Consider the following 56,504-nt stretch of genomic DNA (forward strand, 5'->3'; position numbering starts at 1 on the left):
GGGCGGGAGCACGCACCGGCTCCGCCCCGGCCCGCCACTACCCCAGGACGACTGATGAAGCGGTTCACATCAGCAAGACCCCTGCTCGGTAAGGTGCTTGCCCTGAGAGCACTGACAGCCCTGACGGCCCTTGCCGCACTGCTCGCACCGGCGGCCCCCGCCGCCGCCTCGCCCGGCAGCCCACCCCGCCCCCAGGTCACCCTCACCCAGGGCACGCTCCGCGGCCAAATGCACGACGGGGCAGAGGAGTTCCTGGGCGTCCCGTACGCTGCTCCCCCGGTCGGGGAGTCCCGACTGCGTGCGCCGCGACCGCCGCAGCGGTGGAGCGGGGCGCGCGAGGCGACCCGACAGGCGCCCGCGTGCCTGCAGTTCTCGCCCTTCGGGCTGGGGGATCCGCAGGCCGTCAGCGAGGACTGCCTCTACCTGGACGTGTACCGGCCGCGCACCGCGCACACCGGAGCCCGGCTGCCGGTGATCGTGTGGCTGCACGGCGGCGCGTACAGCCAGGGCACCGGAACGCAGTTCGGCGGCCGCACGATGGCCGATCTCACCGGCAGCGTGGTGGTCAGCATCAACTACCGCCTGGGGCAGCTCGGTTACCTGGGTCTGCCCGAGCTCGCCGGGGAGAACGAGCGGCGCTCCGGCTCCTTCGGGCTGATGGACCAGGTCGCGGCGCTGCGCTGGACCCGGGAGAACATCGGCGCCTTCGGCGGCAACCCCGACAGCGTGACGGTGTCCGGGCAGTCCGCGGGCAGCGGTTCCGTCTGCGCGCTACTGGCCGCCCCGTCGGCCGCGGGCCTGTTCCACCGGGCCGTACTGCAGAGCGGTCCGTGCACGCTGCTGCGTACGCCGGACAGCGCGCGGGCCGCGACCGAGGCGCGGGCCTTCGCCGCCCGGGCGGGGTGCGCCGAGCCGGCCGCGGTGGCGGCCTGTCTGCGTGCCGCGACGGGTCCGGCGCTGGCCGAGGCGGCCCGTACGCTGCCCACCTCGGGTCCGGCGTCGGGCGACGGGCTGCTGCCGCTCGATCCGGCCGCCGCCATCGGGGCCGGGACCTGGAACAAGGTGCCGGTCCTGATCGGGAGCACCCGCTCGGAGGCGCGGATGTTCGTCGCGCTGTCGCAGCCGTACCTCACGGCGGACGAGTACACCGCGCAGGTCCTGGCGGGTTATGGCACTTCGGGGTCGCAGGTGCTGGCCCGCTATCCGCTCTCCGCCTACGGATCGCCGTACCTGGCGATGTCGGCCGTCATGACGGACTCGGCCTTCGCCTGCCACACCGCGTGGACGGCGCAGCTGTTCGCCGCACAAGTACCCACGTTCGCCTACGAGTTCGACGACCCTGACTCGCCGACGCTGGCCGGTGCGCAGGTGCCCGGCCTGGACGAGTCCAACGCGCACAGCGCCGAGCTGGCCTATCTGCACGACTTCACGATGGGCGAGCGCCCGCTGACCGCGGCGCAGAGCGCACTGGGCACCCGGATGAAGCGGTACTGGGGTGCCTTCGCCCGCTTCGGTACGCCGGTGGTGCCGGGGCAGACCCGGTGGCCGGCGACCGGCGTCCTGGGTACGGTCCTCACCCTCAACCCCGGTGCGACGCAGCCGAGTTCGACGTTCGCGGCGGACCACCAGTGCGGCTTCTGGGCGGCTCAGGCCCGGCCCGCCTAGACAGAGGCAGCGGCAGCGGCTCGGTTCCGCCGCCGTGCGCGCAGGCCCACGAACAGCGCCGTCGCGGCCGCCGCGGCGGCGCCGGCCACCGTCAGGAGCCAGACCGGGATGCCGCCCGCGACGGCTCGCAGCTCGTCGTGGTAGATGGCGCGGCGGTACGGGACGTCGGATGCCGCGGCCCGGAGCACGTGGTCGCCGTCGATGCGGCCCGGCTCCGGGAACTCCTGCTCGATGGCGGTGAGATAGGCCGGTTCGCCGCCGGTGAGGCCGGCCAGGGCGCTGTCCTTCGGGGTGACGGTTCCGGCGAAGGTCACCTTCGGGTCGGCGCCGCCGATCGGGGAGGCGGGCTGCATGCGGTGGTCGGCCAGGACGTACAGGCGCAGGGACTGGGGTGTCTTGGCGAGCCGGGACAGCCGCATCGGGTAGACCAGCCGGTCGCTGTCGAAGCGGATCCGCAGCGGGTCGAGGTGGCCCTGGAGCTTCTTGCCCTGCCGGCGCGGGGCGAGGCGGACGGCGACGTACTCCCACTTCTGGTCCACGTAGGGCTTCAGTTCGGTGGCGAGGCCGTCGGGCAGCTTGAAGCCGTTGCTCTCCAGCCAGTTCCGCAGCGCGTCGGGGTCGGTCGCGGTCAGCCGGGCGACGTCGAAGTCGCCGAGCTGCTCGCGGCCGACGACGTCGACCGAGGCCCCCGCGCCGGGCGCCGGGGCCCCGGCCATGTCCCTGGAGTGGGAGGAGAAGGGCCAGTCGTCCTCACGCGGCCAGAAGTAGTGGCGGGCCTTCTCCTCGGGCCGGGTCAGCGAGGCGAGTTCACCGAACATGGCCCCGTCGGCGAGTTCCACGCTCGCCCGCCCGGGGACGGGCATGATCCAGGCCGCCCGGGCCGCGTCCCCCCGGACGGTGAACCTCATCACGATCTGTTCCGCACGGCCGTCCCAGCGCACGACGGATGTCTCCTGCTCGACCCCGATCCGGGAGTGGCCCTCGGGGATCATCGCCCCGCAGCCACAGGCGTACGCCGGGCTGATCAGGGAGCCCAGCTGCGTCGTGAGCAGGGCGAACAGCAGAACCAGAATTCTTCGCTTCATCCACACGGGTGCTCAGACGGAGGCCGGCGCGATCCGGTTCCGGTGCTGAGGCATGCCCGCAGGAGTTCCGGAGTGACCTCCTCCAGGGACTGCGCGAAGGTGCGTACGCGGGTTGCCGGGACGGCCAGGAGCGACGGGACCACCAGCACCCCGCACCCGGCGGCCTCCGCGGAGGCGGCGCCGTCCGGGGAGTCCTCCACCGCCACGCACGCCCGCGGCTCGAGGCCGAGGCGGCCCGCCGCGGAGCGGTAGGGGTCCGGGTGCGGTTTGGTGAGCTCCGTGTCGTCCGCGGACAGGGTGAAGGCGAAGGGGACATGGGCCAGGGAGCCGCCGACCACCGAGTCCACGACCACCCGCGGCGAGGCGCTGACCAGGGCGAAGGGGACGCCCTGCGCGTGGAGGGCGGTCAGCAGCCGGTCGGCGCCGGGCCGCATCGGCGCGCCCGCCTCCACACGGCGGAAGAAGTTTCCGGTCAGCGCCGCCGCCACCTCGTACGGGTCTCCCCCTCCCGAGACCCGGACGAGGTGGGCGGCGGTGTCCTCGACGGCACGGCCGACGACCTCGGGCGCGTCCGCCTCGCCGAGCCGGTGGCCGAGGCTGAGCGCGACCTCGCCGGTGGTGCGCCACCACAGCACCTCGGTGTCGACGAGGGTGCCGTCCATGTCGAACAGGACGGCGCCGAGGCCGTCGGCCGGCCCGGTCACGCGGAGCCGGCCACGACGAGGACGGGGCGTTCGGCGAGGCTCACGGTCGCCCGCGTGCCGGGGGCCAGGTCGTGGGCGTCCCGTGACGGCAGGTCGGCCTTGACCGTCCGGCCGCCGGCCAGGTCCAGGTGGAGCCGGGTCACGGCGCCGAAGAAGGACGCCGAGACGACGGTGGCCGTGCCCGCGGCGTCGGCCGCGACGGTGATGTTCTCGGGGCGGACGAGGACCTCCACGTCGGGGGTGGCCGGCACCGGGCCGTCCACGGGCAGCCGGGTTCCGGCCACCTCCACCAGGCCGGTGTCGGTGAGCCGGCCGGGGAGCCGGTTCATGGTGCCGACGAACTCGGCGACGAACGGTGTCGCGGGCCGCTCGTACAGTTCGGCGGGGGCGGCGCACTGCTCCAGCTTCCCGGCGTTCAGGACCGCGACCCGGTCGGCCATCGACAGGGCCTCCTCCTGGTCGTGCGTGACGAACACGGTGGTGATCCCGAGGGAGAGCTGGAGCCTGCGGATCTCCTCGCGCAGGTTGGCCCGTACCTTGGCGTCGAGCGCCGACAGCGGCTCGTCGAGCAGCAGGACGCGCGGGCGCAGGGCCAGGGCGCGGGCGAGGGCGACGCGCTGCTGCTGGCCGCCGGACATCTGGTGCGGGTAGCGGTCGCCGTGCTCGGGCAAGCCGACCAGGTCGAGCAGTTCGGCGGCCCGCTCACGGCGCTGCGCGGCGGGCACCTTGCGCACGCGCAGGCCGAAGGCGACGTTGTCGCGGGCGCTGAGGTTCGGGAAGAGGCTGTACGACTGGAAGACCATGCCGGCGTCGCGGCGGTTGGCCGGCACGCGGGTGATGTCCTCGCCGTCGACCAGGACTTCGCCGGAGTCGGGCTGTTCGAAGCCGGCGACGACGCGCAGGGCGGTGGTCTTGCCGCAGCCCGACGGCCCGAGCAGGGCGACGAGCTCGCCGGGCTCGATGGCGAGGTCGAGGCCGTCCAGGGCGGTGGTGGAGCCGAACGCCCGTCGCAGGCCGCGGAATTCGACGCGCGCGCCCGCCGGGGCGGCCGTATCCGCCGGCTTCCTCGCCGCGGGAAGGGTGGTGGACATGAGGGTCAGGACTCCTTGCGGGAGGTACGGGAGGTACGGGAGGCTGCGGGGGCTGAGGCGACCGTGGACGGGTTGGTCCCGGCCCGCGAGAGGAGGAGCAGGAGCAGCCAGGTGATGAGGAGGCTGAGGATGGAGACGGCGACCGACATCCGGGCCTGTGCTCCGGAGATCGAGACGATCCACACGGCGAAGGGCTGGAAGCCGAGCAGCGAGGCGATGGTGAACTCGCCGAGGACCAGGGCCAGGGTGAGGAAGGCGGCTGCGGCGAGCGAGGCCCGCAGGTTGGGGATCAGCACGCGCAGGACGACGTACGGCCAGCTCGCGCCACAGCTGCGGGCGGCCTCGACCAGGGTCGGCACGTCGACCGCGCGCAGGCCGGCGTCGAGCGAGCGGTGGACGAAGGGCAGTGCCAGCACGGTGTACGCGAGGACCAGGACGACGGGGAAGTCCTCGTTCTGGACGGCCAGGAAGGTCTGGTAGAGCGGGGTCCGCGAGAGGTGGTCGGGGCCCCAGCGCAACACGGTGGTGATGCCGGTGACCAGGGCGATGGGCGGCACCACCAGCGGCAGCATGCACACCACCTCGACGACGGGGCGCAGCCGGGGCGATCCGATGCGTACGGCGATCAGCGCGGGCACCGCGAGGAGCAGGGAGGCCGCGATGGTCGCGGCGGCCAGGCCGAGCGAGAGCAGCAGGCTCCGGGTGAAGCCGTCGGCGGCGAGGAGCTCGGTGTACGCCTCGAAGGTGGTCCCCCGGCCGGGCACGTGCACGGTGAAGACGAAGGAGGCGGCGAGCGGCAGGAGGAAGTACGTGCCGGCGAGGGCGAGTACGGCTCCGCGCCATACCCGGGGGCGGGGGCGCGGCCGGCGCGCGGTCATCCGTACCGCGGTGGCTTCCTCGGTCGTGTCCACGGTCGGGGTCATCGCAGCCATCGGGCGCTCCGTCGCTGGAGGGGCAGGTAGACCGCCATGACCAGGCCGGCGATCACGATCATGTCGAGGCCGAGGGCGAGCGCCACGTTCTCCTGGCCGGTGAGTACGTTGCCCGACAGCGCGTCCGCGATCTTGAGGGTGACCAGCGGGACCGAGCCGCCGACGAGCGCGGCGGCGGTGGCGTGGGCGGCGAAGGCGGTGCCGAAGAGGAGCACGAACCCGCCGAGGAGGGAGGGCGCGAGCACGGGCAGCCCGACGTGGCGCCAGAACTGCCAGGTGGTGGCCCCGTTGTTCTGGGCGGCTTCGCGCCATTGCGGGCGCAGGCCGTCCAGGGCGGGGACGATGACCAGCACCATCAGCGGGGTCAGGAAGTAGAGGTAGACCACGGCGAGGCCGGTGAAGGAGTAGAGGTTCCAGCCGAGGTCGGTGAGGTCGGCGAGCTGCGTGAGGACTCCGGAGATGCCGGCGGTGGCGATGAACGCGAACGCGAGCGGGACCCCGCCGAAGTTGGCGAGGACGCCCGAGGCGCTCAGCGCCGCTCCGCGCAGGGCCTGGGAGCGGGAGGTGACCACGGCCTGCGCGACGAGTACGCCGAGCACGCCGCCGATCAGGGCGGTGAGGGCGGAGAGCTGGACGCTGCCGATGAGGGAGCCGAGGTAGGGGCCCTGGAGGGAGCGTGCGAGGTGCTCGCCGGTCAGCCGGGTGGCGCCGGTCGAGGTGTCGGTGCGGGTGACCGCGCCGAAGGCGATGGCGCCGAGCGGGATGCCGAAGCAGAGCCCGGTGAAGGTGAGGAGGGGGAGGACGGCGAGCCAGGTGCGCGGGCCGCTCCGCCGGCGGCGGGTGGTTCCGCCGCCGCCGGCGGTCCCCGTCGGGTGGGGGGTGGTGGTGGGGGCAGACATCAGCTGAGGGCCTTGTCCCACTTCTCGGCGAGGGTGGCCTTGGCCTTGTCGAGCTCGGTGGAAGCCGGGAAGGACGGCGTGCCGGTGACCTGCGGGAGCTTGGTGACGGCTGCCTTGTCGACGGTGCCGTCCTGGGTCATGGCGGGGAGCAGGACCGGGCGGGCGTGGCCCGCCAGCCACAGGTTCTGGCCCTCGGCGCTGTAGAGGAATTCCATCCACAGGCGGGCGGCCGCCGGGTTCGGGGCCTCCTTGTTGATCGCCTGGGAGTAGAACTGCGCGTAGACGCCGTCGGTGGGGACGGCCACCTTCCAGTCGACTCCCTTGCCCTTGAACTGCTCGGCGTAGCCGGCGTTCAGGTAGTCCCAGTCGATGGATATGGGCGTCTCGCCCTTCTCGACGGTGGCCGGGGTGGACTCGACGGGGATGAAGTTCCCGCTCTTCTTCAGCTGCCCGAAGAAGTCGATGCCCGGCTGGATGTCGGCGAAGGAGCCCTTGTTGGCGAGGGCGGCAGCGTAGACGCCACCGAAGGCCGAACCCGACTTGGTGGGGTTGCCGTTGAGGGCGACCTTGCCCTTGTACTCGGGCTTCGCCAGGTCGGCGAAGGACGTCGGGCAGTTGGGGATGCGGGCGGCGTCGCAGCCGATGGAGACGTAACCGCCGTAGTCGTTGTACCAGCGGCCGTCCGCGTCCTTCTGGGAGTCCGGGATCTTGTCCCAGGCGGTGACCTTGTACGGGGCGAAGAGGTTCTCGGCGGCGCCGCTGCGGGCGAAGGCGATGCCCAGGTCCAGGACGTCGGGGGCGCGCTTTTGGCCCTTGCGGGACTTGACCGCGGCGATCTCGTCGGAGCTGGAGGCGTCCGGGTTCTCGCTGCTGACCTTGATCTTGGGGTACTTGGCCTGGAAGGCCTTGACGATCGCGCCGTAGTTCGCCCAGTCCGGGGGCAGCGCGATCACGTTGAGGGCGCCCTCCTTCTCGGCGGCGGCGACGAGGCCGGCCGGGCCCGCGAAGTCGGCGACCGAGGCCGCGGCGCCCGGCTGGACCTTGTTCTTGCCGTCGGCGGCGGCCGAGCCGGCGGGCTGGTCGGGTGCGGCGCCGCACGCGCTGAGCGTGGTGAGCACGGCGGCACTGAGCAGGACGGCCGCACCGCGACGGGCGGGGGATCTGAGCACGGTCTCTCCCGGAGACTGGAACAAAGGAGGGGTTCACTTGTCTGAACAAGTTGGCTCCAGTTCGCCCGGGCCCGCTGTACGGACGGTGAACGGCGGCCGTCCGGCGGAGCACGTCTCGACGAAATCGATCGATTGACCGAAAGAGGTCGTGACAACGGGCCCTGAATGATCAAGGTGAGGGGTACGGGCGACCCGCCGGCCGACCCGCTGGCTAAGGTGACCGACAGACGATGATCAAGGGGGCGCACAGGATGGCGACGGTCCGGTACGTGGAGATCGCCGAGGCGCTGCGCACAGCGATCCTGAGCGGCGAGTACCCGGTGGGTGCCCGGCTCCCCTCGGAGAGCGACCTGGCCGCGCGCTGGTCCGCCTCGCGCGGGACCGTCCGTCAGGCGGTGGCGACGCTCGCGGCCGAGGGGCTGATCGGGTCCCGGCAGGGCGCCCGCCGGATCGTGTTGCGCCAGGAGCGGCGGCACAGCTTCGGCGAACTCAACAGCTTCGCCCAGTGGGCCGAGGGGGTCGGGCACGAGGTCCGCAGCACCTTCCTGTCCCGCACCCGCCGCCCCGCCACGGCGGAGGAGGCGCAGCGCCTGGCACTCCCGCCGGGCACGGAAGTCCTCGCCGTGCTGCGGCTGCGGCTGCTCGACGGGGAGCCGACCATGGTGGAGCGGACCGCGTACGCCGACTGGGTCGCGGCGGCGGTCGAGGCGATGCCGGAGGACTGCCGCTCCGTCATGGACGCTCTGGCCGAAAGCTCGGGGATCGTCGCCCATTACGGCGAACACCTCATCGACGCCCTTGCGGCGGGCAGCGAGGACGCCCGGCTGCTGGGGATCCGGCGCGGCAGCCCGCTGCTGCGCCAGCGGCACGTGTCGGCGACGGTTTCGGGCCGGCCGATCGAGTGGTCCGACGACCGCTACCTGGCGGGCAGCGTCACCTTCAGCGTCAGCAACTCGGCGGTGACGACGCCCCTGGAGCGACGCGCGGGCGACCGCTAGGGCTGTGGCCCGGCCGAAGCCCCGTCAGACGCGGCCGCCGTCTCGGCGATGGCCCCGGGGAGCCAGTCCGCGATCCGGCCGAAGTCGAAACCCAGGGCCGCGGCCCGGCCGTTGTCCAGGGCGTAGGCCCGGTCGAAGGAGAACGGCGAGGCCGCGGCGCCCTTTTCGACCACCCGGTACCGCGGCCGCCGGCCGACCCCCGCGCCGACGAGCTCGCACAGCTCCCGTACGTCCGGCGCTCCGTGGGAGGCGGCGTCGACCGCGCCGGTGAAGGTCTGCTCCGCCGCCCAGTGCAGGAAGCGCGCGATCTCCCGGTGGTGGATGAAGGAGGTCGGGTGCGGGGCTTGGTGTACGTCCACCGGCAGTCCGGCCCCGATCCGCTCGACGTAGTGCGCGAGGCGCCCCGTGAACTCCTCCCGGCCGCCGCCCAGGACGTGCGCGGTCCGGACGGTGGCGAACTCGAAGGGCGGGGTCCCGCCGGGGTGCCCGCCCAGGAACACCGCCTCGGCCCGCCGCTTGCCCTCGGCGTAGCGCAGGGCGTCGGGGGTCGGCGGCGCCGGGTCGTACACCTCCATCGTGGAGGTCATCACGTACCTCGGGGTGCGCCCGGCGAAAACGCGGCGGGCGATCTCCGCCTGGCGGGGGGTGTAGCAGACCTGGTCGATGACCACGTCGAAGGTGCGGGCGCCCAGCGCGGTGCGGAGCTGTGCCTCGTCGTCGCGGTCGGCGACGAGGCGGCCGACGCCGCCCGGGGGCGCGGACCGGCCCCGGTTGAGCACGCTCACCTCGTGCCCGGCCTCAGCCAGCCGTCTGACCAGCAGTTTCCCGAAGTACCGGCTGCCGCCGATGACAAGAATTCTCTTCATGGCTCCGACACTGCCGCTGTATCGTCCCCCAGCGGTACTGATCAGATACTGATCCCGTCGTAAGGAAAACTGATGATCGATGTGCAGGGTTTGCGGATCCTGCGGGCGGTGGCGGAGCACGGCAGCTTCAACAAGGCGGCCGGAGCGCTGCTCCTGACCCCCTCGGCCGTCTCCCAGCAGATCGCCTCGCTGGAGCGCAGCCTCGGCCACCCGGTCGCGGTGCGCTCCACGCGCGGGGTCACCCTCACCGAGCCGGGCCTGCTGCTGGTGGAGGCGGCGGAGACGATCTCCGCCGAACTGGACCAGGTCCGCCACGAGATCGACCGGATCACCGCCGGGCGGCCGCGGTTGACGATCGCCACCTTCGTCAGCGGGGGCAGGCACCTGCTGCCGCGGGCGCTGTCCCGGTTCGTGGCCGCGCAGCCGGACGTGGAGCTGACGGTGGTGGAGGCCGAGCCGGAGGCCGCCGTGCCGATGGTGCGCGGCGGCGCGGCCGATCTCGCGCTGACGTACCACTTCGACGGGCCGCTGCCGCTGCGGGCGGGTCTGGACTGGCTGCCGCTGATGGACGATCCGCTGTGGCTGGTGCTGCCGGCCGGACACCGCCTGGCCGGGCGCCCCGCCGTCAGCCTCACCGAACTCGCCGGTGAGCGCTGGGTGCTCGGCTGCCTGAAGACCGAGGCGTACCTGCGCCGGTACGCCTCGCTCGCCGGGTTCGAGCTCCGGGTGGCGGCCTCCACCTCGGACTACTTCTTCGCGCAGAGCCTGGTCGCGGCGGGCGTCGGGGTGGCGCTGATCCCGCAGGTCTCCCTGGAGCCGGCCGGGGCGCTGACCGCCGTACGGGTCGAACCCCCTCGCCCCGCCCGGTACATCGGGTTGCTCTGCCCGCGCCGGCGCCGCCCGCGGCCCTACGCCGAGGCGCTGGCCGAGGCCCTGACCGCGGCGGTGGAGCGGTGAGCCACCTGCTGTGCGGCCTCGCCGCCAACCCCGCCCTGCCGCCCGAGCTCGTCGACCGGCTGGTCGCGCGCGCGGTCTCGGCGACGGCCGCGGACCCCGACGACGATATCGCCGCCGATCTCGCCTACGCGCTCTCGGAGCGCACGGACCTCACCCCTGCCCAGGTCCTCGCGCTGTCCGCACACGACGAGTACGCGGCGCTGCGCCTCGCCCGCGGGGGCCTGCTGACCGCCGCCGACGTGGATCCGGTGGCCCGGCCCCGGCTGGCACTCGTCCTGCTCGACGAGCGTGCGGGGCCTGCGGAATGGGCCCGGCTGCTGGCCGCCCACCCGGACGGGGAAGTCCGGTGGACGCTGGCCTCCGCCCCCGGCCTGCCGCTCGATGTGGCGCAGAGCCTCGCGGCCGACCCGGACATCGATGTGGTCGCCGAGCTGGCGCTGTGGACGGATGCTCCCGAGGTCGCCGCGCGCCTCGCCGTGCACCCGCACGCCGAGGTCCGGAGGAAGGCCGCCTCCAACGAGGCCACGCCGCCTGCCGCCCTGGCGGCGCTGATCACCGGCGAGGGACTCGCTCCGGCCGAGTCGTGCCGTGTCTGCGACCGCGAGGAGGTCCCGTTCACGCACGACCCCCTCTGCACGCTGCCGGACTGGGGACTGTTCGGCGACGAAGCCTGCGCCGGCGGGCACGAGTCCACCGTGCGCGACATGCTGCACACGGCCGCGGAGAACCGGGCCACCCCGCCCGGGGCCGCGGCCCTGCTCGCCGGCCACCCGTCGATGCGGATACGCCGGGCCCTCGCCGAACGGGCCGATCTGCCCGCGTCGTTGTACGCCCGGCTCGCCGAGGACTCCCATCCCGCGGTCCGGCAGGCAGTCGTGGCCAATCCCGCCATCGACGAGCCGCTGATCCGCGCCCTCGCCGCCGCCGACGACGACCGGGACATCGACCGCTCCGCCCTGGCACGGCATCCGCGGGTCCCGCTCGACGTGCTCGCGCACCTGGCCCGCACGGTGCGGATCCGCCCCGAGCCGCTGCCGCGGATCGAAGCCGCCTCCCCCGAGGAACTCGCCGAGCTGGCCGCGTCCCCGCATGCGGCCGTACGGATGCTCGCGGCCCGCCGGCGCGACCTTCCGGCAGAGGTGCGCGACGCCCTGGCCGCCGACCCGGACGCGGCGGTGCTGAAGACCATCGCCCCGCACCCGGGCATCACCGAGGACCGGCTGCGCGCGATGGTCGCGCGGCACGGCGTACGGGTGCTCGTGAAGGTGGCGTCAAATCCGGATGCCTCGGCGGCCCTGCTGGCGGATCTGGCCCGGCACGATCCCCCCGTGCGGCGGGCCTTCCGCGAGATCGCCTCCCATCCGAACGCGACGGTGCAGGCGCTCCTGCCGTGCCTGGCCGTCGAGGAGACCCGGGCGCGGGCCGCCGGCCACCCGGCCCTGCCCCCGTCGGTCCTCGTCGGCCTGCTGACCGGCGAGGACCATGCGGCGGCGGAGGCCGCGGCGGCCAACCCCGCCCTTCCGCGCCCGGTGATGGAGGAGCTGATCGCCCCTAGGGCGTGACCGGCGCCGGGGTGACGTCGGCCTTCCCCACCAGGGCCTGGAGGGGGGCGCCCTCCTTGATGGTCACGGGGATGCCGCCGGTCGCCTTCTCCAACTGCTTCCTGAACTCGCGCGAGGCGACGCCCTCGGCGGAGGAGGTCACCTCCAGTCCCGTGGCGCCCCGGCCCGCGGAGCAGGTGTGGATCGGGAAGGCGGGTTCGAGCGCCATCACCTTTTCCATCGCGGCGCTGAGGGCCCGTCGCGTGTACGGGCTCAGGTACAAGTCGGCCCGGGCGGGGTCGGCTTGCGGATCCGCCTCGTGCGCCGCGGCCACCAGGAGGCGGCCCCGGGCGAGGTCGGTGACGCACACGGCCACCCGGCCGGCGGGGTGGTCGGTGATGTGGGTGGAGTAGACGTCGGCGAAGGCGCCCCGCCCCTGCCCGCCGACGGCTTGAGAAAGCCTGTTTCCCTCCGGGGTGTTGGCCGGGGTGCCGTCGATCAGCGTCGGCGGGGTCTGCGGGGTGCCGGGGTCCGTCACCGGGCACGGTTCGGGCGAGCCCACCCCGGCGGTCCCGACGGTCCCGGTCATCGCGCGCCCGGACGGATCCCCCTTCGTCGCGGTGCCGCAGCCGGTGAGCAGTACGGCGGCGGTCATGGCGGCCATGCACGCGAACTGAGCTGTGGTTCTACGCATATTACGCGTCCCCCCTCGAAATCCGGTGCTGGTGCGGTCGGCACGTGTGGGACGCGCGGGTCCGCCCGCCGGTTCCCTCGGCGCGAGGCACGTGCCGTCCGAAACGGCTCTCTTGCGGAACCGTGCCACCGACTTGTCCAACCGGTTGTACCGGTCACTCACATCCCTTCCCCTACTCGTTCGAATCTGACAGCATCGTCCGCTATCCGGTGCCAGTGGTCCGGACGGGGAGGGAACGGCACATGCTCGGCTTCGTCGTGCGCCGGCTGCGCGGGCGATTGCCGCTCGCCGCCGTCGTACTGCTCACCGTACTGATCACCACCACGGTGCTCACCGCACTGTTCGCTTTCACCCGTGGCGTGGGCGAGGCCGGACTGCGCCAGGCGCTCCAGGACCCGGCGGGCCGGGCGCGCAGCACCGTCATGGTCACCGGCGGGCATCCGGTGGCCGCCCGCGGCAAGGACGACGAGGCCGTACGGGCGCTGGCGCGCGAGCTGTTCGGGCAGCTGCCGGTCGGCGTCGAGAGCGTGGCGCGCAGCCGCTCGTACGGGCTGCCCGGTGCGCGCACTCCCGGCAGGGACGCGGACCTCACCCTGCTGGCCGCCTTCGACCACGAGCGGGTACGCCTCCTCGCGGGCCGGTGGCCGCAGCCCGCCGGCGCCCCCGCCAGCCCGAACGGTTCCGGCGGCCCCGTCCAGGTGGCGGCTCCGAAGACGGCCCTGGCCCGGCTCGGGCTCACCGAGGGGACGCTGCCGGCCGAGGTCCGCCTCGACGACCGTTACGGCGGTGCCCCGTTCACCGTGCAGGTGACCGGGGTCTACCAGTCGGCCGAACCCGACTCCCCGTACTGGCGGCTCGACCCGCTGGGCGGGCGGGAACTCCAGGTCGGCAGCTTCACCACGTACGGGCCGCTGCTCGTGGACGACTCCGCGTTCACGGCCGGCGGGGTGCCGCAGAACGACCGCGCCCTGCTCATCACGCCCGACTTCGCCGCCGTGACCAGCGCGGACGCCGAAGCCGTCCTGGCCCGGGCGCCCGGCACGACCGTACGCTTCCAGCAGACCACCCAACTCCAGGTGCGGAGCGAACTCCCGGCGCTGCTGCGCGAGTTGGAATCGGGGCAGACCGTGGCCCGGTCCACCCTGCTGGTCGGAGCCCTACAACTGGCCGTCCTCGCGTCGGCCGCGCTGCTGCTCGTCGCCCGCCTGCTGACCGACCGCCAGGAGGGCGAGCGCGTACTGCTCACCGCGCGCGGCGCCTCCCGCCGCCGGCTCGGGGCCCTCGCCGCGGCCGAATCGCTGCTGCTCGCGATGCCCGCGGCGGTCCTCGCCCCGCTGCTGACCCCGCCACTGCTGCGCCTGCTCGGCCGGTTCGGCCCGTTGGCCCGGGTGCCGATGGACACGTCGATGACCTGGACCCTCTGGCCGGTGGCGGCCGGCTGCGCCCTCGGGTGCGTCGCGCTGACCACGCTGCCCGCGGTCCCGCTCGGTGCCGCGGGCGCCGCCCTGCGGCGTACCGGCCGCCGCCAGGCCCTCGTCGCGGGAGCCGCCCGCTCCGGCGCCGACCTGGCGCTGGTGGTACTGGCCGTCCTCGCCTACCAGCAGCTCTCCCACTACAGCGGCGGTCCGCTCGGCACCGGCGCGGAACGCGGCGGCCTGTTCGGCGTCGACCCGGTCCTGGTGGCCGCGCCGACCCTGGCCGTCTGCGCGGGCACCCTGCTGGTGCTGCGGATCCTGCCCTTCGCCGCGCGGCTCGGCGGGCGGATCGCCGCCCGGGGCCGCGGTCTCGGCCCGGCGCTCGTCGGCTGGCAGCTCGCCCGCAGGCCGCGACGGGCCACCGGACCCGTGCTGCTGCTGGTGCTGGCCGTCTCCAGCGGGGTCCTCGCCCTAGGCCAGCAGTCCGGCTGGTCGGCGTCCCAGCGCGACCAGGCGGACTTCGCCACCGCCGGCGGCCTGCGGATATCCGGCAGCGAACTGCCCTCGATGGGGCGCGGGGGCCGGTACGGGACGCTGCCCGGCGGCGAGCGGGTGATCCCCGTGATCCGCGCCCAGCAGGAGCTGCCGGGCGGCCGGCCCGGGCAGGTGCTCGCGCTGGACGCCCGCGGCGTCGCCGAACGGGTCCCGCTGCGGGCCGACCTGCGCGACGGCCGTGCGATGCGCGAGCTGTTCGCCCCGCTCGCGCCGGGCGCGTCGAACGGCTCGGACCCGAACGCCACGGACCCGAACGGCATCGTGCTGCCGGGGCGGCCGCAGCGCATCGACCTCGACCTGAACGTACGGCCCACCGGCGCGGGCGGCCGGCCGCGCCTCGGGCTGCTGCTGCGCGACCGGTTCGGCCTGACGTACCGGACTCCGATGCTCCAGCTCCCCGAGAACGGCGACGCCGTCGTCTCCGCGAACGTCGGCGCACTGGTCGGCGCCCCGCTCGGTTCGGCCGCCACCCCGCTGAGCATCGCCGGGCTCGTGTTCACGTACGAGCACGACAGGCTGTATGACGAGGGGCCGGAGCCCGGCACCGGGTCGGAGCCGGGCGGTCCCCCGCCCGTCGACGCGGCCAAGGCCTACGACGAGCTGACGGTACGCCGCATCTCCGTCGCCGAAACGCCCGGGGCCGCGGCCATCCCCGTCCCCTCCCCCGCGCCCGCCTGGCAGCTGAACGCCCCGCCGCTCACCGACGGCACCAAGCCCGCCGAACTGCTCGCACCCCAGGCCGGGGCCGCGGAGTTGCTGCGGCTGCGCTACCGGGACGGCGCCGGCGGCGTCGGCGGCGTACAGCTCGGGCTGACCCCCGGCGGCGCCGTCGCCGCCGAGGTGCCCGGGATCGCGACCCGCGCCTACCTGACCGCCGTCGGCGCGGCCGTGGGCGACGTGGTGCCCGTCCCGCTGGGCGGGGCCTCCGTGCCGGTACGGATCACGGCCGCGGTGGGCTCGCTCCCGGTCGCGGGCGACACCGCACTGGCCGTCGATCTGGCCACCGCCGGGCGGGTGTTGGCGGCCGGGGGCGGGCGGGAGCTGCCCCCCGCCGGCGAATGGTGGCTGCCGGCCGCCTCCGCCGGTGACACCGCCCCGGCACGTGCCGCCGCCGCACTGCGCTCCGCCGGGGGGACCCAGCAGGTGCAACTGCGCGAGGAGGTGGCCGCCGCGCTGCTGGACGATCCGCTCAGCGCCGGACCGCAGAGCGCGCTGGCCGCCCTGGCCGCCGCCTGCGCGGTGCTGGCCGCGATCGGCTTCGCGGCCTCCGCCGCGGCGGCCGGGCGGGAGCGGGCCCGGGAGTTCGCGGTGCTGCTGGTGCTGGGGGCGCCCCGCCGGGGCCTGGCCCGCAGCGCTGCCGTGGAGGGCTGCCTACTGGTGGGTCTGGCCACCACCGTCGGGCTGGGTCTGGGCGCGGCCGTCGTCCACCTGGTGGTCCCGCTGATGGTGCTGACGCCCGCCGCGGGCCGCCCCGTACCCGAGGTGCTGGTGGACCTGCCGGTCGTCGGCACGCTGCTGCTGACGGCGGCCATCGCCACGGCGCCGCTGCTGTCGGCGGTCCTGGGCGGCCGCCGCAACCGGACCGTCCGGAACGCGGCCGCCCGGCTGCGGCACGTGGAGGACATGTGAGCATCCAGAGCCCGACCACGCCGACGCCCTCGGACGGGTCCGGGCCCGGGCCCGGGGAAACGCGGGCCGCCGCCGGCCGCCCGCCCGCGCCGGCCGCGCCCTGGGTGCGGACCCGGCTGCGTGCCACACCGGCGCCCGCCCTGCTCGGCGCGGCCCTGGCCTTCGTCGCCGTGCTGCTGGCCGCCGCCCTGCCGCGCGCCCTGGACCGGGGCAACGACCAGGCCCTGCACGCGTTCCTGCACGCCCGTGGCCCCGGCCCGACCAGCCTGATCGCCACGTCCACGGCCCGGTACGGGGAACAGACCCCGCAGGACCTGGACGCCGTACTGGCCACGCTGCGCTCACGCATCGGCCCCGGCTTCACCCTGGCCGCCAGCGGCCCGGTCCACGGCACCCAGGCGGTCAAGGCGCGCCAGCTCGAGAACCCGGAACTGGCACGCCCCGAGGGCATCCCGCCCCAACTCAGCCTGGTGCACCTGCGCGAGGCCGCCGCCCACACCCGGCTGGTGGCCGGGCAGTGGCCGGGCGCCGGCACACCTGACGGGCCGGTGCCGATCGCGCTGTCCCAGAGCGCGGCGCAGACCCTCGGCGTCCGGGTCGGCACGGTGCTGAACTCCACCCCCACCGCTGCCGGACCGGCCACCGCGGAGGTCGTCGGCCTCTACACCGCCGTCGACGACGACGACGTGTACTGGACCGACCTGCCCTGCCTCACCCACGCCTGCCTGGCCCGCACCGCCACGAAGGTGCCGCAGACGTTCTGGCAGACCGCGGCTCTGGTGGGGACCGAGCGGCTCGACCGGCTCGCACCGTGGGGCGAGGGAGCCACGGACTTCTGGCGGCTGCCGGTGGACATCGACGCGCTGCGCGCCGACCGGCTGCCGGCCACGTCCAAGGAGCTCGCCGCGTACCTCACCGGCCCGACGGCCACGCGGCTGACCCGGGACACCCACCGCCCCGGTCTGCGCATCACCTCGCGCCTGCCGGACCTGTTCACCCAGGCCCGGGCCCGGCAGCAGGCCGCCGCGCCGCTCGCCGCGATCGGCCCGGCCGGGGTCGCCGGCGTGGCCGCCGTGGTGTTCTGCCTGGCCGCCGCGCTCAGCGGGGACCGGCGCGAGGGCGAGCTGCGGCTGCTGCTGGCCCGCGGCGGATCGCGCCGCTCCATCGTGGGACGGCTGCTCGGGGAGGGAGCCGTCACCGTACTGCCGGCCGCCGTGCTCGCGACGGGGCTCGCCGTGGCGCTGCTGGCGACGCCGCGGCTGACCGCCACCCTGCTCGCGGCGAGCGCTGCCACCCTCCTGGCCCTGCTGGCGTTCCCCGTGCGGGCGTTCGTGCTGCTGTCGGCGCCGCGCGGGCCCAGTCCCCGGCGCCGCCTCGTCGGCGAGCTGCTCGTCCTCGCCACGACGGTGGCGGCCGTCCTGGAGGTGCGCGGGCGCGGGGTCGCTCCGGCCGGAGCCGGGATCGATCCGCTGCTGGTCGCCGCCCCGCTGCTGCTCGCGCTGTGCGGCGGCCTGCTCCTGGCCCGGCTCCAGCCCGCCCTGGTGGGAGCCTTGGCCAGAGTCGCGGGGCGCGGCCGGGCGCTGATCGGCTTCCTCGGCCTGGCCCGCGCCGCACGGGGCGCCGGCGGTCGGGTCCGGCCGTCGGTGCTGCCGCTGGTGGCGCTGCTGCTCGCGGTGACCATCGGCGGGTTCGGGTCCACCGTGCTGGCGGGTGTGGACACGGCGCGGCTGGAGGTGGCCCGGCAGGCCGTAGGCGGCGACGCCCAGATCGCCGCGCCGTCCGAGGCCGTGGTCCCGGAAGAACTGGCCGAGGCCGCCGCCGCGCTGCCCGGCGTACGGACGACGTCGAGCGTATGGCTCGACGACGGCGCCTACCTCTTCGACGCCGACCGGGGCTACCTCGATGTCAACGTCGTCGTCGTCGATCCCGCCTCCTACGCGGAGGTGGCCCGGGTGGTGGGGCGCGGCGGGTTCGACCCGGCCGTGCTCGCGGGCGGCCCCGCGGGCGCCCCGGTGCCGGCTCTGTTCAGCCGCGACCTCGCCGGACGCAGACCCTCCGGCACCTACCAGCTGCGGCTGAGCAACGGCGGGGAGCTCCAGGTCACGTCCGCCGGAACGGTCGACGGCACGCCCGCGCTGTCGGGCGGCACCGCCACCCTGGTGCTCCCGGCCGGCCCGGTCACCGCCGCGGTGCCGCAGACCGCGCGGCCCAACCGGTGGTTCGCGCTCGGTGACTTCGACCAGGAGCAGTTGAGCGAGCTGGTCCGGGCGAAGGCCCCGGCCGCGAACGCCTCGCAGTATCTGGTGCGCACGAGCTCGGCCAAGGTCGCCGAACTCGCCGCGGATCCGCTGCAGCGGTCGGCCGGGCGGCTGTTCTGGGCTGCCGTGGCCGGCGTCGCGGGGTTCGCGCTGCTGTCCGTACTGCTCACCCTGCTGCGGGCGGCACCCGAACGGGCCGCGCTGCTGGCCCGGTTGCGCACGATGGGGCTGCGGCCCCGGCAGGGCGTCCTGCTGATCCTGGCCGAGTCGCTGCCGCAGGCGGTGGCCGCCGCGCTCGGCGGCGGTCTCGTCGCGGCGGCCGCGGTCGCCCTGCTGGGTCCGGCGGTGGACCTTTCGACCCTGGTCGGCGCGCCGGTGCCGACCGGTCTGCGGCTCCTCGTGCGGCCCGTGCTGACCCAGGCGCTGGGCCTGGCCGTCCTGGTCGCCGCGGCCGTGCTCGTGGAGGCGGCGATATCCGGCAGGCGACAGATCACCACCGAGTTGAGAGCGGGAGACCAGCGGTGAACAGCGAGCAGCCGACGTACGAGGAGCTGCGGCAGCAGGCGCTGGCCGCCGCCGAACCGCGCAGGCACGGGGCGGACACGGCCATCGCCTGTGACCGCCTCGTACGCATCTTCAGCACGGCGGGGGTGGAGGTCCAGGCCTTGCAGGGTCTGGAACTGACGGTGGCCCAGGGGGACCTGATGGCCCTGGTCGGGGCCTCGGGCAGCGGCAAGTCCACCCTGCTGAACATCCTGGCGGGGCTGGACGTGCCGACGGCCGGCGCGGCGAGCGTCGGCGGCTACGACCTGCTGGAGATGTCCGCGCGGGACCGGCTGCGCTACCGCCGGGAGGCGGTGGGCTTCGTCTGGCAGCAGACGGCGCGCAACCTGATGCCGTTCCTGACGGCGGCGCAGAACATCTCGCTCCCGATGCAGCTGAAGGGCGGCGGGCGCGGCGCGGCCAAGCGGCACGCGGCCCGCACCGGTGAGCTGCTGGAGGCCCTGGAGATCGGGGATCTCGCCGAGCGGCGCCCGGCCGAGCTCTCGGGCGGCCAGCAGCAGCGCGTCGCCATAGCCGTGGCCATGGCGAACGATCCGGCGGTGCTGCTCGCCGACGAGCCCACGGGCGAGCTGGACTCCGAGACCGGGTCGGCGGTCTTCGAGGCCTTCCGGACCGTCAACCGGGAACTGGGCGCGACGGTGGTCATCGTGACCCACGACCCGCTCGTGGCCGGGGAGGTCCGCCGTACGGTGGCGATGCGCGACGGCCGCACGAGCACCGAGGTACTGCGCCGCACGGTCACCGACGAGCACGGCGAGGAGTCGGTGAGCGAACGCGAGTACGTCATGCTGGACCGCACCGGCCGCGTCCAGCTCCCGCAGAAGTTCCTGGAAGCCCTGGGCATGGAACACCGCGTCGCGGTCGACCTCGCCCCGGACCACATCGAGCTGCGCCCGGACGAGCACTAGGAAGTCGGGCATGGCGGTGGCCGGCGGTGGCCGGCGGCAGGGTGATCGAGTCGCGGGGTGCCGGGGCTGGTCAACGGCATCCTGTACAAGGCGATGTACCACAGCAACGGCCTGGAGCCGGTGGACGAGCTGGTCCGCCGGTACGCGCTCGCCCTCGAGGTCGAGCCGATCTCCGACCACCCGATCTCCGACCACCCGATGCCCGGCCAGGTGGCGGCCCTGTGTGCGGCGTCCGTCTGCGGCACCCCCGCTGGCCGCCACGTTCCCCCCGCACCCGGACCAACGGCCCTACGAGGCAGCCGAATTCCGTGCCTTCCTGACCCGTCTGGCCGACGAACTCGCATCCCACCGCCCCTGGCCCCAGGCTCGCCCCCCGCGGGCCGAACCCCGCCGCCCCAGGATCCACCGGCTGCTCGCCCCCTCCTCCCCCGCCGGTGAACCGGCTGGTGGGCGCCGTCACTTCCGTGGGGCGGGTGTCGTTAGGGGCTGGGGGTTGACTCGGGGGGCGAAGGGATGACGGAATGCGGCAGTTTCCTCTGGAGATGCACCACATGGCGCCCGGGCGGGTCGTCGAGTGGCGGTTGCGGTCCACGGCGGCGCAGGCCCCCGGTCCGGACGATGAGCCGGACAGGCGGGCGTCCTTCAACCAGGACAAGCACTTCACCGTCGCCGAGGAGAGCCGCGCGGCCGATGACCCCGTCGCGTCGTGGATCGCGGTCACCTTCGAGGTCTGCGGGGCGCTCGACGAGAACGCCCTGACCCGGTCGCTGCTTGCCTTCGTGCAGCGGCACGAGGTGCTGCGGTGCGAGTTCCGCCGGCTCGCCGGGGAGCTGGCGTGCGCGCCCATCGCCCCCGACGGACTCGCCCTCGACACCGTGCCGGTGGCCGCCTTCGAAACCTCCGAGGCACTGAAGTACTTCCTGATCGAGCGGTTCAAGCGGAGCATCGACACCCTGTCGTGGCCGCTGTTCACGATGGGCGCCGTCCTCCGGGAGGATTCCGCGACCGTGTACCTGGCCTTCGACCACATCGTGTGCGACGGCCTGTCGATGCCGATCGTGGTCCAGGAGGTCCAGAGCGCCTACGAGGCCGTGTGCCGCGGCGAGGAGCCGCTCGCGGAACCCGCGCCGAGCTATCTCGACTTCGCCGAGGAGCAGCGCCGCCGCTACCTGTCCATCGACGCCGGCGACGACCGCCTCGCCTATTGGAAGTCGTTCATCGCGCGCGGCGGCGGCGAGTTCTTCCCGCGCTTCCCGCTCGAACTGGGCGTGGAGCCGGGCCGGATGTACCCGATCGTCAACGAGGCCTCGCCGCTGCTGGACGCCGGCGAGGCCGAGGTGTTCGAGAAGGCCTGCCTGGCGGTCGACGGCAAGGCGTTCATGGGGGTGCTCGCCGCCGTCGCCGTGTGCCTGCGCGAGGCGGGCGGGCCGGGTGTGTACCGCGGCTTCATGCCGGTCAGCGAGCGCGGCCGGGCCTCGTGGACGGGATCGGTCGGCTGGTTCGTCAACACCATGCCCATCGAGTTCGACGCCTCGCCGGGCCGGGACTTCGCCCAGGTCATGGCCGCCGTGCGGGCCGGCTTCGGCGAGATGATCGGCCATATCGACGTACCGTTCGTCCGGGCCTGGGAGCTGCTGGCGCCCGAGGAGTTCGCCGCCCGCTCCTGGCCCTACCCGGTGAACTTCTTCTCGTACATCGACATGCGCAAGTGTCCGGGCGCCGAGCGCCACGAGGACTGGCGGCCCTCCACCCACGTGTGGTCGGCGCGCGCCAACGGTGCCTGCTCCTGGTTCCAGCGGGACGCGGACGGGCTGCACATGAACTCCATCTACGTGGACACCCCCGTCGCCCGCCGCACCATGGACGACTTCCAGGAGGCGCTGCGGCTCACGGTCCGCGAGATCGCCCGCCACGGCTCGCTGCGCCGCCCCATCGCGCTGACCGCGCCGCGCCGGCCCGCGCGCACCCCCCTCGACGTGACGGCGTACGGCCGTCGCACCTGACGGGCCGGCGGCCGGGCGGCCCGGGCGCGTCAGCCGTCGAGGAGGCGGGCGGCGCGCTGCCGCAGCAGGGCCTGCTCGCGCGCGTTGCGCGTGAGGGAGGCGGCCCGTTCGAACTCCGCGCGGGCCTCGGCCCGCCGGCCGAGCCGCTCCAGCAGGTCTCCCCGTACGCTCGGCAGCAAGTGGTAGGCGCGCAGGGCCGGTTCCGCCGCCAGCGCGTCCACCAGCACGAGCGCCGCTCGGGGCCCCTCGGCCATGGAGACGGCGACCGCACGGTTGAGCTCGATCACCGGCGACGGGATCAGCTCGACCAGCCGCGCGTAGAGCGCGGCGATGGTCCGCCAGTCCGTGTCCTCGTAGCGGAGCGCGTCCGCGTGACAGCCGGCGATGGCGGCCTGGAGGGAGTACGGGCCGGTGCCGGCCCGGTGCATGGCCTGGACTCCGCGGCGGATCAGCATGCGGTTCCACTTGGCCCGGTTCTGGTCGGCGAGGAGCACCGGCTCGCCGTCGGGGCCGGTGCGGGTGGCGATCCGGGAGGCCTGGAACTCCAGGAGCGCCACCAGCCCGTGCACCTCGGGTTCCTTGGGCATCAGACCGGCGAGGACGCGGGCCAGCCGCAGCGCGTCCTCGCAGAGGGCGGGGCGGACGAGGTCGGCTCCGGCGGTCGCCGAGTAGCCCTCGTTGAAGACGAGGTAGATGACCTCCAGTACGGAGGCGAGCCGCTCCTCGCGGTCGGCTCCGTACGGGACTTCGAACGGCACCCCGGCCTTGGCGAGCGCCCGCTTCGCCCGGACGATCCGCTGGGCGACGGTCGGCTCGGTGGTGAGGTAGGCGCGGGCGATCTCCTGGGTGGTGAGGCCGCCCATCAGGCGCAGGGTGAGCGCGATGCGGGCTTCGGTGGCGAGCACCGGGTGGCAGGCGGTGAAGATCAGCCGGAGCAGGTCGTCGTCGATGTCCTGCGGGTCGGCCGGCTCGGCGGGCGGCGGTGCGTCCTCCAGGCTCCGGCCGACCTCGGCGAGCTTGCGCGCGTAGGTCTCCTTGCGGCGGACGAGGTCGATCGCGCGGTGTTTGGCGGTGGCCATGAGCCAGGCGCCCGGCCGGTCGGGGACGCCCGTCCGCGGCCACTGTTCCAGGGCGGCGACGAGGGCGTCCTGTGCGAGCTCCTCGGCGATGCCGACGTCGCGCACGATCCGGGCCACGCCGGCGATGATGCGCGCGGACTCGATCCTGAACACCGCTTCGACCGCCTGGGCCGTACTCGCTGCCGTCACGGCCACCCATCAGAGCAGCCGTGACGTGGCAGGGCAAACGCGGGGCAGACGCGGGGCGAGCACAGGGCGAGCGCCGGGGGCACCGGCGCGGCGCCCCGCGGCGGCTCACATCTCTTCGATCTGCCGGACCTCGGCGCCGACGTTCCAGTGCGCCGGGTGGATCTCCAGGAACCGCTTGGTCCATTCGATGGCCTCGGCCTTGTCCTTGCACTGGATGAGGGAGTAGCCGCCGACGACCTCCTTGGTCTCGGTGAAGGGGCCGTCGGTGTAGCTGATCTTCCCGCCGGACCAGCTGAGCCGGGTGCTCTGGGAGGTGGGCAGCAGTCCGGCCGTGTCGAGCATGACCCCGGCCTTGGTGATCTCCTCGAGCAGCGCGCCCATGCGCTTTTCGAAGTCGGCCGGGAAGGCCTCGGTGGGCAGGTTCTGCTCGTCGATGCGGATCAGTGTCAGGAAGCGCGGCATGGTGACTCCTCGGTCGGGGGGCGGGGGCTGTCCCTGCCTCTCACCCCTGCGTCGAACGGGAGGGGTCCGGATCGACAGCTCCCCGGGAAATTCTTCGAGGAATCTTCCGGAGCGGCCACCGGGCGGTTTCCCGGGTCCCAAGGCCCCGCCCGCCGGGCTACCGGCGAGTAGGATCGCCGGGCCCAGTCCCTCGGAGAGGATCCCCCGATGCCGCGCACCCCCTCCTCCCCCGCCCTGCTCGCCGGCCTGCTGGCCGGCGCCGCGGTGGCACACGCGGTCGCGCCGGGGCAGTTCGACGCGACCGTCCCGCGCTCGCTGCCCGGCACCCCGCGGCAGTGGACGTACGCGAGCGGGGTGGCGGAGCTGGTGCTGGCCGCCGGGGTCGCCCACCCGCGTACGCGGCGTGCGGCGGCGCTGGCGACGGCGGCGTTCTTCGTCGGCGTGTTCCCGGCGAACGTCAAGATGGCCGTGGACGCGCGCCACGGCTCCGCGGGCGCGCGGGCGGCGACGATCGCCCGGCTGCCCCTGCAGATCCCGCTCGTCCTGTGGGCCCGCAGCGTGAGCCGCGGCTGAGCCACCGGCCGACACGGGCCGGCTCAGCAGAGCCAGAAGAAGACGGTGTCCTGGGTCCGGCCCGCCTTCTTGGTCGCCTCCCACTCCTCGGCCTCGACCCGCATGGGTTCGAGGAACACCTCGGCGGTCTCCCGGACCTCCTCGTCGAGCCGGTCGAGGACCGCTTCGTACGCCGCCACGAGCTCGGCGGCGCGGGAGGCCGGGAAGGTGCCCATCCACGGGGTGGCGTCGCCCGGGTGCGGGATCCGTACCGGCGGGCCGCCGAACAGCAGCGCGGCCGGAGCGAGATCGGCGGGTACCCCGTGCCGGGTCATCTCCTCGTCGACGGTGTGGAACCAGGACGGCCGCCGCCAGTAGCCGAGGTGGTAGGTGTCGGAGAAGTGCCCGGCGACCAGCGCCTGGAAGGCGTAGGTGTAACCGGGCTCCATGTCCGCGGTGGGGCGGCCCTCCAGCAGCTCCTCCAGGGCCTGGGTGACCGGTACGCCCAGCTCGATGCCCTCGTCGCGGAAACGGGCGTCGGCCCGCGCGCACCGCTCGCGCGTGAGACCCAGGCGGCGCTCCTGGTCGGGCGTCCGCTCCACCGCCGTCAGCAGCCGGATCACCGCCCGCATGTCGCCGGTGCTCATCTCCAGGGTGTGACCCATCGCTCCATCCCTCCGCAGGACGCCGCATGCCGCATGCCGCATGCCGCCCGATACCGCCGTCCGACTCCGTCTGCCAATTTTCATGATCGCGAACGCTCGCCGGCGCGGGGCGGCCGGGGTGCGGTCAGGGACTGTCGCCCGTCCAGTCCCAGTGCCCCGCTTCGCCCGCGCGGCGGCGGTAGTGGGCCCGGCCGCCCGCCCCGTAACGCCCTATCTCCGTCGGGAGACGGGCCTCTTCGGCCAGTTGGGGCCCGCTCCAGCCGGTGATGTCCAGGAGGAGCCCGTCGAGGGGGCCGCCCACGAGTTCGCCGTAGACGTGGCCGGGGCGCGGGCCCGGGTCGGGGTCGTCGTGGTCGGCGCCGTAGACCCGGCGCCGGAGCATCCTGTCGTCCATGGACCCAGCTTCCCAGGCAGCACTGACAATGGAGTCCGCCGTCCGGATCACCGCGCACGAGAAGCAGGAGCACCACTCATGGCACGTCGGGTACACCAGCCGCTGGAGGACCAGGAGTTCGACTTCATCCTCACGATGGCCGGCGGCGGGCCGGTTCTCGCCTACTTCTGCGGGAGCTGGCCGAAGGCCGTCGAGGCCTGCAAGACGATGGACGCGATCGTCGGCGAGCTGGCCGAGGAGTACGGGCCGCGGCTGACCGCGGTGCGTACCGACATCACCCGCTGCCCCGGGGCGACCAGGCGGTACGGCGTGACCGGCGCCCCGACGGCCGTCCTCGTCAAGGACGGCGAGGCGGTGGCGAGCCAGGCCGGACCGATGACCCGCGAGGAGTTCCGGGAGTTCCTGGACGCGCACCTGTAGTCCCGGCCGGGGGCGGGATGGGCCCTCCGGGCGAACATGTCCGATCTGGCCGAAAGGGGCATAGGTGGGATAGGTGCCTAGGGCATGTAATGGGCCTGGCGAGACGGAACCACGCTGCGAGGTGCTGCATGTCCGAACCCGTTGTGTCCGAATCCACTGCGTCCGAACCCGATGCGCCCGAAGTCGAACCCATCGGCTTCCCCCAGGACCGAACCTGCCCCTACCACCCGCCGGCCGCCTACGCCCCCCTGCGGGAAGGCCGGCCGCTCTCCCGGGTCTCCCTCTTCGACGGCCGCTCGGTGTGGATGGTGACCGGGCACGCCGAGGCCCGTGCCCTGCTCACCGACCCACGGCTCTCCGCCAACCGGCAGAACGCCGCCTTCCCCCTGCCCAGCAGGCGCTTCATCGGCCTCCAGGACCGGCGCACCGCCCTGCTCGGGGTGGATGATCCCGAGCACAACACCCAGCGCCGGATGCTGATCCCGAGCTTCACGCTGAAGAGGACCGCCGTCCTGCGGCCCCGGATCCAGGAGACCGTGGACCGGCTGATCGACGAGATGGTGGCGCGCGGCCCACGGGCGGAGCTGGTCAGCGCCTTCGCGCTGCCGGTGCCGTCGATGGTGATCTGCGCGCTGCTCGGAGTCCCCTACGAGGACCACGAGTTCTTCGAGGGACAGTCGCGCCGGCTGCTGCGCGGGCCGGAGAGGGCCGATGTCGAGGACGCCCGGGAGCAGATCAACGGGTACCTGCGCGAGCTGATCGAGCGCAAGCGCCGCGACCCGGGCGACGGGCTCCTGGACGAGCTCGTCGCCCAGCGGCTGGAGCCGGGCGAGACCGATGTCGACGAACTGGTCTCGCTGGCCGCGATCCTGCTGATCGCGGGCCACGAGACCACGGCGAACATGATCTCCCTCGGTACGTTCACCCTGCTCAACCACCCGGAACAACTGACCGAGCTGCGCTCGGACCCGTCGCTGCTCCCGGCGGCGGTGGAGGAGCTGATGCGGTTCCTGTCCATCGCGGACGGGATGCTGCGGGTCGCCACCGAGGACATCGAGATCGGCGGGGTCACGGTCCGCCCGGACGACGGAGTGGTGTTCTCCACCTCGGTGATCAACCGCGACGGGGCGGTCTTCGAGGAACCCGACGCCCTGGACTGGCACCGGCCCACCCGGCACCACCTGGCCTTCGGTTTCGGCGTCCACCAGTGCCTCGGGCAGAACCTGGCCCGGGCCGAGATGGAGATCGCGCTGGGCACCCTCTTCGAGCGGCTGCCCGGATTGCGGCTGGCGGCCGACCCTGACCGGATCCCCTTCAGGCCCGGGGACACCATCCAGGGCATGGTCGAACTCCCCGTGGCGTGGTGAGGGACGTGATCTCCCTGCGCATCGACATCGACACGGCCGTCTGCATCGGCGCCGGCCAGTGCGCGCTCACGGCGCCCGAGGTGTTCACGCAGGACGACGACGGGTTCAGCGAGCTGGTCCCGGGCCACGAGGACGGCAACGGGAGCCGGCTCGTGCGGGAGGCCGCCCGCGCCTGCCCGGTCTCCGCGATCTCCGTGGTCGAGCCGTGAGCCGCTCGGCCTGAACGAGCGGCCCGGGCCGGCCTGGGCAGGGGCGGATCCGGCGGATCCGGCGGATCAGCCCTTGCTCAGGATTTCGGCGGCCCGCCGCTCCAGCGCGAGCGCCCCGTCCACCCGGTCCGCGCACGCGTCGAAGAGGACCCGGCGGTCCGCCTCGTCCGCCGCCGGATCGGCCGTACGGGCCAGCTCGGCGAGGCTCGACCACTGCCGGCCGGAGTCCCGGAAGAGTTCCGCCGCCTCCGGCTTGCCCGCGAGGTCGAGGAAGTCGGCGTACAGCGGCCGGGTCGCGCCGGGGGCGGTCCACTGCTCCTCCAGGCAGGAGTGCAGCCGCCGCATGCCCGCGCCCAGGGCCTCCGGGGAGACGCCGAAGCGCCGCTCCCAGCCCGTCGCGGTACGGGTGTCGCGCAATTGGGCCGCGAACGTCTCCATGCCGGAGAAGCCGAAGTTCACGTCGAAGTGGTTGCCGAGCACGGGCCCGGTGAGGCGGCCGAGCGTGGTGGCGATGGCCTCGTCGAGGTCCGGCTCGCCGTCGGGCGGGCCGGTGGGGACGATCATCTGGTGGCGCCCCTTGCGGTGCCCGGACCAGGCGGCGCCGAACTCCTCCCGGCCGATCTCGTAGGGAGTGTCCGCCCCGTCCTCGACGTAGAAGGTGTCGCCCTCGTACCCCGCCACGACCACGGTGTACGGATCGGCGGAGGCCACCTCGGGGCTCTCGGCCGCTTCGTGCCACGGCAGCCCCGACCGGTCGACGACGCAGAACACCGGCAGCCCGGCGTCGAGCGCGCCGCACACCCGGTTCAGGCGGGGTTTGGCGCTGGTGGTGGCCAGGTACGGGACGTGCAGCCGGCTCAGAGCCGTCTGCACCCAGGGGTGGGGGTGGGCCTGCGCGACGATCGTCGCGATCGGCGGCCGGCCGGCGTACTCGAACACGAAATACATGAAGCCGACCCCGCCCGCGAGGCCCGCGACCAGCACCTCGTCGTGCACGCTCCCGAGGGCGTGGCGGATCAGCGAACTCTCGCGGTGGCGGCCTGCGCCGAAGTCTTCGTATACGAGCACGGTCATGCGGTCAGGGTATCCGTGCCCTCACGGCCTACCGACCGGCCATCCCCTTCCCGACTTCCTGTACAGTTGTCCAGGAAATCAACGTCCGTAATCCACGGGAAACCAAGGGAGGTGGCCGTGCACACGGTCGCTCAGGTCCTCATAGGCGCCGTCGCCGCGCTGCACGCGTACTTCCTGGTCCTGGAGATGTTCCTGTGGCAGCGGCCGCCCGGCCGGGCGCTGTCGGGCTTCGACGCGGACACCGCCGAGCTCACCGCGCCGCTCGCCGCCAACCAGGGCCTCTACAACGGGTTCCTCGCGGCCGGCCTGGTCTGGTCGCTCGCCATCGACTCGCTCGCGACGCAGATCTTCTTCCTCGTCTGCGTGATCGTCGCCGGGGTGTACGGAGCCGCGACCGCCAACCGGCGGATCCTGATCGCGCAGGCCCTGCCCGGCGCCCTCGCCCTGGGCGCGGCCCTGCTCGCCGCATGAGCGCCGGGGACCCGCGCACGGATCCCCGTACCGCCCGGACCACGGCACGCCTGCGCGAGAGCCTCCTCGCGGAGTGCGCGGACCGGCCGCTGGCCGAGGTCAGCGTCTCGGCCGTGGTCCGCCGGGCCGGGGTCGGGCGCGCCACGTTCTACCTGCACTACGAGGACCTCACCGCGCTCGCGGTGGACGCCTGCGCCGACGTGGTGCACGCGGCGGTCGACGCCCTGCACGCCTGGCAGACGGGCCCCGGGTCGGTCGCCCCGGCCCGCCCCCCGGCCGACCTGGCCGACTTCCTCGGGGGCGCGGCCGACCGGGCACCGCTCTACCGCACCCTGCTCCTGCCGGGCGGCGGCGGCCCGCTCGGCGAGCGCCTGCACCGGGAACTGCGGGCCCGCGCGCGCGCCGAGCGCGCGGCGGTCGGCGCCCCGCGCCCGGACCTGGTCGCCTCCGCGGTGGCGGCCGCCTTCACCGGGGTGCTCGCGGACTGGCTGCACGGCCTCGTCCCGGCGCAGCCGGCCGAACTCGCCGACCGCCTGTGGGCGCTGCTGCTGGCCCTGCACCGGGCGGGCTGACTTCCGCCCGGTTCCCGCACCGCGCACGCGCGAGCCCCGCCGGGCATCCGGCGGGGCTCACCTCACGGACTGGACTCGTGAAGCGGCGCTAGCCGATGGTGACCACCTGCTCCGCCTGAGGACCCTTGGGGCCCTGGGTCACGCTGTACTCGACCTTCGCGCCCTCGGCCAGCTCCTTGAAGCCGGTCGTCTGGATGGCGGAGAAGTGCACGAACACGTCGGGGCCGCCGTCGTCCTGCTGGATGAAGCCGAATCCCTTCTCCGAGTTGAACCACTTCACGGTGCCAGTTGCCATCTGTGCTGATCCTTCTCAACGTTCCACGCGGGCCGCACGTGCGGCCGTCTCGATCCTGCCCGCAGGTCGCCCCCGCCACACGCCAAGCGCGGCCAACCGGGGTGCACTGAATGAATCGAACCTTTGGTCGCACCGTCCGTGAAACGAGGGACCAAGACGCTTTCGGCACGGGCCGGCGCGCGCGACGGTGTCCCGGGTGGGCCGAGCCGGATGGGTCCCGTGGCCGTAGGCGGTGTCCCCGTCCCCCGCGCCCCCGCCGGGTCGCGGGTCCGATGGTAAAATTTCTTCCTTTCACGACTTCGCGGAAGGTTCTGCATGAAGAACCCGTCACCTCACGGGCGTTTCGGCGTCAAGGCCGGAACCAAGGCAGGCCCCAGGAGCGGTGGCAAGGGCGGCGGCAAAACCCCCCGGACCGCTCCCCTGCGGGGCGAGTTCGCGATGCCCGCGACGACCGTCCCGGCGCTGCCGCCCGTGAAGTCGTTCGACGAGCTCGACCTGCCCCAGGAGCTCGTGCGGACGCTGGCCGAGCTGGCGGTGACGGAGCCCTTCCCCATCCAGGCGGCGACCCTGCCGAACTCCCTCGCGGGCCGGGACATCCTCGGCCGCGGCCGGACCGGCTCCGGCAAGACGCTGGCCTTCGGCCTGGCCATGCTGGCGCGCACGGCGGGCGAGCAGGCGGATCCGAAGCGGCCCCTGGCGCTGGTCCTCGTACCGACGCGCGAGCTGGCGCAGCAGGTGACCGAGGCGCTGACCCCGTACGCACAGGCCCTGAAGCTGCGGATGGTCACGGTGGTCGGCGGTCTGTCCATCGGCCGCCAGACCGCGGCCCTGCGCACGGGCGTCGAGATCGTGGTCGCCACTCCCGGCCGCCTGAGCGACCTGGTCGGGCGGCGCGACGTCCACCTGGAGCGCGTGAAGATCACGGTGCTCGACGAGGCGGACCAGATGTGTGACATGGGCTTCATGCCGCAGGTCACGGAGATCCTGGACCAGGTGCACCACGCCGGGCAGCGGATGCTGTTCTCGGCCACCCTGGACCGCAATGTGGACCAGCTCGTCCGCAGCTACCTCAAGGACCCGGTCTCGCACACCGTGGACCCGTCGGCGGCCTCGGTCACCACGATGGACCACCACGTCCTGCACATCCACGCGGCCGACAAGGTCACGGCGGCCACCGAGATCGCCGCCCGCGAGGGCCGGGTGCTGATGTTCCTGGACACCAAGCACGGCGTCGACCAGTTCGTGAAGCACCTGCGGGCCATGGGCGTACGGGCGGAGGGGCTGCACAGCGGCAAGTCGCAGCCACAGCGCACCCGGACCCTCGGACAGTTCAAGGACGGTCTGATCACGGTCCTGGTCGCGACCAACGTCGCCGCGCGCGGCATCCACATCGACGACCTCGACCTCGTCGTCAACGTGGACCCGCCCGCCGACCACAAGGACTACCTGCACCGGGGCGGCCGCACGGCGCGCGCCGGCGAGTCCGGCAGGGTCGTCACCCTGGTCACGCCGAACCAGCGCCGCGACATGGTGCGGCTGATGGCCGATGCCAAGCTCCGTCCGACGATCACGCAGGTGCGCTCCGGCGAGGCCGCGCTGAGCCGCATCACCGGCGCGAAGGCCCCGTCCGGGGTTCCGCTGGCGGGCGCCGCGCCGACCGACGCCAAGGGCAAGCCCTCGGGCTCGGACCTCGGCTTCCGCGGCATCGGGATCCGGCCCGGGCGGGGCAAGGAGTCGCGCAAGACGATCGAGGCCCGCCAGGCCGCCGAGGCCCGCGCCGCGGCTCGGGTGCGCCGGGGCAAGTGACGCGTACGTGAAAGGTGCCGGCCCCCGCATGGGGGCCGGCACCTTCGCGTTGCCCTCGTGCGTCGTCGTCAGCGGCGTGCGCGCCGGCGGGCCACGATCGCGCGGGTGACGACCGGCGGGAGCAGGTCCTTGGCCAGTCTGCGCCAGCCGGCCCCGGGCCGGGGCCCGGGGGCCTTCGCGGGAGCCGCGGCGGCGGGCTCGGGGGCGGCGCGCAGCGGCTGCGGGGGCGCCGGGGCGACGACTCCCTCGTCACCGATCCGGACCAGCGGCCGGCCGTCGATCACGTCCACGCCGTGCCACAGGTCCGTACGGCCCTCCAGCCAGGTGAGCAGCGCCGCCTGGTGGGGCATGGGGTCGTCCCAGGTCGCGTAGAGCTTCGAGGCGGACACGCAGATCAGGCGCAGCCCGCCGGTGGCCACGGCGGCCCAGACGGCGGCGGCGACGCCGGGGCAGTGGGCGGAGCGGTAGTCGTCGAAGACGATCACCGCTCCCGGGGCGGCCACGATGCGCGAGGACTCGATGTCCTGGACCACGTGCTCGTGCAGGTGGGAGGCGTCGATGTGGACGAAGCGGCAGCTGTCGGGACGGACCCGGTCGGCGACCACGGAGGTCGGTGCCTGGACGACGGTCGGCAGCGCCTCGTGGAAGGTCAGGTAGTTCGTGTCGAACCCGCGGCGGGTGAGCGTGGGGTACGAGCCCCGCATCTCGGCGAGGTTGGAGTCGTCGGGCGGCGGCGAGTCGAACAGGTCGCACACGGTGAACTCCTCGCCGTCCCGAAGGTACCGGCCGAGGAAGATCGCGCTCTTTCCCATGAAGGCGCCCAGCTCCAGGAGGTCGCCGCGCTGCGCGGCGTCGTCGGCCTGGCGGGTCAGGAACCAGTCGAAAAGCACCTGGTCATAGGCCGAGAACCACCCCTTGACCTCGCTGTACGCCCGGGGTGCGGGCGGTGCGGGGGCCGCGTCGGGGGTGGTGACGGGAGCCTGTGAAACGTGTGACACGGAGAGTCATCCTCCATTGGAGCGGCATCGGTCCAACTCGGTTACCCGGCCAGGTAGGCAGACCATAAGCCCCCACACAGGTGAATGACGAGGGGTGCGAGGTGTATGGATGGAATCAGTGGGGCCGCTTCCTCCCGCCCCTTCCGATCACCTCGTCGAGGAAGGTCAGGACCGTCCGCGCGAAGGCGGCCGGGTCATCGACCCACGGGTAGTGGCCGGTGCCCGCCTGGACCGCCACCTCGGCCCGGGGGAACCACTCCGCGACGGCCCGGGCGACGCGCGGCCGGGGGCCGCTGTCCAGCTCGCCGGCCAGGATCAGCACCGGCACCTCCAGGGCGATGATGGCGGCACGCGTGACGGCCGGCTCGAAGGCTCCGGCGGAGGCGTAGACATCGCCCGCCTCCTCGTTGGACTGCTCGACCTCGGCCGCGGCGTGCGCCCGCGCGGCGGCGTCCCAACGGCCGTACTGGAAGGGGACCATGGCGTCCCAGTCGGCTTCCGTCGCGGTACCGGCCCAGACGGCGTCCCCCGCCGGGCGGCCCATCGCGTACCAGGGTTCGGCCGCGCGCAGGTCCATGGCCTCCCGGCGGTGCTCCGCGGTGAAGTCGATGCCGATGGCCCGGGCCCGGGCGGTGACCAGCACCAGGCTGCGGACGCGCTCGGGGTGGCGGGCCGCGTACAGCAGGGCGAGATCGCCGGCGGCGGAGTGGGCCAGGAAGTCGGCCCGTTCCAGGCCGAGATGGCGGCGCAGGGCTTCGACGTCCTCGACCTGCCGGTCACAGCGGTAGGTGGCCGGGTCGGCCGGGACGGCGGAGTCGCCCGTGCCGCGCAGGTCGAGCATGATCAGCCGGCGCCGCTTCGACACTCCCCCGAGGTCGCCGAGGTACGCGGAGGCCCGCATGGGGCCGCCCGGCAGGCAGATCAGTGGTTCGCCCTCGCCGACCACGTGGTAAGCGAGTTGGGTTCCGTCGGGTGCGCTGAAGGCAGGCATGACGTCATCCTCACGAGCGCGCCGCGGCCGTGGCAACCGGATTCGGCGAAGAGCCGTCGGACCGCCGCCCGGCCGTGGCCGCGGCGCCACCGGCCCGCCGCCGGAACGCCGTCAGACCGCAGCCCGCCGCAGCAGGCGCCGGGCCGCGGTGTTGCGGACGCTGCGGGTCCGGGCGGCGGCGGCCAGCAGGCTCAGCGCCCGGTCCGAGGCCAGTGACCGGGCGGCCGTGCGCTGGCACCAGTCGGAGGCGGTGGTGAGCTCCTCGTCCGACCACGGCTCGCCCCGGGCGATCGCCTTGAGCAGGACCCACTCGTGCAGCCGGCGGCCCGCGAAGGTACGGCCTGCGAGCGGGGCCCGCAAGGCCTGCGCCCAGGCGGGGAAGCCGTCGTCGGCCAACAGCTGCGCCGCTCGCCGGTCCAGGTGCGTGACGACGGCGCTCTCCGCCATCACCGGGTCCGGGTCGCGCAGTACGGCGGCCACCGCCTCGGCTTCCGCCGCCCCGCCTGACGCGGCCGCCAGGGAGTCCAGGTGCCTGGCGTAGCGCCAGTACTCGGGCGCGGCCGTCCCCTCGGGCGGGCGCACCGGGCCCGGCCCTGGCGTGTTCCGGAGTATCTGGTCCTCGCGTCTCCCCATGGCGACCATTCCACACGACAGGGGTGGACGACGGGTGCCCAGGGTCCCGTACGCCGCTCCGTGCCCCGCGCGTGTCAGGCGCCGTCCGGGGCGGGCGCCAGCAGCAGGGCTTCGGAGCCGACCGGCCGGAATCCGGCGGCCTGGAAGGCGCGGACGCTGCGGGCGTTGCCCGCGGCCTGCTGCGACCAGACGGGCCCGCCGTCGGGGACGAGGTGGCGGGCGGCCAGTGCCAGGTCGCGGCCGAGGCCGCGGTGGCGGGCGTTCTCGTCCACCTCTATGGCCGTTTCCCAGCGGCCCGCGACGCCGCGGCCGAGGACGAGCACTCCCTCGCCCGTGTCCGTGGCCCAGACCCGTACCTCGTCCCGGCGCTTGCGGGCCCGCACGACCCGGGGGTGGTCGCGGTCGGCGATCTCCCGCAGCGCCACCGGCGGATCGCCGGGCAGCGCGCGGGCGACGGTGAGGAGGTCGATGGTGTCGGTCCGGCGCCCGGTGCGCTCCAGCAGGGCGGTCAGGAAGAACGGGTGCATGGTGGCGGCCAGCGCGTCGCAGTCCACCGAGGCGAGGGTGGAGCGCACCCAGTCGGGGTCCTCGTCCATGAAGACCACGGTGTGCGCGGTGAAGGCGATGACGCCGCTGTCGCGCGCGCTCGGCGCCGGGACGATGGTGGTACCGCCGTCGGGCGGCGGGAACCGGCCTTCGGCCGCCGCGTCGAGGACCTCGTTCAGCTTCATGCCGTCAGGCCTCCTCGCAGGGGATGGACTTGAACGTCGACGTGGTCAGCGCGCGCGGCGCCCGCGGCGGTGATGACGACGCGGTGGTGCTGGAGTGGCATGTCAGCGCTCCTGGTTCGTGGCCGGTCACCATGATCACAGGAGCGGGTCGGGGCGGGTCGGGTTGGGGCGGGCGCGGCACTAGCCTTCGTGGGACTCGTATCCGCCGTGGCCCAGCTCGGTGTCGTGGCCGGGTTCGGGCAGCGGGGCGCCGGTCTCCAGCAGCGTTTTGAGGCTGGAGGCGAGCAGCGGCCAGGCGCGGCCGCACATGCCGATCAGCGTGCCGCCGGGCTCGAAGTCCTCGTGCAGGATGGTCAGCCGGGCGAGGGTCTCGCCCACCGGCTCGATCTCGTACGTCACCTTCGTGCGCCGCTCGCGCGCCAGCTCGGCCCGCAGCTCCTCGCCGATGCCGGCCGAAGCGGCCCACTGCGGGGTGAAGGTGTGCCAGGCGTAGGAGAGCCGGCGGTTCGGAACGCAGTCCAGGACCACCTGCGCGGGATCGCTGGTCCGCGCCCCGCCCTCCACCCAGTCCATCGGCGAGCCCACCGCCCAGTCGGTCTCGAAGCTGAGCCCCCAGTACCGGCGGGTGAAGGCGGGTTCGGTCAGGGCCTGCCACACCCGGGCGGGGTCGGCCTGGATGTACAGGGTGTAGGTGATCGCAGTCTCACTCATCCCCCCATGCTGCGGGACCGCTCCCCGCACTGGCCGGATTTCCTCCCTCGCGGCGCCCTCCGCGGGGAAGGCCCGCTCACCACCGGATGCCCTGGTCCGGGAGTTCCGTGAGCGGGGTGCGGGTCGGGGCGGGGAGGCCGAGCCGGGCGCGGGCCGTGTGGAGCGAGGCGAGCTCGTCGTGGCCGGCCGGGCCCCAGTCGCTGAGCTCCCGGACCTGTTCGGGCGTGGCCAGCAGCCGGGCGTGCGCCGGGTCGGGGCCCGGGGGCAGCGCGGTGAGCCGGGCCGCCGTGCGCGGGTGGGCGCCCGGGGCGTCGTACCGGTAGCCGAGCGGGGCCGCGCCGGAGGTGGCGGCGGCCGTCGGGGGCGGGAGGTGGGCCGCGCCGGTGGCGCGGGCGATCAGGAGCAGGACCCGGCCGTCGGGGGCGAAGAGCCAGCCCGTGTGGTCCCGTACGGGCAGGGGCTCGGGGACCGGGCCGGCGTGCCAGGTGCCGTGGTGGGGGCTGCGGCGGGTGCGCAGGACCCCGAGCCGGTCCAGGGCGGTGGGGGCGGTGGGCCGGCCGTCCTCGAGCAGCGCGGCGCCCCCGCCGTTGATCCGGGCGCGCAGGGCCGACAGGGCGCGCCGGGCGTCGCCCGGGTCCATCAGGGCGGGCAGGTCGGCAGGCTCGGCGAAGTCGATGCCGGTGACCTCCTGCGCCGGGAGGCGGATCGCGTCGATCCGCTCCGGACTCCAGGTGCCGCCGTCGTAGACGTGGAGGATCTCGCCGGGGAACCGCATCTCGGGCGGGAAGCAGGGGGTGTCCGCGGGGATCCAGTCGACGGCGAGGCCGCGCGGGTAGCGGCCCTCGATGCCGAGCTCCTCGGACATCTCGCGGGCCGCCGCGGCGGAGGGCGCCTCGCCCGTGTCCACGGCGCCGCCGGGCAGCAGCCGGTCGGTGCGGTAGTCGACGCTCTGGACGAGGATCCGGCCGTCGCCGTCCGTGACGAGCACGACGGCGCCGGTCCACAGGGCGGCGCGCGAGGCGCCGTACGCCTGTGGGGTCATCCAGGTGCCCGGCCGTTCGCGGTCATCGGTCAGGACCTCGTCGGTCACTGCCTCGTCGGTCAGCTGTGGCATCGGACTCCATTCGCCGGTAGGGGCGTGCGCCGCGGGTGGACCCGCCGTCTGTGCAACAGCGCGTACGGCCCCCGGGTTACGGCGGCCGGAGGGGCGGGACGGGCGGTCTGCGACACTCCGCCGCTTTGCCACCCCTATACCTCCTTATTACCTGGTTATGTCTTCCTTGCTACGTTCCGTAGGCGGACTGCCGGCCTTGAAACCGCCGGTCCGACCACGTCACCGGACCGAGGAGAGACCCACACATGCGACCGCCTTCACGCAGCGACAGCCGGGCGGCCACGGGAAAGCGGTGGACCGTGCCGGTCGTCGTGGGCGTGACGGGTGGCGCCGCGGTCCTCGGTTTCGGCGGGATGTACGTCGCCGGGCTCCTCCTGGCCGGCGAGGACGTCGCCACGGGTACGAAGGTGCGCGGGGTCGACATAGGCGGGATGAGCCGCACCGGGGCCAGGCAGGCTCTGGACCGGGAGCTCGGCCCGTCCGCCGCGGCCCCGCTGGCCCTGCGGGTGGGCGACCGCTCCGAGCAGGCCGATCCGGGGTCTCTCGGCCTGTCCCTGGACACCGCCGCCACGGCCGAGCGCGCCGCGCGCACCGGGGCCGACCCGGTCACCGTGATCCGCCGGCTGTTCTCCTCCGGAGATCCCGATGTGCAGCCGGTGGTCCGGCTCGACGGGAAGGCGGCCCGCGCCGCCCTCGGCGGGCTCGGCGAGAAGACGGTCCAGGAGGCGCGCGAGGGCTCGGTCGCGTTCGAGAAGGGCAAGGCCAAGGCCGTGCCCCCGATCACCGGTACCGATCTCGACGTCGAGCGCGCGGTCGAGGTGCTGCGCTCCTCCTACCCCCGGGCCGCCGGCGAACCCGTGGCGCTCCCGGTGCGGCGGACGGAGCCGCGCATCGGTCAGCAGGAGACCGACCGCGCCCTGAAGGAGTTCGCGCAGCCCGCGATGTCGGCGCCCGTCACCCTCACCGTGGACGGCAAGCGGGTGGCCATAGCTCCGGCCGTCCTCTCCAAGCACCTCACCCTGAAGGACGACGGCCGGGGCCGGCTGGCCCCCGGGCTCGACGCCAAGGCGCTGCTCGCCGACCCGGCGCTGGCCGGGCCGCTGCGGCAGGCCACCCCGGGGGCGGCCGAGGCGAAACTGCGGCTCGAAGGCGACGGCCGGGTCATGGTCGCCGAGGAGGGCCGGCCCGGCCGGCAGGTCACCGAGAAGGGCCTCGGCAGGGCCGTGCTGCCGCTGCTGACCGGCAACGGCGAAGCCGCCCGTACCGGCGAGGTCGCCACCGAGACGGTCCGGCCCAGGCTGACGCGGGAGACGATCGGCGAGCTCGGCATCAAGGAGAAGGTGTCCTCCTTCACCGTCGACTTCGAGCAGGCCCCGTACCGGACGACCAACATCGGCCGGGCCGCCGAGCTGATCAACGGCTCGCTCGTGATGCCCGACGAGACCTGGAGCTTCAACCGCCGGGTCGGCGAGCGCACGAAGGAGAACGGCTTCGTGGACGGCCTGATGATCAACAACGGCCGGTACGAGAAGGCCTCGGGCGGCGGGGTCTCGGCCGTGGCGACCACCGTGTTCAACGCGATGTTCTTCGCGGGCGTCAAACCCGTCGAGTACGGGGCCCACTCCTTCTACATCGAGCGCTACCCGGAAGGCCGTGAGGCCACCGTCGCCTGGGGCAGCCTGGACCTGCGCTTCGCCAACGACTCGGGCAAGGCGCTCTACATCCAGGCCGAGGCCACCGACACCTCGATCACCATCACCTTCCTGGGCACGAAGAAGTACGACGAGATACGCGCGGCCAAGGGGCCGCGGACCAATGTCAAGCAGCCGCAGACGCGGACCGGCAGCGGGCCCAAGTGCGAACCGCAGTCGCCGCTGGAGGGCTTCGACGTCGCCGTGGACCGGATCTTCGTCAAGGGCGGCTCCGAGGTCAAGCGGGAGACGATGAAGACCCACTACACCCCGCGTGACACCGTGACCTGCGGATGAGTCGCACGCCCCCGGGCGGACACCGCGGGAGCGGCGTCGGCACTGGCGGCGGCACTGGCGGCGGCCGGCTGGCCGCGGTCGACGCCGTGCGCGGTCTCGCCGTCCTCGGCATGTTCGCCGTGCACGTCGGCCCGGGCCCGCGGGCCGAGGGCTCCGGGTACCTGATCCTCGCCGCCGACGGGCGGGCCCCCGCGCTGTTCACCCTCCTCGCCGGGTTCTCCCTGGCCCTCGCCCAGCGCGGCCGCCCAGCCGCCGAGCAGCCGGACGGCTGGGCGCGGCGCTACCGGCCGCTGCTGATCCGCTGCGCCGTACTGGCCGTGCTCGGACTGGGGCTGGCCGCGCTGTGGCCGGGGATCCTGGTCATCCTGGCGTTCTTCGCCGTGTACTTCCTGGCCGCCGAGCCCTTCGCCCGGCTGTCCACCCCGGTGCTGACGGCCGTCGCCGGTGCCTCCGTGGCGGCCGGACCGCTGCTGTCGTTCCTGCTCGGCCCACTGTTCGGGTACGAGGCCTCCGGCCGCGGCCTGGTGCCCGACCTCACCGCCCTGACCAGCTGGGGCGGGGCGGGCGAGGTGCTGCGCGACCTGCTGCTCACCGGCGCGTACCCGCTCGCCACCTACTTCCCGTACGTCCTGGTCGGACTGGCGCTCGGCCGGTTGTGCGATCTGCGGGAACGGTCCGTCGCCCGGCGGATGGCGGGCTGGGGCGCGGCGGCCGCGCTCGCCGGCTACGGCACGGCCTGGCTCTGCGCCCATGTGCTCGGCGGCCGCGAGCGGCTGCTCGATGTGATCGCGGGCCGCCACCCGGACGCCTTGGGGGCGGCCGATCCGGTACGGGAGGTGCTGAGCCGGCAGTCCGGCGCCGTGCCCAGCACCTCGTGGGAGTGGCTGCTCGTGGCGGACCCGTACAGCCAGACCCCGCTGGAGACCCTCGGCAACGCGGGCGTCGGCTGCGCGCTCATCGGGCTGTTCGTGCTCGCCGCGCACGGCCGGGCCGGCGCCCGGCTGCTGCGGCCGCTGACCGCGCTCGGGACGATGGCGCTGAGCGCGTACGTCGTCCACGCGCTGGTGCTGGCCGGCCCGGCCCGCGGGGCCGCGTCCTGGGAGGCGGTGGCCGCCTTCGCGGGTGTGGGGCTGGTCTCGGCGTGGGCGTGGCAGCGGTTGTGGTCGCACAGCCCGCTGCGCCGGGGGCCGTTGGAGCACGCCCTGCGGATGGCGACGCGCGGGCCCGCCGCACCTCACGGGTGTGGGACGTCACCTCACCCGTCCGCGTGACGGCACGTAGGCTCCGGGGGCCCCGGTGCGGCAGGGTGGACGAATGCCGTCCCGCCGCCTGACAGCCCTGCCCCTGATCCTCGCCGCGTTGGTGACGACCGCGGGGTGCGTGACCGTGCGCCCGCCGGTACCGCCGGATCCCTCGTGGCCGGAGCCGGCGACGACGCGGACCGCGGCGCGGGAGCAACCGGCGGCCCCGGCCTGGCCGCTGGGGCCGCTGCCGTCGGCCGCGGCCCCGGCCGCACCGCCGGCCCCGGCCGAAGCCGCCGCTGCTGCCCCCGCGCCCGGGCCGGCGGCCCCCGCTCACGGCCACGGCGGCGGCTCGGGGCACCGTGAGAACCGGGCGCCGCGCGGGCCGAAGGCCGCGAAACCGGCTCCCCCGGAGCGGCGCAAGCGGCCGCCCGCGCGGCCCAAGCCCCGGCCGGCTGCGCCGCGTTCCTACGACATGGCGCAGTTGTGCGAGGCCGCCCGGGGGACGGTGTCGCCGTCCATCGTGGCGCTGTGCGGCTGACCGGGATCAGGCGAAGTGCACTGGCCGTCCACCAGGCCCTCGTCGGGGCTCACGTGCAGGGTCGGCGGCGCCTGTGGGCGGCCGTGCGGGAGCAGGCGCAGCGGCACGGTGGTGAGCAGGGCCCCGGTGTTGTCGGTGAGGGCCAGGGTGCAGGGGTTGTCTGCCGGCGCGGCGCGGCAGTCGAAGGTCCCCGCCGTGGTGTCGAGCCGGGCGTACAGCTTCTTGGGCGACGGCTGGTAGGTGCCGTCCGGGTAGACGCGGAACTGGCGGCCGGTGTCGTCGTCGCAGGTGTCCGCGGATGCGGAACGGGCGCACTGCTCGACCCAGACGTACGCCTTGGGCGGCCCGCCCGTGATGGTGAACTCGACGATGTCGCCGTCCAGGAGGCCGGTGGTCCGGTTCACCTCCAGTCGCGGGCCGGTGGCGGCGGGGCGCTGCTCCGCCTCCGCCGGGTTCGCCGGCGCCGGCGCGGCCTGGGCGGGGGTCACGGCGAGTCCGGCGCAGGTGAGCGCCACGGCGGCCGCGCCGCGCACCAGTGTCCCGGACCGGCCGCGTCGCGGCCCCTTTCCGCGTGGCTCCATCTGTTCCCGCCCTCCCGATCGACCCTCAGGACAGGGAGCATCCTCCTGGCGCGGGCCGGCCACGGCCAGGGTGCCGTTTCGGCCACGGAACCGGGCCCGGCCGCCCCGGCGTCGTGATCCACGCCAAGGCCGTGCGGCCAGCGGGGCCGCGCGCCGATCCCCGGGGGGACATCGCATGATCACGTTCAAGAGCCGTACCGCGGCGGCCGCACTCGCCGCCTCCGTCCTCGCCGTCACGGGGCTCGTGGCCGCCGCGACGCCGGCCGCGGCCGTCCATGGCGGGCAGAACGCCACCACGGCCGACCACCCGTACGCCATGCTCATCGAGACGCCGCAGGGACAGCAGTTCTGCGGGGGCACCCTCGTGGCTCCCACGAAGGTGCTCACCGCCGCGCACTGCGTGAAGGACGCCGCCGCGCCCCTCGACCTGCTCGTCATCGGCGGGCGCACCACGATCAGCGGTACCAAGGGGACGGTCCGGCACGTCGCCTCGGTCAAGGTGCACCCGAAGTTCGAGCAGGGCACGCTGACTTACGACGCGGCGGTCCTCACGCTCTCCGCGCCGATGCCCTACGCCCCGCTGCCGGTCGCGGGCCCCGAGGACGCGGCCCTCTACGCCTTCGGCAGGGCCGCGAAGACCGTGGGCTGGGGCCGGACCGCCACCGACACCCCGGGAACCCGGCTGAAGTCGGCCGTGCTCACCTTGGCGCCGCCGGCGAAGTGCGCGCCCTTCACCGAGCCCGGCGAGTCGAGTGCCCTCAAGGTGTGCGGGACCACGGCGGCCGGCGCCCACGACAGCGTCTGCCGCGGCGACTCCGGTGGTCCGCTGGTCACCGGCGGCAAGGTGATCGGCATCGTCTCCACCGGCAACAAGTACTGCGACGACCAGTACCCCGTCTCGGTCTTCACGCGGGTCAGCGCGGTCGCCGCGGGCCTCGGCCTCCCCGTCGGGTAACGCTCTTCCGCGGCATGTCGGCCAGTTCTCCGATAAGCGCGTGCACCGTTCCCTCAAGGATTCGCGGACGGTGGACGTGACCTGCCGGAACTGGCCGCCTAATTCGGTGGATGCCCGTCTTGTGCATACCTAAGGTGACGAGCACCCCGTCGTCGAGCAGGAGCAGACCATGCGCACCCACTACCCCCGGACCCCGCACCTGCCGTGGTCCCCCGGGGCGACCGCCGACGACGAGCGGACCAGTGGGCTCGCCGGGCTGGCCGGGCGGGAGGTGGTGGTCACCGAGAAGCTCGACGGGGAGAACACCACCCTGTACTCCGACGGGCTGCACGCACGCTCGCTGGACTCCGGCCACCACCCGTCGCGGGCATGGGTCAAGGGGCTTCAGGGCCGCATCGGCGCGGGGATCCCCGCCGGGTGGCGCGTGTGCGGGGAGAACCTGTACGCCCGCCACTCCCTGGCGTACGAGGAACTCGACGGCTGGTTCTACGGGTTCTCGGTATGGGACGGGGAGCACTGCCTGGACTGGGACCGGACCGTACGGTTCCTGCGCGGCCTCGGGGTACCGAGCCCGCGCGTGCTGTGGCGGGGCACGTTCGACGAGCGTGCGCTGCGCGGGCTGCGGCTCGACACCACGCGCCAGGAGGGGTACGTCGTACGGACGGTGGACGGCTTCCCCCGTGCCGACTTCGGGCGGTGCCTGGCCAAGTGGGTGCGGGGCGGCCACGTGCAGACGGACACCCACTGGATGTACGCGCCGGTCGTGGCGAACGGGCTGGGGCCGGCGGCTCCGCTGTGGGCGGTGAGGTCGGGGGCCGAGGCCGACCCGGCGGGGCTGCTGGCGGCCGTCGGCGCGGCGGAGGCCGGGCCGGTCGAACCGGGTGAGTCGGCCGAGCGGGCCGGGTCGGCGGACTCGGCGGACTCCTTCGGGCAGCCGGTCGAGGCTGAGGTCATCGCCGAAGTCACCGCCCGGCTGGACGGGTCGGGCCGTACCGGGGAGGACCGCCTGGCCGGCGTACTGGCCGCCGTACTGCACCGGCGGCCGCGGGCCCGGCTCGCCGCTTCGCTGGCCGCCGGGCCGCTCGGAATGCCGCTCGCCCGGCGGGTCGCCGACCTGGTCGGGCTCGCCCCGTACCTGCGGCGGCCCTTCCCGGAGGCCGAGCGGCGGGCCGGGCTGGTCAGGATGGCCGTCGCGGCGGACCTGGGGGCACTGCACGCGCTCGCCGCCGCCACGCAGGACGTCGGGGAGCGGGAGTGCGTGGAGTGGTCCGCGCTGTGCGCCGAGGACGCGGGACTGCTCGTACCGGACCCTCTGGGGCCGCTGCGGTCGGGGCTGCGGGAGGCGCTCGCCGGGCTCGGCGCGGACGCGGCCGACCGCTGCTGGGCGCAGGCCCGGGACGCCTTCGGACAGGGCGGGGTCGCCACTGCCGAGGAGGCGGTGGCCGCGACCTGGCGGTGGCGCGAGGGGGCCTTCCCCCGCCTGGTGCAGCTGTGCGGGCCCTCGGGCAGCGGGAAGAGCACCTACGCCCGCGGGCTGCCCGGGGTGGAGGCGTACATCAGTCTTGACGATCTGCGCACGGCCCGGGGCTCCCGCTCCGACCAGCGGGCCAACGCGGACGTGCTCCGCGAGGGCCTGGACCGGCTGGACGCCGCCCTGGCCGCCGCCGCGCGCACCGGCGGCACGGTGGTGTGGGACGCCACCTCCCTGACCGGGCGGCAGCGCGGCCTCGCCGGTGCGGTCGCACGGCGCCGCGACGCGCTGGTCACCCACGCCGTGGTGCTGGTCGACGAGGCGGAGCTGCTGCGGCGCAATGCCGTGCGCGCACATCCCGTACCGCCGCAGGTGCTGACCACGCAGCTGCACCGGTTCAGCCCGCCCTACCCCGGTCAGGCGCACCGCACGTGGTACATCGGCGCGCCCGGCACGGTCGAGGACACGGCGGGCACCCTGGCCCCGTCACACGGAAAGCACGAGGACGGCTGATGCGTACCAGCGAGGAGCTCTACCACCAGGTGCGCTGGGACCCCCGCTTCGACCCGGCCCGCTTCGTGCTCGGGCTGCTCCAGCGCGGGGCCGCGCCCAAACGCGTGCCGCTGCCGTCCTTCGTGCCCGGCGGCGACATCCCCTGGCACCGGGTGCTGTTCGTCGAGGCGGACGGCGAGCTGGTGTGGGACCGGGCCACGGGCGTCGACGTGATCGACAGCACCCGGGCCGGGCGGGTCCGCGAACCGCGGCTGCTGCGGGCGCCCTTCTTCACCGCCCGCACCCCCCACGCCTGGGACCCGTCGGGCGGCGGCGCCTGGCGGCCGGCCGGGAGCGGCGGCGCCGTGCCGGGCCCCGCCGCGGTGCGGCTGCTGACCTGGAACACGCTCTGGGACCGGTACGACGCCCCGCGCATCGACACCGCCGGGCGCCGGCCGCTGCTGCTGGCCGACCTGGCGGCCGCCGACGCCGATGTCATCGCGCTCCAGGAGGTGGAGCCCGCGCTGCTCGGGATGCTGCTCGCCGAGCCGTGGGTGCGTGCCGGGTATGCGCTGGGCACCGACCCGGGCGGCAAGGACGTCGCCGACAGCGGGCTGTTGGTGCTGAGCCGGCTGCCGGTGCGGGAGGCGGGCCTGCACGCGCTGGGCCCGCACAAAGCGGTCAGCGCCGTCACCGTGGGCACCGCGGCCGGGCCCCTGGTGGTCGCCGCCACGCACCTGACCAGCGACCACTCCGAGCACGGCGCCGAGCGGCGGACGGCCGAACTGGCACGGCTGGCTGAGGGGTTGGGCGGCGTCCAGGCCGATGTGGCGCTGCTCGGGGACTTCAACGACGGCCGGTCGGGGGCCGCGGGGCCGGCGGCCGCGCTGGGGCTGCGGGATGCGTGGAGCGACGTACACGGGGAGCGGGACGGTACGCCGACCTTCGATCCGGTGGCCAATCCGCTGGCGGCGGTGGGCTCGCGGTCCGGGCGCGCCGCGCGGCTGGACCGGATCCTGCTGCGCTCGCCGCGGGCGCGGGTGGCGCGGGCGGCCCTGCGCGGGGAACGCCCGGGGCCCGGAGGGCTGTTCATCTCGGACCACTACGGGGTCGAGGCGACGGTGGACTTCGGGGCGTCCGACGGGGGGCCCGCGGTGCTCGACGTACGGTCGACCGCGCGGACGGCGGTGGCGTGGCTGCCGCCGCACGATGCGGGGGTCGAAAGCCTGCGGCGGGAGCACGACCCGCAGGTGGACCGCTGGCCCGCGCACGTGAACCTGCTCTTCGGCTTCGTGCCGGAGTCCTCCTTCGAGGCGGCCGTACCGCTGCTGGCCGAAGTGGCGGCGGACACGGCCCCGTTCGCGGCGCGGCTGGGCGGCGTGGACAGCTTCGGGCACCGGGAGGACGCCACGCTCTGGCTGGACCCGGCGGCGGACTCGGCCGCGGACGCCGCGTGGCAGGAACTGTGGCGCGCGGTGGCCCGGCGGTTCCCGGGGTGCCGGGGCCGCTCCGGGGGGTACACCCCGCACCTGACGCTGGGGCGCAGCCGGGATCCGCAGCGGGCGGTGCGCGAGTTCGCTGCGCGGCTCGGCGGTGGCGAGGGCGAGGGCGGTGGCGGGGTCTCGGCGCGGGTCGGGTCGCTCGCGGTGCTGTCGCGGCGCGGGGACGGGCCGATGCGGGTACGGGCGACGGTGGAGCTGGGGACGGGCGCGGTGTGGTGGGCGCCGGAGGAAACGGTGAGCGGGGCCGGTGAAGCGCCGCCGCCCGGCACGGCCGAGCGGGTCACGGCGCGGATGGCTGCGGCGCTGCCCGAGGGGGTGGTGCATGTGGCCGGCTCCCGGCGGATGGGCTGCGCACTGCCGGGGGCCGACCTGGACCTGGTGGCTGCCCTGCCGGGCACGTCCGCCGACGCGGCGGACGTACGGGCCCGGGTGGCGGCGGCCCTGCCGGACGCCGAGCGGCTGCGTGAGGTGACGGGCGCGCGGGTCCCGGGGCTGCGCCTGCGGGTGGCCGGGCTGGACGTGGACCTGGTGGTGGTGGCCACGGGCGGCCTCGCTCCGGCGCGGGCCGTGGCCCGGCGGGCCGAACTGGGCGAGGCGGCCGCGGTCGCGTTGAGCGCGGTGAGCGACGCCGAGGCCGTACGGGACTTCGTGGGAGCGGAGCTCGCCGCGTTCGCCGGGCTGGCGCGCGAGGTGAAGGCCTGGGCGCGGGCCCGGGGGCTGGACTGCGCACCGTTCGGCGGACTGCCGGGCCTGGCCTGGGCGGTACTGGCAGCGCGCACGGTACGCGAGGCCGCCGACCTCTCCCCCGCGGCCCTGCGGAGGCAGTTCTTCGGCACCTGGGCCGCCTGGGACTGGCGCGTCCCGATCGCCCTGCCGTCGCACGCGGAACCACCGCAGGCGGCCGGCCCCGCGGCCCCGGACCCGACCCCGGACCCGGTCACCGTCCTCACCCCCTCCGCCCCGGTCCGTAGCTGCACGGCGCAGGTGGGACCCGGGCTGCGCGATCTGCTCGGGCGGGAGCTGTACGCCGCCTGGGAGTGCCTGGAAGGCGACCCCGAGGCCCTGCCCCGCACGGCGCCACCCCTGCACCGGCGCCACGCGGCCTGGGCCGTGGTCACCGTACGGGGCCGCGACGCCCGGGAGTTCGAGGAGTCCCGGGGCCGGATGCGCGGCCGCCTGCGCGCCCTGCTCGGCGCCCTGTCCGAGGCCGGGGTCGTGGACGCCCACGCCTGGCCCCGCCCGTTCGAGTCGGCCGACACCCTGGCCCGCCATGCCATCGGCCTCGGAGCGACCCCACCGGACGCGACCCGTCTGACCGCCCTGACGGCCCCCTGGTCGGCCGCCCTCCCGGGCGTCGAGGTCACCTGGTCGGACTGCGGCTCGGTCCCCACCCTGCACTGAACCCGCCCGCGGCCCGGCCGCCCGTCGATGGACAGGGCCCATGAAGCACGGCGCACTTCAGCGGCTTCTGGACGCAGGGTTCGGCTTCGCCGTCGTCCGCCACGGCTCGTCGACCGCATGCGCGACGACGAGGTCATCGTCTCCGTTCCCGCCTCCCCGGGGCGACGAACGGCACCATCGACTCGGCCGACGACTAGCGAACGCAGGACGGCCGACCAGGCCCGAGGCCCGGCCACTTCCCGAACCGATGTCCGAGGCCCCGCCCCGGCGCGGCGGGCATGGCGGGACGGAGCGGTCAGAGCCTCAGTAGAGTCCTGCCACCTTTTTTCGTCAATACTTTTCACAAGGATTGAAGAAACTCCGAGTTCACAGACCTGACGGGCATTTGACCTGTCGTTGGGTCTTCATTTCATGAACGCTCAAACCCTTGACGACCCCCGTGCAGGGCAGTTCACTCACGCTTCGATCCCCCCGGATCCAAGACGTCAGGAGTGCCCCCATGCCCCTCCTCTCCGATCGCCCGCCGCGGCTCACCGTCGCGGCGCTCGCCACCGCGCTGGTCGCGGCCCTGCTCGTACTGCTCCCGAACACCGCCGCCACCGCCGCCGCGCCCACGCTCCTCTCGCAGGGCAGACCCGTCACCGCCTCCAGCCTCGAAGGCGCGGGCACCCCCGCGGCCGCCGCCGTCGACGGGGACAACGGCACCCGCTGGTCGAGCCAGTTCGCCGATCCGCAGTGGATACAGGTCGACCTCGGCGCCCCGGCCCAGCTGAGCCAGGTCGTCCTGCGCTGGGAGACTGCAGCCGCCAAGGCGTACCGGATCGAGCTGTCCACCGACGGCAGCACCTGGTCCACCGCGTACTCGACCGCCGCCGGCGCCGGCGGCGTCGCCACGCACGACATCACCGGCACCGCCCGCTACGTGCGGATGTACGGGACCCAGCGCACCACCGGCTACGGCTACTCCCTCTGGGAGTTCCAGGTCTACGGGACCACCGGCACCGGTCCCACCCTCCCCGGCGGCGGCGACCTCGGCCCGAACGTGATCGTCTTCGACCCCTCGACGCCGAACATCCAGGCCAGGCTGGACGAGGTGTTCCGGCAGCAGGAGTCCGCCCAGTTCGGCTCCGGCCGCTACCAGTTCCTGTTCAAGCCGGGCACGTACAACGGGCTCAACGCACAGATCGGCTTCTACACCTCCGTCTCCGGACTCGGCCTCAGCCCCGACGACACGACCATCAACGGTGACGTGACCGTCGACGCGGGCTGGTTCAACGGCAACGCCACCCAGAACTTCTGGCGTTCGGCGGAGAACCTCGCGCTCAACCCGGTCAACGGGACCGACCGCTGGGCGGTCTCGCAGGCCGCGCCGTTCCGGCGCATGCACGTCAAGGGCGGCCTCAACCTGGCTCCCACCGGCTACGGCTGGGCCTCCGGCGGCTACATCGCCGACTCCAGGATCGACGGCCAGATCGGCAACTACTCGCAGCAGCAGTGGTACACCCGCGACAGTTCCATCGGCAGCTGGGGCAACGGCGTCTGGAACCAGGTCTTCTCCGGGGTCCAGGGCGCGCCCGCACAGGGCTTCCCGAACCCGCCGTACACCACGCTCGACACCACCCCCGTCTCGCGCGAGAAGCCGTTCCTGTACCTGGACGGCAGCGACTACAAGGTGTTCGTGCCGGCGAAGCGCACGAACGCCCGGGGCACCTCCTGGGGCGACGGCGCGCCGCAGGGCACCTCGATCCCGCTCAGCCGGTTCTACGTGGTCAAGCCGGGCGCGAGCGCCGCGACGATCAACCAGGCGCTGGCGCAGGGCCTGCACCTGCTCTTCACCCCCGGCGTCTACCACGTCGACCGGACCATCCAGGTGAGCCGCCCCGACACGGTGGTACTGGGCCTCGGCCTCGCCACGATCGTGCCGGACAACGGGGTGACCGCGATGAAGGTCGCCGACGTGGACGGTGTGAAGCTCGCCGGCTTCCTGATCGACGCGGGCACCGTCAACTCGCCGAGCCTGCTGGAGGTCGGCCCGGCCGGCACCACCACGGACCACGCCGCGAACCCGACCACCGTCCAGGACGTTTTCATCCGGGTCGGCGGCGCCGGCGCCGGCAAGGCCACGGTCGGCATGGTGGTCAACAACCACGACACGATCATCGACCACACCTGGATCTGGCGCGCCGACCACGGCGACGGGGTGGGCTGGGAGACCAACCGCTCCGACTACGGCTTGCGGGTCAACGGAGACGACGTACTGGCCACCGGGCTCTTCGTGGAGCACTTCAACAAGTACGACGTCGAGTGGAACGGCGACCGCGGCCGCACGGTCTTCTTCCAGAACGAGAAGGCGTACGACGCCCCCAACCAGGCGGCCGTCCAGAACGGTTCGGTCAAGGGGTTCGCGGCGTACAAGGTCGCCGACTCGGTCACCACCCACGAGGGCTGGGGGCTGGGCAGCTATTGCTACTACAACGTCGACCCGACGATCCGTCAGGACCACGGTTTCGAGGTCCCGGTGAAGCCGGGCGTGAAGTTCCACGACCTCCTCGTCGTCTCGCTCGGCGGCAACGGCCAGTACGAGCACGTCGTCAACAACACGGGGGCCCCGACTTCGGGTACGTCGACCACCCCCTCCAACGTCGTCTCGTTCCCCTGATCCAGCCCTGACCCCCGGGCTCGCGGGGCGGCCACCGGTGAAGGATGCGTGGACGGCACGCGGTGGGCGAGCAGTTGTGCCGATCCGCAGTGGCTCGGCTATTGCCTGTTCCGCTTCGGCGTCCACGCCTGACCGGAGCCCGACGCCCGCACGGATCCGCGCCGCCCCGTACCCCGCCGGGCGGCGCGGTCCCGATTTCACCTCGGGACTCACACCTCCAGGACGATCTTCCCCGCGGTGTGCCCGGCCCGGCTGAGCTCGAAGGCGGCCGCGAGCTCGGCGAGCGGGAAGGTCTTGGCGACGGTGACCGTGAGCTTGCCGCTGTCGACGAGCCCGCCCAGCTCGGCGAGGTCGCTGCCGACGGGCCGGACCCACATCCACTGGCCGCCCGCGCCGAGCACGTTGTGGTCGGCGATGGAGGCGTGCCGGCCGCCCTCGGCCAGGACGGCCAGGGTGGTGTCGAGGACGTCGCCGACGAAGTCCGCGACGACGGTGACCCCCTCGGGGGCCAGCGCGCGGACCCGGTCGGCGAGGCCTTCCCCGTACTCGACGGGCTCGCAGCCCAGTTCGCGCAGCCGGTCGTGGTTGCGCGGGGAGGCGGTGCCGATGACGCGGGCGCCCAGCGCGCGGGCGATCTGCACGCCGAAGGTACCGACGCCGCCGGCCGCACCGTGGATGAGGACGGTGTCGTCCTTGCCGGTGTCGAGGCGGGTGAGGAGCTGGTACGCGGTGAGCCCGGCCAGCGGCAGTCCGGCCGCCTCCTGCCAGCTGAGGGAGACGGGCTTGGGCGCGAGGGCGCGTACGGGCACGGTGACGAACTCGGCGAAGGTCCCGCCGTGTACGTAGTCCTTGCGGGCGTACGCGATGACCTCGTCGCCGGCGGTGAACTCGGGCGTGTCGATGCCGGCGTACTCGACGGTTCCGGCCACGTCCCAGCCGGGCACGACGGGGTACACGACGTCCATCAGGCCGTCGAGCCCGCCCGCCATGATCTTCCAGTCGACGGGGTTGACCGCGGCGCACTTGACCCGCACGAGGACCTCGCCGGGCCCGACCTTGGGCACCGGGAGCCGCGTCTCGGACAGCACCTCGCCCCCGCCGTACGTCTCGTACGCCATCGCCCGCATGGTGCCTTCGGTGTCATCGGACATGAGCCTCGCCTCTCCGTGAGCTGCTGGAACCACCCCGGCCCATCCCACCACGAAAGGCCGTGCCCGCCCCGGGAAGCGGGGCGGGCACGGCGCGGCGCGCGGGGGCTACAGGGCGCGGTGGGCGGCGATCACGTCCGCGTAGTGGTGGCCGCTGGACTTGATCGTGCGGCGCTGCGTGGCGTAGTCGACGTGGATCAGGCCGAAGCGCTTGTCGTAGCCGTAGGCCCACTCGAAGTTGTCCAGCAGGGACCAGGCGTAGTAGCCGGCCAGCGGTGCGCCGCGGCGGGCCGCGCGGGCGCAGGCGGCCAGGTGGGCGGTCAGGTAGGCGGTGCGCTGGGGGTCGTGCACGCTGCCGTCGGGGGCGACGGTGTCCGGGTACGAGGATCCGTTCTCGGTGATGTGGATGCGCCGGGCCCCGTACTCCTCGGTCAGCCGCATGATCAGGGTTTCCAGCCCGTCGGCGTCGACCTCCCAGTCCATGCCGGTGCGCGGGACCCCGGGCCGTTCGATCATGCGGGCGTACGGGGCCGGGCCGCCGGGGTCGGCGGTGACCACCTGGGGGAAGTAGTAGTTCAGGCCGGTCCAGTCGTGCGGGGCGGCGATGGTCTCCAGGTCGCCGGGGCGCTCCGGCAGGTCCACGCCGTAGACCCCGCGCATGTCGGCGGGGAAGCCGCGGCCGTGCACGGGGTCGAGCCACCAACGGTTGACGTGGCCGTCCATGCGGCGGGCGGCGGCCCGGTCGGCGTCGCTGTCGGTGGCGGGTTCGACGGTGGAGAGGTTGTTGACGATGCCGATCTGCGCGCCGGGCGCTGCGGCGCGGATGGCCCGGGTGGCGAGGCCGTGCCCGAGGAGGAGGTGGTAGGAGGCGCGGACGGCGGCGGTCAGGTCGCTCCGGCCGGGGGCCATCGTGCCCTCGAGGTGCCCGATCCACGCCGAGCAGAGCGGTTCGTTCAGCGTGGCCCACTGGGTGACGCGGTCGCCGAGCCGTTCGGCGACCAGGCCCGCGTACGTGGCGAAGTGTTCGGCGGTGGACCGCTCGGGCCAGCCGCCGCGGTCCTGGAGTGCCTGGGGCAGGTCCCAGTGGTAGAGGGTGACGGAGGGGGCGATGCCCGCGGCGAGCAGGCCGTCCACCAACCGGTCGTAGAAGTCGAGGCCCTTGGCGTTGGCGGGGCCGTCGCCGCCGGGCAGGATGCGGGGCCAGGCCACGGAGAGCCGGTAGGCGTTGGTGCCGAGTCGGCGCATGAGGGCGATGTCCTCGCGCCAGCGGTGGTAGTGGTCGCAGGCGGTGTCCCCGTTGTGGCCGCCGTCGATGGCGCCGGCGGTGTGGGAGAAGGTGTCCCAGATGGAGGGGCCGCGGCCGTCCTCGGTCACCGCGCCCTCGATCTGGTAGGCGGAGGTGGCGGTGCCCCAGGCGAAGTCGCGGGGCAGGGCGGCGAGGTCGATGACGTTCTCGACTGCGGCGCGTTCGGTCACGGTGAGGCTTTCGGAAGGGGTCATTTGACGGCTCCTGCCGTGAGTCCGGCCACCAAGTACCGCTGGAGCAGCAGGAATCCGGCGACGACGGGGATGCTGACGACGAGCGAGGCGGCCATGATCTGGTTCCAGTAGACGTCGTTCTGGGTGGAGTAGCCCTGCAGGCCGATGGCGAGGGTGCGGGTGGCGTCGTTCGTCATGACGGAGGCGAAGAGGACCTCGCCCCAGGCGGTCATGAAGGCGTACACGGCGACGGCGACGATGCCGGGGACCGCGGCCGGCACGACGACGCGCAGGAGTGCGCCGAGGGGTCCGCAGCCGTCGACGGTGGCGGCCTCGTCGAGGTCGCGGGGCACCGTGTCGAAGTAGCCGATGAGCATCCAGATGGAGAAGGGGAGGGAGAAGGTGAGGTAGGTGAGGATCAGTCCGCCGCGGGAGCCGTAGAGCGCCACTCCGGTGCTGTTGCCGATGTTCACGAAGATCAGGAACAACGGGAGCAGGAAGAGGATCCCGGGGAACATCTGGGTGGACAGCACGGTGACGGTGAACAGGCGCCTGCCGCGGAAGCGGTAGCGGCTGACCGCGTACGCCGCGAAGACGGCGATCACGACGGAGCAGGCGGTGGCCGCGCCCGCCACGATCAGGGAGTTCACGAAGTACTTGGCGAGCGGGACGGTGTGCCAGATGTCGGTGTAGGGGCGGACGGTGAGTCCGCTGGGGATCCAGCGGAACTGGCCCGCGACGTCCTTGAGGGGTTTGAGCGAGCTGGTGACCATCACGTAGACGGGCAGGAGCACGAAGGCGGAGAGCAGGGTGAGGAAGACCGCGCGGATCGCCTTGAAGGACGCTGGCGGATCGAGCGGGCTGCGGGCCCTGGCCCTCGCCGCGGCCTTGACCTTGCCGTTGGTCTTGCCGTTGGTCTTGCCGTTGGTCTTGGCCTTGGCCTTGGTCCTAGGCATCGGCGTCCCTCCGTCCCCTCGTGGTGAAGAGCAGGTAGCCGGCCGTGACGAGCAGCAGGAAGAGCAGCAGCAGGACGGACATCGCCGATCCGGTGCCGAAGTTCCAGGTCACGAAGCTGGATTGGTAGATGTGGACGGAGATGAGGTCGGCGGCTTCGGGGGCGGATGTGCCGAACAGCACGAAGGGCGTGTTGAAGTCGTTGAAGGTCCACAGGAACAGCACCAGGATCAGCACCTGGTTGACCGCGCCGACCGAGGGCAGGGTGATCCGGCGGATCTGCTGCCAGATGCCGGCCCCGTCCAGCGCGGCGGCCTCGTACAGGTCCTTGGGGATGTTCTGCAGGGCGGCCATCACGATGAGGAAGGCGAACGGCCAGCCCTTCCAGACGGACACGGTCAGCAGGGCCCAGAAGCTGTTGTCGCCCAGCAGCCAGAACGTGTGCTCGGCGCCGCCGATGCCCAGCTGGTCGTGGATGACGTGGTTCACCAGCCCGTTGTCCCGCTGGAACATGAAGGCCCAGGTGATGACGGCCGCGTAGACGGGCAGGGCGTACGGGACCAGGAACAGCGCCCGCAGGATGCCGCGGCCGGGGAAGGCCTCCTGCATGAACACGGCGGCGGCGGTGCCGACGAACCAGCACAGGCCGACGGAGAGCAGGGTGAACGTGCAGGTGGTGAGGAAGGAGCCGAGCAGGGCTTCGCCGACGGGCTTGTTGACGTCGACGGCGAGTTCGTAGTTGCCGAAGCCCGTCCAGGGGGCTCTGGACCAGTCCCGGATGAAGAACTGGGTGAGTTCCCGGAAGCTCATCAGGATGCCCATCGCCATCGGGACGAGGTGGATGAGCAGTTCGAGGAGCAGGGCGGGCAGGAGCAGGAGGTAGGGCAGGGCGGCACGGCGCACTCGTCCGGTGCGGCGCACGCGGGCAGTGGTACGCCGAAGCCGCCCGGCCGTGGCGGAAGTCATGGGGAGCCGCTCACCTCGCCATCTGCTGCTGGGCCTTGGTGAGCTTCGACTTGACCGATTCGGTGGTGACCGGGCGGCCGGCCGCGGCGTCGGCGAAGAGTTCCTTGACGGCGGTGCCGACGGCGGTCTCGAACTGGGATTCCTCGGGGACCTGCGGGAGCGGTGCGGCGCTGGTGGAGAGGGTGGTGCGCAGGACCGTGAGGTCGTCGGCGGCGAACGCGGCATCGCTCTGGGCGGCCTTGACGGGCGGGACGGAGCCGTAGGTCTTGTTGAGGATCTTCTGCTCCTCGTCACTGGTCATGAACTTCACGAACTTCAGCGCGCCGTCGATGTTGTCGGTGTTCTCGAAGACGGCCATGTTGATGCCGGCGACCATGGAGTTGGTGTTCCTGCCGGTGCCGGGCGTGCCGCCGGCGGGTACCGGGACGGGGGCCACGCCCCAGTCGCCCTCCTTCATCCCGTGGGACGTGAAGCTGCTGGCGGCGCTCTGCCACAGGACCATGGCGGTCTTGCCGTTGGCGAAGTCCTGGAGGGACTGGTTCTTGTCGTACTCGGCGTTGCCGGGCGCGATGATCTTGTCCTTGGCCATCAGGTCGACGTACTGCTTGACGGCCTCGACGTTGGCCGGGGTGTCGAAGGCGGGCTTGCCGGCCGCGTCGAAGAAGTCCGCGCCGTGCTGCTTGGCGAGGACGAACGCCTGGTGGATGTTGTTGGAGAGGTTCGAACCCTCCGCGCCCAGCGCCCACTTGCCGTCGTTGGACAGCTTCTGGCCGATGGCGGTCATCTCGTCCCAGGTGGCCGGGGGCTTCTCGACGCCCGCCTCCCGGAACATCCTCTTGTTGTAGTAGAGCGCGTAGGACATCGAGTAGAGCGGGACGGCGGCCGGGTCCTTGCCGGGGGCGCCGGCCGAGCCGATGGCGGAGTCGACGAACCGGTCCCTGCCGCCGATCGCCTCGAGGTTCTCCGCGTTCCAGGGCAGCAGGGCGCCGGTGGCCTGGAGGGAGGAGGACCAGGTGTTGCCGATGTTGAGGACGTCCGGTCCCTGACCGGAGGCGGTGGCGGCGAGGATCCTGTTGAGCAGGTCGGACCACGCAACCACCTCCAGCTTGACCTTGATGCCGGTCTGCTGCTCGAACTTCTTCAGCTCCGGGCCGAGGGTCGCCTGGTCCGCCGCGATGTCGGGGCCCTGGTTGGAGGCCCAGTAAGTGAGCTCCTTCGGGGCGGTGTTGGAGCCTCCCGCCGTGTCCGCGGAGCCACCGCCGCAGGCGGTGGCGGCAGTGGCGAGCAGGGAGACGGCTGTGGCGGTGGCGGCTGCGGCTCGGGTTCTGCGCATGGCGGCTCGGTCCCTTTCGACAGGGTCGGGAGAAGGCCGGTGATGCGGTCCGAGCACTCGGGCTCGGACACCCCGTTGCATCCAGGCCTTAATTTAGGACGTGAGTTAAGCCCCGTGAAAGGGTCGCGTCAAGGGGTCCCGCAAGGGTATGTTGCGATCGATGTCAGCGCGGAAGGAGTCACATGACCACGGGGCGTAGCGGGCGTACGGTACGGGACCTGCGGCGCGGCAACCGCAGCGCCGTGCTGCAGCGGTTGTACTTCGGCGGTCCGATGAGCCGTCAGGAGCTGGGCCCCGCCACCGGACTGAGCTCCGGATCCGTCAGCAACGTGGTCGGCGAACTCGTCGCCGACGGCCTCCTGGAGGAAGCCGGAATCGTCGACTCCGACGGCGGCCGGCCGCGCACCCTGCTGCGCGTGGCGCCCGACAGCGCCCACATGATCGGGATCGACGTCGGCGAAACCCGGGTCCGCGTCGAGCTGTTCGACCTCACCCTCACCGAACTCGCCCGTACCGAAATGCCGTTGAAGCCGCGCGGCTGCTACGACGTCGGGCCCATCGTGGACCACGTCCGGACCGGGATCGCCACCGTGCTCGCGCAGGCCGGAGTCGGCACGGAACGGCTGCTGGGGGTCGGGGTGGGCGTACCCGGCATCGTGGACCGCGACGCGCCGGGCGGCACCGTCGTACACGGCCAGACCGTCGGGTGGGACGCGGTCCCGCTGGAGGCGCTGCTGCGCGCCACCGGGGCCGTGCCGCCCGAAGTCCCGTACATCATCGACAACGGCGCGCGCACGCTCGGCCAGGCGGAGATGTGGTTCGGGGCGGGCCGGGGCGCCCGCGACGCGGTCGTGGTCCTCTTCGGCTCGGGTGTCGGCGCGAGCCTGATCACGGACGGCTCCCCCGACGGCGGCAACACCGAGGGGACGCCCCTGGAGTGGGGCCACCTGACCGTGTCGGTACGGGGGCGGCGCTGCCGCTGCGGAGCGCTGGGCTGCCTGGAGGCGTACACGGGCGCGGAGTCCCTGCTGGCGCGGTGGGCGGAACAGGGCGGCGGCGCGGGTGACGCGGTGGACGAGGAGGAGGGGCTCTCGGCCCTGCTGGCCGCGGCGGGCGCCGGCGACCGG

The 56,504-nt window shown here is 73.8% G+C and carries 48 protein-coding genes (1 of these 48 running past the window's edge); 22 read left to right on the forward strand and 26 right to left on the reverse strand.

What is annotated here, in order from left to right; all coding sequences use genetic code 11:
• The first annotated feature begins 93 nt into the window (after window positions 1-93).
• Complete coding sequence (locus tag ACFWB8_RS20715) at window positions 94-1,665, forward strand: carboxylesterase/lipase family protein (protein ID WP_385228802.1); 1,572 nt, start codon at window positions 94-96, stop codon at window positions 1,663-1,665.
• Here ACFWB8_RS20715 and ACFWB8_RS20720 read toward each other — a convergent pair.
• From ACFWB8_RS20720 to ACFWB8_RS20745, 6 genes are read right to left on the reverse strand one after another with little or no spacing between them, the layout of a single operon-like run.
• Entirely contained in the window at window positions 1,662-2,750 is a 1,089-nt protein-coding gene (locus ACFWB8_RS20720) for a DUF2330 domain-containing protein (RefSeq protein ID WP_385228805.1), read from the reverse strand. The genes ACFWB8_RS20715 and ACFWB8_RS20720 overlap by 4 nt on opposite strands.
• Window positions 2,747-3,454: an HAD family hydrolase gene (locus ACFWB8_RS20725; RefSeq protein ID WP_385228807.1), complete on the reverse strand. Its 708-nt coding sequence runs from the start codon at window positions 3,452-3,454 to the stop codon at window positions 2,747-2,749. Before ACFWB8_RS20725 ends, ACFWB8_RS20720 begins: the two co-directional genes overlap by 4 nt.
• Complete coding sequence (locus ACFWB8_RS20730; protein WP_385228810.1) at window positions 3,451-4,545, reverse strand: ABC transporter ATP-binding protein; 1,095 nt, start codon at window positions 4,543-4,545, stop codon at window positions 3,451-3,453. The genes ACFWB8_RS20725 and ACFWB8_RS20730 overlap by 4 nt, the downstream gene beginning before the upstream one ends.
• A 5-nt stretch (window positions 4,546-4,550) precedes the next feature.
• Window positions 4,551-5,423, reverse strand: a complete 873-nt coding sequence (locus ACFWB8_RS20735) for an ABC transporter permease (RefSeq protein ID WP_385228942.1) — start codon at window positions 5,421-5,423, stop codon at window positions 4,551-4,553.
• A gap of 41 nt (window positions 5,424-5,464) precedes the next feature.
• Complete coding sequence (locus ACFWB8_RS20740; RefSeq protein ID WP_385228813.1) at window positions 5,465-6,376, reverse strand: ABC transporter permease; 912 nt, start codon at window positions 6,374-6,376, stop codon at window positions 5,465-5,467.
• Window positions 6,376-7,545, reverse strand: coding sequence for an ABC transporter substrate-binding protein (locus ACFWB8_RS20745; protein WP_385228816.1), 1,170 nt, complete (start codon window positions 7,543-7,545; stop codon window positions 6,376-6,378). The genes ACFWB8_RS20740 and ACFWB8_RS20745 overlap by 1 nt, the downstream gene beginning before the upstream one ends.
• A 251-nt stretch (window positions 7,546-7,796) precedes the next feature.
• On the opposite strand from ACFWB8_RS20745, the gene ACFWB8_RS20750 reads away from it, so the two are divergent.
• Entirely contained in the window at window positions 7,797-8,543 is a 747-nt protein-coding gene (locus ACFWB8_RS20750; RefSeq protein ID WP_385228819.1) for a GntR family transcriptional regulator, read from the forward strand.
• Here the strand turns inward: ACFWB8_RS20750 and ACFWB8_RS20755 are convergent.
• Window positions 8,540-9,409 (reverse strand): NAD-dependent epimerase/dehydratase family protein, encoded by an 870-nt coding sequence (locus ACFWB8_RS20755; protein ID WP_385228822.1) that lies wholly within the window; start codon window positions 9,407-9,409, stop codon window positions 8,540-8,542. The genes ACFWB8_RS20750 and ACFWB8_RS20755 overlap by 4 nt on opposite strands.
• A gap of 72 nt (window positions 9,410-9,481) precedes the next feature.
• Between ACFWB8_RS20755 and ACFWB8_RS20760 the strand changes: the two genes are divergently transcribed.
• Together ACFWB8_RS20760 and ACFWB8_RS20765 are read left to right on the forward strand one after the other, a co-directional pair.
• A complete protein-coding gene (locus ACFWB8_RS20760) occupies window positions 9,482-10,366 on the forward strand; it encodes a LysR family transcriptional regulator (protein ID WP_385228825.1) in 885 nt (294 codons plus the stop codon).
• The gene (locus ACFWB8_RS20765) at window positions 10,363-11,928 is read left to right on the forward strand and encodes a hypothetical protein (protein ID WP_385228828.1); all 1,566 of its coding nucleotides are present in this window, start codon (window positions 10,363-10,365) and stop codon (window positions 11,926-11,928) included. Before ACFWB8_RS20760 ends, ACFWB8_RS20765 begins: the two co-directional genes overlap by 4 nt.
• Here the strand turns inward: ACFWB8_RS20765 and ACFWB8_RS20770 are convergent.
• Complete coding sequence (locus ACFWB8_RS20770) at window positions 11,918-12,571, reverse strand: hypothetical protein (RefSeq protein WP_385228831.1); 654 nt, start codon at window positions 12,569-12,571, stop codon at window positions 11,918-11,920. The genes ACFWB8_RS20765 and ACFWB8_RS20770 overlap by 11 nt on opposite strands.
• 272 nt (window positions 12,572-12,843) lie before the next feature.
• Here ACFWB8_RS20770 and ACFWB8_RS20775 point away from each other — a divergent pair, with 272 nt between their 5' ends.
• From ACFWB8_RS20775 to ACFWB8_RS20790, 4 genes are all read left to right on the forward strand, one after another.
• Window positions 12,844-16,200: an FtsX-like permease family protein gene (locus ACFWB8_RS20775; protein WP_385228834.1), complete on the forward strand. Its 3,357-nt coding sequence runs from the start codon at window positions 12,844-12,846 to the stop codon at window positions 16,198-16,200.
• The gene (locus tag ACFWB8_RS20780) at window positions 16,197-18,983 is read left to right on the forward strand and encodes a hypothetical protein (protein ID WP_385228837.1); all 2,787 of its coding nucleotides are present in this window, start codon (window positions 16,197-16,199) and stop codon (window positions 18,981-18,983) included. Before ACFWB8_RS20775 ends, ACFWB8_RS20780 begins: the two co-directional genes overlap by 4 nt.
• Window positions 18,980-19,930, forward strand: a complete 951-nt coding sequence (locus ACFWB8_RS20785) for an ABC transporter ATP-binding protein (RefSeq protein WP_385228840.1) — start codon at window positions 18,980-18,982, stop codon at window positions 19,928-19,930. Before ACFWB8_RS20780 ends, ACFWB8_RS20785 begins: the two co-directional genes overlap by 4 nt.
• Window positions 19,931-20,451: 521 nt before the next feature.
• Window positions 20,452-21,933 carry a condensation domain-containing protein gene (locus ACFWB8_RS20790; protein ID WP_385228843.1) on the forward strand — a complete coding sequence of 494 codons (1,482 nt, stop codon included), beginning with the start codon at window positions 20,452-20,454 and terminating at the stop codon, window positions 21,931-21,933.
• Window positions 21,934-21,962: 29 nt separating this feature from the next.
• On the opposite strand, the gene ACFWB8_RS20795 is transcribed toward ACFWB8_RS20790, so the two are convergent.
• Together ACFWB8_RS20795 and ACFWB8_RS20800 are read right to left on the reverse strand one after the other, a co-directional pair.
• Window positions 21,963-23,207, reverse strand: coding sequence for an RNA polymerase sigma factor (locus ACFWB8_RS20795; protein ID WP_385228846.1), 1,245 nt, complete (start codon window positions 23,205-23,207; stop codon window positions 21,963-21,965).
• A 99-nt stretch (window positions 23,208-23,306) separates the two neighbouring features.
• Entirely contained in the window at window positions 23,307-23,663 is a 357-nt protein-coding gene (locus tag ACFWB8_RS20800; RefSeq protein WP_385228849.1) for a YciI family protein, read from the reverse strand.
• Window positions 23,664-23,870: 207 nt separating this feature from the next.
• Between ACFWB8_RS20800 and ACFWB8_RS20805 the strand changes: the two genes are divergently transcribed.
• Window positions 23,871-24,236: a hypothetical protein gene (locus tag ACFWB8_RS20805; RefSeq protein ID WP_385228852.1), complete on the forward strand. Its 366-nt coding sequence runs from the start codon at window positions 23,871-23,873 to the stop codon at window positions 24,234-24,236.
• Window positions 24,237-24,259: 23 nt separating this feature from the next.
• Here ACFWB8_RS20805 and ACFWB8_RS20810 read toward each other — a convergent pair whose 3' ends face one another.
• Window positions 24,260-24,880: a hypothetical protein gene (locus ACFWB8_RS20810; RefSeq protein ID WP_385228855.1), complete on the reverse strand. Its 621-nt coding sequence runs from the start codon at window positions 24,878-24,880 to the stop codon at window positions 24,260-24,262.
• A 124-nt stretch (window positions 24,881-25,004) separates the two neighbouring features.
• Window positions 25,005-25,274 carry a hypothetical protein gene (locus ACFWB8_RS20815; RefSeq protein ID WP_385228858.1) on the reverse strand — a complete coding sequence of 90 codons (270 nt, stop codon included), beginning with the start codon at window positions 25,272-25,274 and terminating at the stop codon, window positions 25,005-25,007.
• Between the two features lie 78 nt (window positions 25,275-25,352).
• Between ACFWB8_RS20815 and ACFWB8_RS20820 the strand changes: the two genes are divergently transcribed.
• The 3 genes from ACFWB8_RS20820 to ACFWB8_RS20830 all read left to right on the forward strand — a co-directional run bounded on the left by ACFWB8_RS20820 (window position 25,353) and on the right by ACFWB8_RS20830 (window position 27,270).
• On the forward strand, window positions 25,353-25,694 hold the full coding sequence (locus ACFWB8_RS20820; RefSeq protein ID WP_385228861.1) for a thioredoxin family protein: 342 nt from the start codon (window positions 25,353-25,355) through the stop codon (window positions 25,692-25,694).
• Window positions 25,695-25,822: 128 nt separating this feature from the next.
• Window positions 25,823-27,061: a cytochrome P450 gene (locus ACFWB8_RS20825; protein ID WP_385228864.1), complete on the forward strand. Its 1,239-nt coding sequence runs from the start codon at window positions 25,823-25,825 to the stop codon at window positions 27,059-27,061.
• 14 nt (window positions 27,062-27,075) lie between these two features.
• Entirely contained in the window at window positions 27,076-27,270 is a 195-nt protein-coding gene (locus ACFWB8_RS20830) for a ferredoxin (protein ID WP_385228945.1), read from the forward strand.
• A 66-nt stretch (window positions 27,271-27,336) separates the two neighbouring features.
• Here the strand turns inward: ACFWB8_RS20830 and ACFWB8_RS20835 are convergent, their stop codons facing one another.
• Window positions 27,337-28,344 (reverse strand): DUF4872 domain-containing protein, encoded by a 1,008-nt coding sequence (locus ACFWB8_RS20835; RefSeq protein WP_385228867.1) that lies wholly within the window; start codon window positions 28,342-28,344, stop codon window positions 27,337-27,339.
• 117 nt (window positions 28,345-28,461) lie between these two features.
• Here ACFWB8_RS20835 and ACFWB8_RS20840 point away from each other — a divergent pair, with 117 nt between their 5' ends.
• Window positions 28,462-28,815, forward strand: coding sequence for a DUF1304 domain-containing protein (locus ACFWB8_RS20840; RefSeq protein ID WP_385228870.1), 354 nt, complete (start codon window positions 28,462-28,464; stop codon window positions 28,813-28,815).
• Window positions 28,812-29,387, forward strand: a complete 576-nt coding sequence (locus tag ACFWB8_RS20845) for a TetR/AcrR family transcriptional regulator (protein WP_385228873.1) — start codon at window positions 28,812-28,814, stop codon at window positions 29,385-29,387. Before ACFWB8_RS20840 ends, ACFWB8_RS20845 begins: the two co-directional genes overlap by 4 nt.
• An 88-nt stretch (window positions 29,388-29,475) precedes the next feature.
• Here ACFWB8_RS20845 and ACFWB8_RS20850 read toward each other — a convergent pair whose 3' ends face one another.
• On the reverse strand, window positions 29,476-29,682 hold the full coding sequence (locus tag ACFWB8_RS20850) for a cold-shock protein (protein ID WP_250739345.1): 207 nt from the start codon (window positions 29,680-29,682) through the stop codon (window positions 29,476-29,478).
• A 315-nt stretch (window positions 29,683-29,997) separates the two neighbouring features.
• Between ACFWB8_RS20850 and ACFWB8_RS20855 the strand changes: the two genes are divergently transcribed.
• Window positions 29,998-31,488, forward strand: coding sequence for a DEAD/DEAH box helicase (locus ACFWB8_RS20855; RefSeq protein ID WP_385228876.1), 1,491 nt, complete (start codon window positions 29,998-30,000; stop codon window positions 31,486-31,488).
• Window positions 31,489-31,556: 68 nt separating this feature from the next.
• Here the strand turns inward: ACFWB8_RS20855 and ACFWB8_RS20860 are convergent, their stop codons facing one another.
• From ACFWB8_RS20860 to ACFWB8_RS20885, 6 genes are all read right to left on the reverse strand, one after another.
• The gene (locus ACFWB8_RS20860; protein WP_385228879.1) at window positions 31,557-32,486 is read right to left on the reverse strand and encodes a class I SAM-dependent methyltransferase; all 930 of its coding nucleotides are present in this window, start codon (window positions 32,484-32,486) and stop codon (window positions 31,557-31,559) included.
• Between the two features lie 115 nt (window positions 32,487-32,601).
• On the reverse strand, window positions 32,602-33,477 hold the full coding sequence (locus ACFWB8_RS20865) for an alpha/beta fold hydrolase (RefSeq protein ID WP_385228882.1): 876 nt from the start codon (window positions 33,475-33,477) through the stop codon (window positions 32,602-32,604).
• A gap of 111 nt (window positions 33,478-33,588) precedes the next feature.
• On the reverse strand, window positions 33,589-34,110 hold the full coding sequence (locus ACFWB8_RS20870) for a hypothetical protein (RefSeq protein ID WP_385228885.1): 522 nt from the start codon (window positions 34,108-34,110) through the stop codon (window positions 33,589-33,591).
• A 74-nt stretch (window positions 34,111-34,184) separates the two neighbouring features.
• Window positions 34,185-34,841: a GNAT family N-acetyltransferase gene (locus tag ACFWB8_RS20875; protein WP_385228888.1), complete on the reverse strand. Its 657-nt coding sequence runs from the start codon at window positions 34,839-34,841 to the stop codon at window positions 34,185-34,187.
• Window positions 34,842-35,021: 180 nt separating this feature from the next.
• Window positions 35,022-35,552, reverse strand: coding sequence for an SRPBCC domain-containing protein (locus ACFWB8_RS20880; RefSeq protein ID WP_385228891.1), 531 nt, complete (start codon window positions 35,550-35,552; stop codon window positions 35,022-35,024).
• A gap of 76 nt (window positions 35,553-35,628) precedes the next feature.
• Complete coding sequence (locus ACFWB8_RS20885; RefSeq protein WP_385228894.1) at window positions 35,629-36,666, reverse strand: NUDIX domain-containing protein; 1,038 nt, start codon at window positions 36,664-36,666, stop codon at window positions 35,629-35,631.
• Window positions 36,667-36,911: 245 nt separating this feature from the next.
• Here ACFWB8_RS20885 and ACFWB8_RS20890 point away from each other — a divergent pair, with 245 nt between their 5' ends.
• Both ACFWB8_RS20890 and ACFWB8_RS20895 read left to right on the forward strand, forming a co-directional pair.
• Window positions 36,912-38,654 (forward strand): VanW family protein, encoded by a 1,743-nt coding sequence (locus tag ACFWB8_RS20890; protein ID WP_385228896.1) that lies wholly within the window; start codon window positions 36,912-36,914, stop codon window positions 38,652-38,654.
• A complete protein-coding gene (locus tag ACFWB8_RS20895; protein WP_385228899.1) occupies window positions 38,651-39,925 on the forward strand; it encodes a DUF418 domain-containing protein in 1,275 nt (424 codons plus the stop codon). The genes ACFWB8_RS20890 and ACFWB8_RS20895 overlap by 4 nt, the downstream gene beginning before the upstream one ends.
• 438 nt (window positions 39,926-40,363) lie before the next feature.
• Here ACFWB8_RS20895 and ACFWB8_RS20900 read toward each other — a convergent pair whose 3' ends face one another.
• On the reverse strand, window positions 40,364-41,017 hold the full coding sequence (locus ACFWB8_RS20900) for a hypothetical protein (RefSeq protein WP_385228902.1): 654 nt from the start codon (window positions 41,015-41,017) through the stop codon (window positions 40,364-40,366).
• Between the two features lie 175 nt (window positions 41,018-41,192).
• Here ACFWB8_RS20900 and ACFWB8_RS20905 point away from each other — a divergent pair, with 175 nt between their 5' ends.
• The 4 genes from ACFWB8_RS20905 (at window position 41,193) to ACFWB8_RS20920 (ending at window position 49,497) form a co-directional block, all read left to right on the forward strand.
• Window positions 41,193-41,972 carry a S1 family peptidase gene (locus tag ACFWB8_RS20905; protein WP_385228905.1) on the forward strand — a complete coding sequence of 260 codons (780 nt, stop codon included), beginning with the start codon at window positions 41,193-41,195 and terminating at the stop codon, window positions 41,970-41,972.
• Between the two features lie 169 nt (window positions 41,973-42,141).
• Entirely contained in the window at window positions 42,142-43,956 is a 1,815-nt protein-coding gene (locus ACFWB8_RS20910; RefSeq protein ID WP_385228907.1) for an RNA ligase family protein, read from the forward strand.
• Window positions 43,956-46,838 (forward strand): poly(A) polymerase, encoded by a 2,883-nt coding sequence (locus tag ACFWB8_RS20915; RefSeq protein WP_385228910.1) that lies wholly within the window; start codon window positions 43,956-43,958, stop codon window positions 46,836-46,838. Before ACFWB8_RS20910 ends, ACFWB8_RS20915 begins: the two co-directional genes overlap by 1 nt.
• A gap of 499 nt (window positions 46,839-47,337) precedes the next feature.
• Complete coding sequence (locus tag ACFWB8_RS20920) at window positions 47,338-49,497, forward strand: discoidin domain-containing protein (RefSeq protein WP_385228913.1); 2,160 nt, start codon at window positions 47,338-47,340, stop codon at window positions 49,495-49,497.
• A gap of 209 nt (window positions 49,498-49,706) precedes the next feature.
• Here ACFWB8_RS20920 and ACFWB8_RS20925 read toward each other — a convergent pair whose 3' ends face one another.
• From ACFWB8_RS20925 to ACFWB8_RS20945, 5 genes are all read right to left on the reverse strand, one after another.
• Complete coding sequence (locus ACFWB8_RS20925) at window positions 49,707-50,624, reverse strand: NADP-dependent oxidoreductase (RefSeq protein ID WP_385228948.1); 918 nt, start codon at window positions 50,622-50,624, stop codon at window positions 49,707-49,709.
• A 129-nt stretch (window positions 50,625-50,753) separates the two neighbouring features.
• A complete protein-coding gene (locus ACFWB8_RS20930) occupies window positions 50,754-52,145 on the reverse strand; it encodes a GH1 family beta-glucosidase (protein ID WP_385228916.1) in 1,392 nt (463 codons plus the stop codon).
• Window positions 52,142-53,080, reverse strand: a complete 939-nt coding sequence (locus ACFWB8_RS20935; protein ID WP_385228919.1) for a carbohydrate ABC transporter permease — start codon at window positions 53,078-53,080, stop codon at window positions 52,142-52,144. The genes ACFWB8_RS20930 and ACFWB8_RS20935 overlap by 4 nt, the downstream gene beginning before the upstream one ends.
• On the reverse strand, window positions 53,073-54,044 hold the full coding sequence (locus ACFWB8_RS20940; protein ID WP_385228922.1) for a carbohydrate ABC transporter permease: 972 nt from the start codon (window positions 54,042-54,044) through the stop codon (window positions 53,073-53,075). The genes ACFWB8_RS20935 and ACFWB8_RS20940 overlap by 8 nt, the downstream gene beginning before the upstream one ends.
• Window positions 54,045-54,054: 10 nt before the next feature.
• Window positions 54,055-55,377 (reverse strand): ABC transporter substrate-binding protein, encoded by a 1,323-nt coding sequence (locus ACFWB8_RS20945; RefSeq protein ID WP_385228925.1) that lies wholly within the window; start codon window positions 55,375-55,377, stop codon window positions 54,055-54,057.
• 182 nt (window positions 55,378-55,559) lie between these two features.
• Between ACFWB8_RS20945 and ACFWB8_RS20950 the strand changes: the two genes are divergently transcribed.
• On the forward strand, window positions 55,560-56,504 hold the 5' portion of the coding sequence (locus ACFWB8_RS20950; protein ID WP_385228928.1) for an ROK family protein. It continues 369 nt past the right edge of the window; the window shows 945 of its 1,314 coding nt (coding positions 1-945); its start codon is at window positions 55,560-55,562; its stop codon lies beyond the right edge, outside the window.

The organism is Streptomyces sp. NPDC060031, assembly GCF_042736805.1.
Taxonomy (GTDB): Bacteria; Actinomycetota; Actinomycetes; order Streptomycetales; family Streptomycetaceae; genus Streptomyces.

Coding starts and splice junctions, on each gene's coding strand:
- ACFWB8_RS20720 (WP_385228805.1), bottom strand. CDS start 2,750: ATGAAGCGAAGAATTCTGGTTCTGCTGTTCGCCCTGCTCACGACGCAG.
- ACFWB8_RS20730 (WP_385228810.1), bottom strand. CDS start 4,545: ATGTCCACCACCCTTCCCGCGGCGAGGAAGCCGGCGGATACGGCCGCC.
- ACFWB8_RS20735 (WP_385228942.1), bottom strand. CDS start 5,423: ATGACCGCGCGCCGGCCGCGCCCCCGCCCCCGGGTATGGCGCGGAGCC.
- ACFWB8_RS20740 (WP_385228813.1), bottom strand. CDS start 6,376: ATGTCTGCCCCCACCACCACCCCCCACCCGACGGGGACCGCCGGCGGC.
- ACFWB8_RS20750 (WP_385228819.1), top strand. CDS start 7,797: ATGGCGACGGTCCGGTACGTGGAGATCGCCGAGGCGCTGCGCACAGCG.
- ACFWB8_RS20755 (WP_385228822.1), bottom strand. CDS start 9,409: ATGAAGAGAATTCTTGTCATCGGCGGCAGCCGGTACTTCGGGAAACTG.
- ACFWB8_RS20760 (WP_385228825.1), top strand. CDS start 9,482: ATGATCGATGTGCAGGGTTTGCGGATCCTGCGGGCGGTGGCGGAGCAC.
- ACFWB8_RS20770 (WP_385228831.1), bottom strand. CDS start 12,571: ATGGCCGCCATGACCGCCGCCGTACTGCTCACCGGCTGCGGCACCGCG.
- ACFWB8_RS20775 (WP_385228834.1), top strand. CDS start 12,844: ATGCTCGGCTTCGTCGTGCGCCGGCTGCGCGGGCGATTGCCGCTCGCC.
- ACFWB8_RS20790 (WP_385228843.1), top strand. CDS start 20,452: ATGCGGCAGTTTCCTCTGGAGATGCACCACATGGCGCCCGGGCGGGTC.
- ACFWB8_RS20800 (WP_385228849.1), bottom strand. CDS start 23,663: ATGCCGCGCTTCCTGACACTGATCCGCATCGACGAGCAGAACCTGCCC.
- ACFWB8_RS20805 (WP_385228852.1), top strand. CDS start 23,871: ATGCCGCGCACCCCCTCCTCCCCCGCCCTGCTCGCCGGCCTGCTGGCC.
- ACFWB8_RS20810 (WP_385228855.1), bottom strand. CDS start 24,880: ATGGGTCACACCCTGGAGATGAGCACCGGCGACATGCGGGCGGTGATC.
- ACFWB8_RS20815 (WP_385228858.1), bottom strand. CDS start 25,274: ATGGACGACAGGATGCTCCGGCGCCGGGTCTACGGCGCCGACCACGAC.
- ACFWB8_RS20820 (WP_385228861.1), top strand. CDS start 25,353: ATGGCACGTCGGGTACACCAGCCGCTGGAGGACCAGGAGTTCGACTTC.
- ACFWB8_RS20825 (WP_385228864.1), top strand. CDS start 25,823: ATGTCCGAACCCGTTGTGTCCGAATCCACTGCGTCCGAACCCGATGCG.
- ACFWB8_RS20835 (WP_385228867.1), bottom strand. CDS start 28,344: ATGACCGTGCTCGTATACGAAGACTTCGGCGCAGGCCGCCACCGCGAG.
- ACFWB8_RS20845 (WP_385228873.1), top strand. CDS start 28,812: ATGAGCGCCGGGGACCCGCGCACGGATCCCCGTACCGCCCGGACCACG.
- ACFWB8_RS20850 (WP_250739345.1), bottom strand. CDS start 29,682: ATGGCAACTGGCACCGTGAAGTGGTTCAACTCGGAGAAGGGATTCGGC.
- ACFWB8_RS20855 (WP_385228876.1), top strand. CDS start 29,998: ATGAAGAACCCGTCACCTCACGGGCGTTTCGGCGTCAAGGCCGGAACC.
- ACFWB8_RS20865 (WP_385228882.1), bottom strand. CDS start 33,477: ATGCCTGCCTTCAGCGCACCCGACGGAACCCAACTCGCTTACCACGTG.
- ACFWB8_RS20870 (WP_385228885.1), bottom strand. CDS start 34,110: ATGGGGAGACGCGAGGACCAGATACTCCGGAACACGCCAGGGCCGGGC.
- ACFWB8_RS20875 (WP_385228888.1), bottom strand. CDS start 34,841: ATGAAGCTGAACGAGGTCCTCGACGCGGCGGCCGAAGGCCGGTTCCCG.
- ACFWB8_RS20880 (WP_385228891.1), bottom strand. CDS start 35,552: ATGAGTGAGACTGCGATCACCTACACCCTGTACATCCAGGCCGACCCC.
- ACFWB8_RS20885 (WP_385228894.1), bottom strand. CDS start 36,666: ATGCCACAGCTGACCGACGAGGCAGTGACCGACGAGGTCCTGACCGAT.
- ACFWB8_RS20890 (WP_385228896.1), top strand. CDS start 36,912: ATGCGACCGCCTTCACGCAGCGACAGCCGGGCGGCCACGGGAAAGCGG.
- ACFWB8_RS20895 (WP_385228899.1), top strand. CDS start 38,651: ATGAGTCGCACGCCCCCGGGCGGACACCGCGGGAGCGGCGTCGGCACT.
- ACFWB8_RS20900 (WP_385228902.1), bottom strand. CDS start 41,017: ATGGAGCCACGCGGAAAGGGGCCGCGACGCGGCCGGTCCGGGACACTG.
- ACFWB8_RS20905 (WP_385228905.1), top strand. CDS start 41,193: ATGATCACGTTCAAGAGCCGTACCGCGGCGGCCGCACTCGCCGCCTCC.
- ACFWB8_RS20910 (WP_385228907.1), top strand. CDS start 42,142: ATGCGCACCCACTACCCCCGGACCCCGCACCTGCCGTGGTCCCCCGGG.
- ACFWB8_RS20915 (WP_385228910.1), top strand. CDS start 43,956: ATGCGTACCAGCGAGGAGCTCTACCACCAGGTGCGCTGGGACCCCCGC.
- ACFWB8_RS20920 (WP_385228913.1), top strand. CDS start 47,338: ATGCCCCTCCTCTCCGATCGCCCGCCGCGGCTCACCGTCGCGGCGCTC.
- ACFWB8_RS20925 (WP_385228948.1), bottom strand. CDS start 50,624: ATGCGGGCGATGGCGTACGAGACGTACGGCGGGGGCGAGGTGCTGTCC.
- ACFWB8_RS20930 (WP_385228916.1), bottom strand. CDS start 52,145: ATGACCCCTTCCGAAAGCCTCACCGTGACCGAACGCGCCGCAGTCGAG.
- ACFWB8_RS20935 (WP_385228919.1), bottom strand. CDS start 53,080: ATGCCTAGGACCAAGGCCAAGGCCAAGACCAACGGCAAGACCAACGGC.
- ACFWB8_RS20940 (WP_385228922.1), bottom strand. CDS start 54,044: ATGACTTCCGCCACGGCCGGGCGGCTTCGGCGTACCACTGCCCGCGTG.
- ACFWB8_RS20945 (WP_385228925.1), bottom strand. CDS start 55,377: ATGCGCAGAACCCGAGCCGCAGCCGCCACCGCCACAGCCGTCTCCCTG.